This window comes from Burkholderia orbicola, from assembly GCF_900100915.1.
GTDB lineage: Bacteria > Pseudomonadota > Gammaproteobacteria > Burkholderiales > Burkholderiaceae > Burkholderia > Burkholderia orbicola.
The window spans coordinates 1,191,208-1,246,969 of record NZ_FNKW01000001.1 but is presented as its reverse complement, the minus strand read 5'-3'; the positions used below and the strand labels follow the sequence as shown (position 1 = coordinate 1,246,969).

The window sequence follows — 55,762 nt, the reverse complement described above, 5'->3', positions numbered from 1 at the left end:
TCGGGCTGTGGGTCAGCTTCTATCCGTTCAAGCAGGACGACTACCTCGACATCGTCGCGCACTGGCTGCGTCACTTCGGCTGCCCGGATACGGAGATCGAGACGGCGCGCGGCGACGCGCTCGTATGGGCGCTCGAGCGCGGTTCGCGCTCGGGCCGCGTCGCGTGGCAGTTCGCGCGTGACTGGTCGGGTCGCAAGGAGCAGGCATGAGCGCGGATCTGGCAGAGGGCGCCGTGCGGGCGCCGGACGGCCGCAAGGTGACGGAAGTCGCGGTCGGCGTGATGGTGCAGCCGGACGGGCGCTATCTGCTCGCGCAACGCCTGCAGGGCAAGCCGTACGAAGGTTACTGGGAGTTTCCGGGCGGCAAGCTGGAGGCCGGTGAAAGCGTCGAGGACGCGCTGGCGCGCGAGCTGCACGAGGAACTCGGCATCGAAGTCACGGCCAGCCACCGCTGGCACACGCTCGAGCACGATTATCCGCACGCGTACGTGCGGCTCTATTTCTGCAAGGTGACGGGCTGGACGGGCGAGCCGCACAGCAAGGAAGGGCAGGCGTTCGTATGGCAGCAACTGCCGGTCGAGGTCGCGCCGCTGTTGCCGGCGGCGCTGCCGGTGCTCGAACTGCTCGAGAAGGAAGCGGCGTCGCAATGACGCCGTGGCGGCCCGCCTGAAACGCGGGCCATATCAGTGGGCGGCGGCACCGCGCGCCGCTCAGCTGTCGCGGCGGTTGTCCGTGCCGTCCTCTTCCGACGACGGACCCTCGTCGGAGGCGCCGCCGATCCGATACTTTTCCGCGGCCCAGGCGCCAAGGTCGAGCTGCTTGCAGCGGGCCGAACAGAAGGGACGGAACTTGTTTTCAGGCGTCCAGCGCACTTCTGCGCCGCACGACGGACATTTCACAACGGTAGTCATACGAAAGCGTTGAACCGGCACGCGGCCGTTACAGATTACACAGGGTCAGATGGAACGGTACGTCGATGTCCACCGCACGCGGCCGCACGTCGCCGTCCTGCATGGTGAACCGTACCCACAACATGTATTTGTTGGCGCTCGCTTCGGGAATCACGCGCAGCTCCGGCGGCACCCGCACCTGCATCAACTGGTAGCTGCGCCCGGACAGCATCTGCTGGTAGCTGCCCTGCATCGCCATGACCTTCGACGCCTGACCCGATTCGCGCGCGAGCCGCAGCACGATCGCCGCGGCGTCGCGCAACGGCAGCATCGGCAGGATCCACTTCGCGATGTCCTGGCGCCGCTGCTCGGCGGGCCATTGCTGCCACGCGTAGTACGACGGCAGGTCGAACTTGCACGTGCCGCCCGGAATCACCGCGCGGCTGCGGATGCTGGCGAGCCACTCGTTGTCGACGAGATGCTGGCCGGTCTTGCCCTGCATCTGCGCGAGATTCGCGAGCGTCTGCTCGATTTCGCCGAGCACGGCCTCGAGCGCATTCTGCTCGATGCCCGGATTGCCGCGAAAGGGGGCGAGCGTCTGGCGTTGACGTTCGAGCTCCTTCATCAGATCCGATTTCAGGTCCGCGCGGCCCGTTACCTCGGCGATCTCGAACAGCGTCGTCAGCGCGACGTGGTGCTCACGCGGGTCCTCCTGAGCCAAAAAGAACGCGAAGCGCTCGAACAGATCTTCGAGACGCAACAGCGTGCGAATTCGCTCGTTGAACGGATACTCGTAAAGAATCAAGCGCGCTCGCCTCTTGGGTAGGGATTGAAACAATGAAGGACATTCTAATGCCCCCTCTCTACCCTAGCAACGCGCCAATTTCGTACACCATCACGATTGCGTGCGAGGCTCAGTGCGCGGCGGCCGCGAATCCGACATAGCGTTGGTGCAGTGCATCGACCTGGGCGGCAAGAGCGTCGGGCGTGACCGCGTCGTTGACGATCACATCGTCGGCCGCAGCGAGGCGCGCTTCGCGCGTCGCCTGGCGCGCGATGATCGCTTCGACCTGTTCGCGCGTGAAACCGTTGCGTCGCATCACGCGCGCGATCTGCGTTTCGACCGGGCAGTCGACGACGAGCACACGATTGCTGCGCGCCTTCCAGGTGCCCGACTCGACGAGCAACGGCACGACGAACATCACGTACGGGCCCCGTGCTTCGCGCGCCTCGCGATCGGTCTCCGCGCGGATCAGCGGATGCGTGATCGCTTCGAGGCGCCGGCGCGCGTCGTCGTCGCTGAAGATCAGCGTGCGCATCTTCGCGCGATCGAGCGAGCCGTCGGCGGCCACGAAGCCGTGGCCGAAGGCCTGCTCGATCGCCGGCATCGCGAGGCCGCCCGGTGCGGTGATGCGGTGGGCAATCAGGTCGGTATCGACGAGCGATGCGCCACGGGCGCCGAACAGGTCGGCAACGGTCGTCTTGCCGCTGCCGATGCCGCCCGTGAGTCCTACTGAAAACATGTCAGCCTCCGAGCGCCGCATAGAAAGGGGTGCCGAAAAACAGCGTGGCGACGCCGCCGGCCGCGAGGAACGGGCCGAACGGAATCGGCTCCTCGAAGCGCATGCGGCCGCGCCAGGTCGCGACGAGCCCGACGACCGCGCCGGTCACCGCCGCGAACAGCACGACCTGCGGCAGTGCGGCCCAGCCCATCCAGGCGCCGAGCGCGGCAAGCAGCTTCAGGTCGCCGAAACCGATGCCCTCGATGCCGCGCAGCCATTTGAACAGCCAGTAGATCGACCACAGGAACAGGTAGCCGGCCATCGCGCCAATCACGGCCGAGCGCAGCGACGTGAAAGTGCCGCCGAGGTTCAGCACGAGCCCGGCCCACAGCAACGGCAGCGTCATCGAGTCGGGCAGGTAGCCGGTCCGGATATCGATCGCACTCATCGCGAGCAGCGCCGCGCACAGCGCGAACGCGGCGAACGCGGCGACGGTCGGGCCGAACGCCGCGAGCGAGCCGGCCGCGAGCAGTGCGCACGCGAGTTCGACGAGCGGATAGCGGATGCCGATTGCATGGCCGCAGCGCCGGCAGCGGCCGCGCAGCATCAGGTAGCTAAGGAGCGGAATGTTTTCCCAGGCGCGCAACACATGGCCGCAGTGCGGGCAGGCGCTGCGCGGGCGCCACAGATCGTAGCGCGGCGGATAACCGTCGTCGGGCGGGGCGCTCGCGGCGCCCGTCGCTTCGGCGATCTCGGCCTGCCACGCGCGCTGCATCATCACGGGCAACCGGTGCACGACCACGTTCAGGAAACTGCCGATGCAAAGGCCGATGACGACCGCGAACGCATACTGCAGCGCGGGCGGCAGCATCGCCAGCGCGAGCAGCGTGCTCTCGGGCGAATCGGAAATGGCGGACAGGGGCGCTGGCGTCATGAGGCTCGAGGTTGGACTAAAAGGCGACAGAATCGGTTGCGATGCTACACCACGTTGCCGAGCTGAAGGATCGGCAGGTACATCGCGATCACGAGGCCGCCGACGAGCGCGCCCAGGACGATCACGATCAACGGTTCGCCCAGCGCCGCGAGCGTATCGAGACGCGCGTCGAGCTGGCGTTCGCACAATGCGGCGATGTCGGCGAGCATCGTGTCGAGCGCACCGGTTTCCTCGGCGACGGCGATCGGTTGCACGACGTCGTCCGGAAAGCAGCCGGCCGAATGCATCGCATCGGCCAGACGCACGCCGCGCAGCACGCGTGCGGCGATGTGCGCGGTGGCGTGCGCGAACACCGGATGGCCGGCGGTGCGCTCGAGCGTGGCGAACGCATCGGCGAGCGGCACGCCGGCGCCGAGCAGGGTCGCCAGCGACCGGCACCAGCGTGCGGCCGCGAACCGTTCCAGCGCGCTGCCCGCGAGCGGCGCGCGCAGCAGGCGCCGTGCGAGCGCATGGCGTAGCGCGGCCGAGCGCCGAAGCGCGTGCTGTGCGGCCAGCCCCGTGGCGGCCGCACCGGCCAGGAGCACGCCGCCCCATGCCGACAGCGCGGAGGACAGCGCGAGCAGTGCGCGGGTCGGCGCGGGCAGGGCGGCGCCGAAGCCGTCGAAGATCTGCCGGAAGGTCGGCACGACCCACACCATCAATGCTGCGGAGATCGCGAGTGCGAACAGGATGACGGCGGCCGGATACGCGAGTGCGGCACGCAGCTTGCGCCATTGCGCATCGGCGCGCTCGCGGTGTTCCGCAATCCGCGTCAGCACGATGCCGAGCGAACCGGACGCCTCGCCGACCTCGATCAACTGGCGATACAGCGTGCCGAATTGCGATGGATAGCGTGCGAGTGCATCGGCGAAGCGCCGGCCGCCGACGATCTCGCGGGCGAGCCCCGCGGCGATGCGCGGCACGCCGTCGCGCGTACGGGTGCGCGCGAGCATCTCGAGCGACGGCGCGAGCGGCAGGCCGGCCTGCAGCAGGCTCGCGAGCTGGCGCGTGAAGCGTGTGATGTCACGCGCGGCCGCCGCAGGCGGACGGGCCGGCCCGCGAAGGTCGAGCGACAGTACCGCGATGCCGTTGCGCGCGAGCGTGGCGCGTGCGGCCGCGGCGTCGAAGGCGATGATGGTCCCGCGGCGGGGTGAGCCGTTGCGATGGCGGCCGCGCCATGCAAAGCGGGTTTCGCGCGGTGGCGTGCGCATGCTCACACCGCGGGGGTGGCGGCGACGGCTTCCGCGATGCTCGTCGTGCCGTCCAGGACGCGCGCGAATGCCGCGTCGCGCAGCGTGCGCACGCCCTCGGCCGCCACGCATTGCGCGAGCTCGCCGACGCTCGCCCGCGCGACGATGCGCTCGGCCAGCCCGGGCGATACCGGCATCGTCTGATGCAGGCCGATGCGGCCGCGATAGCCGATGCCGTGACAGGCGGAACAGCCGCGCGCGACGAACGGCCGCCATCCGGCTGCCAGCGCCGCCGGGTCGCAGCCGGCTTCCCGCAGCGCGTGCGCCGATGCGTCCGAATGCACGCGGCACGCGACGCACAGGCGCCGGACGAGACGCTGCGCGGTGACCAGGTGCAGCGCGGCCGCCAGGTTGTACGGCGCGACGCCGATGTCGAGCAGCCGCGCGACGGCGGCCGGCGCGTCGTTCGTGTGCAGCGTCGACAGCACGAGATGGCCGGTCTGCGCGGCCTTGATCGCGACATCGGCCGTCTCCGCATCGCGAATCTCGCCGACCATGATGACGTCCGGGTCCTGCCGCAACAGCGCGCGCAGCGCCGTCGCGAACGTGAGCCCCGCCTTGTCGGCGACTCCCACCTGGTTGATCCCGTCGAGCTGGATTTCGGCGGGATCTTCCACCGTGCAGACGTTGTGCGCGTCGCGATCGAGCATCTGCAGCGCGCAGTAGAGCGACAGCGTCTTGCCGCTGCCGGTCGGGCCCGTGACGAGCACGAGGCCATGCGGCGCGCGGATCGCGGCCTCCATCGCGGCGGCCTGCCGCGCGTCGAAGCCGAGGTTGGCAAGCGTGAGATCGGGCGGCAGCGTTTCGAGCCGCCGCAGCACGAGCTTTTCGCCGAACAGCGTGGGCAGCGAACTGACGCGGTAGTCGCCGCGCGTGCCGCCGTCGATCGCGATGCGCAGCCGGCCGTCCTGCGGAAGCCGCCGCTCGGCGATGTCCATGCGCGAGAGCACCTTGATCCGCGTGACGAGCGCATCGCGCAGGTGCAGCGGCGGGCGCGCATGTTCATGCAGCACGCCGTCGATGCGCAGACGGATGCGCCAGCCGGCCTCGAACGGCTCGACGTGGATGTCCGACGCGTCGCGCACACGCGCCGCATGCAGCGTGTCCGTCAGCAGGCGTACGGCGGGGGCATCGTCGAGCTGCGCCGCATCGAGGGCATGGGGTGCGGCGGCTGGCACGTCGGAATGCGCGGGCGGCGACTGCGTGTGCAGTGGCGCCCCGGGGGAAGGGAAATGCATGTGAGCCGGCACGCGGGCCGCCTGTTGACCGTGATGCGCAGATGATCGCGCGTCGCGGCCGGCACCGGCAGTCGGCCGTTCGGTTAGCGCGTGGCGGTGCGTCCGGTACGCGTGCCCCGCGGCTTGAAGAGCTTGACGGTGCGCACCGCCTGATCGTCGCTGCGCATCACTTCGAGCATCACGTCGCCGATTTTCAGGCACACGTCGTCTTCCGGAATTTCCTCGAGGATCTCGAGCACCAGTCCGTTCAGCGTCTTCGGCCCGTCGGTCGGCAGCTTCAGGTGCAGCCAGCGGTTCAGTTCGCGCAGCGGCATGCTGGCCGAGACGATGCATTCGCCGTTCTCGTCCCAGCCGCCCGCGCGTTCGCTGCGCGGCATCGACGTCGTGAATTCGCCGATCAGCTCCTCGATGATGTCTTCGGGCGTGACGAGCCCTTCGAGTTCGCCGTACTCGTTGACGACGAGCGCGGTGCGCTGCCGGGTTTCCTGGAAGAACTGGAGCTGCTGAACCACCGGCGTGCCGGACGGCACGTAGTACGGTTCGGCGAGCAGCGCGCGCAGCGTCTCGCGGTCGAAATCCTGGTTGTGCAGCCCGGTGAGCGTCTTGCGCACGTGCAGCACGCCGAGCACCTTGTCGATGTCGCCTTCGTAGACGACCAGGCGGTTGTGGTAGCAGGTTTCGAGCTGATGCAGGATGTCGTCGAGCGGCGCGTAGAAGTTGAGCGACTCGATCTGGCGGCGCGGCACCATCACGTCGTCGACCGTGATGTTCTCGAGGTCGAACAGATTCAGCAGGATGCTGCGGTGCTTGGTCGGCATGAAACTGCTCGATTCGAGCACGATGGCCCGCAACTCGTCGGCCGACATCCGCTGGTCGCGGCCCTTCTTCGTGTTGATGCGCAGCACCCACAGCACGCCGTTCGCGAGCGCATTGACGAACCAGACGACCGGCTTGAACACGCGCATCAGCGGGGCGATCACGAGACTCGCCGGCAGCGCGATGCGTTCGGGGAACGTCGCGCCGACGATCTTCGGGGCGATTTCCGCGAACACGATGATCAGGAACGCGACGACGCCGGTCGCGATCGACAGCGCGAGGTTGTTGCGGCCGAACGTGTGGAGCGCGAGCGACGTCGTGAGGACCGGGATGATCGTGTTGAACAGGTTGTTGCCGATCAGGATCACGCTCAGCAGCAAGTCAGTGCGCGTGAGCAGCCCCTGCGTGGTTTTCGCGCCGAGTGCGCCCTGACCGGCGAGGTGCTTCAGCCGATGGCGATTGAGCGCCATCATCGCGGTCTCGGAAATGGAAAAGAAGCTGGAACAGAGGAGAAGCAGGAAGACGGCGCCGATTTGCGCCCATAAGGGAATTTGGTCCACGCGTTGGAAAGGGCAGTGAAGGACAGGGATGGGGGAAATATAGCAGAGGCCGGCGACCGCGATGTGTCGCGCGCGATACAAGGGGTTCGCGGCGGCCGGACGAAAAAAAACCGTGCACACGGTGCACGGTTTTTTTAAATCTGGTCGGGGTGAGAGGATTCGAACCTCCGGCCTCTACGTCCCGAACGTAGCGCTCTACCAGGCTAAGCTACACCCCGATTTTTGCTCTTCGGACTTCGCCGTCTTCGTGAAGATTTCTGCGTCGTCTCAAGCAAGAACGTAACTATAACGATGTTTTTTCTAAAAGGGAATACTTTGACGAAGAAAATTTTCGAGACAGAGCATTGCTTCCCGTTCGCGGCGTGTTCATGACTGCCGCGACGTCGAGTACGAGCACAACCCGAGCAGGCTTTCCTTGTAGATCGAATCGGGGAACGCGGCAATCGCTGCTGCTGCCGCCTGCGCTTCCTGACGTGCACATTCGAGCGTGTGATCGAGCGCACCCGAGCGCGTGATCGCTTCGAAAATCGTGTCGAAGCGATCGGTGCCGCCCTGTTCGATCGCCTCGCGTGCGAGCGCCGACTGTTCGGGCGTGCCGCGTTCGATCAGATAGATGAGCGGCAGCGTCGGCTTGCCTTCGCGCAGGTCGTCGCCGGCATTCTTGCCCATCGCCTCGGCGGTGCCGGCGTAGTCGAGCCAGTCGTCCATGATCTGGAATGCGGTGCCGATCCGGCGGCCGTATTCGGCGGCGGCGGCCTCGGTGGGCGCATCGGCGCCCGCGAGCACCGCGCCCAGGCGCGCCGACGCCTCGAACAGCTTCGCCGTCTTGTAGCGGATCACCTGCATGTAGCGCGTTTCGTCGACGTCCGCATCGTGCATGTTGAGGAGCTGCAGCACCTCGCCTTCGGAAATGATCGTCGTCGCTTCGGACAGGATCTCCATCACGCGCATCTTGCCGACGCCGACCATCATCTCGAACGAGCGCGAGTAGAGGTAATCGCCTACCAGCACGCTCGCCGCGTTGCCGAACAGCGCATTGGCGGTCTGGCGGCCGCGGCGCAGTTCGGATTCGTCGACGACGTCGTCATGCAGCAGCGTGGCCGTGTGGATGAACTCGACGACGGCGGCCAGCACGTGCCGCTGGTGCGACGTTTCGCCGAGCGCGCCGGCGACGAGCAGCAGCAACGCCGGACGCAGCCGCTTGCCGCCCGCGCCGATGATGTACTCGGCGATCTGGTTGATCAGCAGCACGTCGGACGCGAGGCTTTGCCGGATAACGCGATTCACCTGCTCCATGTCGCTGGTGATCGGGGCGAGCAGGTGGGCGGCGCTGAGGGTGGGGGAGGCGGTGGACGACGACATGATGATGGAATTGGGTGATGCGGCGGATTATAAGTCGAATCCGCGATATGCCGGTCTGTCAGACGTGCCGGCGGCGCGATTTTGGCCGTCCGGCAGAGGCCCGCGCGCGGTAATCGTCAATCGGTTTTGACTTCGGTGCTAACCCCATGTATAATCACGTGTTTTCCGCGCGTGGTGTGCGGAAAAATTGGATCCAGAGTGAGGTTCTCAATGTACGCGGTCATAAAAACCGGCGGCAAGCAGTACAAGGTTGCCGTTGGCGAAAAACTCAAAGTAGAACAGATACCGGCTGACATTGACGCTGAAATCACGCTCGACCAGGTTCTCGCAGTGGGCGAAGGCGAATCGATTAAGTTCGGTACGCCGCTGGTCAGTGGGGCTTCCGTCAAGGCCACCGTTGTGTCGCACGGTCGTCATGCCAAGGTCACCATCTTCAAGATGCGTCGCCGGAAGCACTACCAAAAGCACGGCGGCCACCGCCAGAACTACACTGAGCTGCGCATCGACGCGATCAACGCGTAAGCGCCTCGGTAAAGGAGCAATCAGATGGCACACAAAAAGGCAGGCGGCTCTTCCCGGAACGGCCGCGACTCCGAGTCGAAACGTCTCGGCGTGAAAGTGTACGGCGGCCAGGCAATCAATGCCGGCGGCATCATCGTGCGTCAGCGCGGTACGCGCATGCACGCTGGCGAGAACGTCGGCATGGGCAAGGATCACACCCTGTTCGCGCTGGTCGACGGTCACGTCAAGTTCGCGACGAAGGGCGCGGACAAGAAGCATCTGGTCATCGTCGTCCCGGCGGCTGCCTAAGTCAGGCACCCACGGGCTTCGTAGCCGAAAGGCCCCGCAGTCTTCGCGGGGCCTTTTTTATTGGGTCGCCGCCCGCAAGTGCGGGCCGGCGACCCTCGCGCAACCGGCGTACGATCGGCCGAACGGCAGATTGTTCAAGCGTGCCGGCGCGCGGCACAATAGCGGAAATACTGGGCGGAGTGACGAATGAAGTTCATTGACGAAGCACGAATCGAAGTCATCGCCGGCGACGGAGGCGATGGCAGCGCGTCGATGCGCCGCGAGAAATTCGTCCCGTTCGGCGGGCCGGACGGTGGCGACGGCGGCCGGGGCGGTAGCGTTTACGCGATCGCCGACCGCAACATCAACACGCTGATCGACTACCGTTACGCGAAGAAGCACCTCGCGCGCAACGGCGAAAACGGCCGCGGCTCGGATTGCTACGGCAAGGGCGGCGACGATGTCACGCTGCGCATGCCGGTCGGCACGATCATCAGCGACATGGATACGGGCGAGCTGATCGCCGACCTGACCGAGCACGACCAGCAGGTAATGCTCGCGCAGGGCGGCGCCGGCGGTCTCGGCAACCTGCATTTCAAGTCGAGCACGAACCGCGCGCCGCGCCAGAAGACGGACGGCAAGCCGGGCGAGCGGCGCATGCTCAAGCTCGAGCTGAAGGTGCTCGCCGACGTCGGTCTGCTCGGCATGCCGAACGCGGGCAAGTCGACCTTCATCTCGTCGGTGTCGAACGCGAAGCCGAAGATCGCCGACTACCCGTTCACGACGCTCGCGCCGAATCTCGGCGTGGTGCGGGTCGGCCCGAGCAAGAGCTTCGTGATCGCCGATATCCCGGGGCTGATCGAAGGGGCGGCCGAAGGCGCGGGCCTCGGGCATCAATTCCTGCGTCACCTGCAGCGCACCGGCGTGCTGCTGCATCTGGTCGATCTCGCGCCGTTCGACGAAAGCGTCGATCCGGTCGCGGAAGCGACGGCGATCGTCGGCGAACTGCGCAAGTACGACGAGGCGCTCTACGAGAAGCCGCGCTGGCTCGTGCTCAACAAGCTGGACATGGTGCCGGAAGACGAGCGCGAGGCGCGCGTCGCGGATTTCCTTGACCGCTTCGGCTGGGACGGCCCCGTGTTCGAGATCTCGGCACTGACGGGCCAGGGCTGCGAAGCGCTGTGCTACGCGATCTACGACTACCTCTCCGAACATTCGGACGCGCATCGCGCGGCGGAGGCGGAGGATCTCGCGGCCGACGTGCGTTTCCGCGATGCGCCGCCGGCGAAGGGCGGTGCGACGCCGGGCGACGACGCCTGAACGTTTGCTAACGCGCCGGGCGTGCCGCCCGGCGTTGGCGTTCAATCGCGCCTAGCCCGGGCAGGCATCAGATACAGGAGACAGTGCAGGATGCGTTCGATCATCGCGGATTCGAAGCGATTGGTGGTGAAAGTGGGCTCGAGCCTCGTGACCAACGACGGCAAGGGGCTCGATCATGCTGCAATCGGCCGCTGGGCAGCCCAGATCGCGGCGCTGCGTGCGCAGGGCAAGGAAGTCGTGCTCGTCAGCTCGGGCGCGATTGCCGAAGGCATGCAGCGGCTCGGCTGGAGCAAGCGGCCGCGGGAAATCGACGAGCTGCAGGCCGCCGCCGCGGTCGGGCAGATGGGGCTCGCGCAAGTCTACGAGAGCCGCTTCACCGAGCACGGCATCCGCACCGCGCAGATTCTGCTCACGCACGCCGATCTGGCGGATCGTGAGCGCTACCTGAACGCGCGTTCGACGCTGCTCACGCTGCTGCGGCTCGGCGTCGTGCCGATCATCAACGAGAACGACACGGTCGTCACCGACGAAATCAAGTTCGGCGACAACGACACGCTCGGCGCACTCGTCGCGAATCTGATCGAAGGCGATGCGCTGATCATCCTCACCGACCAGTCGGGGCTGTTCACGGCCGATCCGCGCAAGGACCCGAACGCGACGCTCGTCGGCGAGGCCAATGCGGGCGCACCGGAGCTCGAGGCGATGGCGGGCGGGGCCGGTTCGAGTCTCGGCCGCGGCGGGATGCTGACGAAGATCCTCGCGGCGAAGCGGGCGGCCCACAGCGGCGCGAATACCGTGATCGCGAGTGGCCGCGAGGCCGACGTGCTCGTCCGTCTGGCGGCCGGCGAGGCGATCGGCACGCAACTGATCGCACGTACCGCGCGGATGGCGGCACGCAAGCAATGGATGGCCGACCATCTGCAGGTGCGCGGCCACGTCGTGATCGATGCGGGCGCGGTCGAGAAGCTCACGGCCGGCGGCAAGAGCCTGCTGCCGATCGGCGTGATCGACGTGCAGGGCGCGTTCGCGCGCGGCGAAGTGATCGCGTGCGTCGGCCCGGACGGGCGCGAGGTGGCGCGCGGGCTCACGAACTACAGCAGCGCGGAAACGAAGCTGATTCACCGCAAGCCGAGCGGCGAGATCGAGACCGTGCTCGGCTACATGCTGGAGCCCGAACTGATTCATCGCGACAACCTCGTGCTGGTGTAATCGCCGGCCGGGTTTCGTCGTTCAAATGAAAAAGCCCGCGCGATGCGGGCTTTTTTGTGCGGCGGACGATGCGGGCGGCCCGCATCGCGTGCCGTCAGCGCAACTGCGTCATCGCGGTGCGGTGGAACCGGATGTTTTCGAGAATCTGCCGGGTCGAGCCCTGCGGCATCTTGTTCGAGCAGAAGTAGTCCTGGTAGAGCGCGGAGTGGTAGGCGTTGAGCTCACCGTTCTCGATGCGCCGCCAGTCGTTTTCCACCGTGCGATCCCAGCCGTTGTGGTCGGAGTTCAGGCCGGCGTACTGGCGCCATTCGTAGGTGTCGCAGCGGATGCCTTCGTAGTTCACGTTGCGTGCACCGGCCGGGCTCGTGACGACGACCGCGTAGCGCACGACGCCGTCGGTGCCGACCTCGAGCGATTTCGCATCGACGAAGAACTTGAGCGGCGTGTTCTGCGACACGTTGAACGGCAGCAGATCGCCCGTTTGCGGCAGCGGCGGCAGCGTGTCGACGGCGTTTTCCTTCCAGGTTCCCTGACGATCGAGCAGGTACACGAACTCGCTGTCGTCCTTGTTGGACGGCGCTTTCGAGTTCGCGCAGCCGGCCAGGGCGGCCATCGCGGCGATCGATGCGAGCGCGAGAGCAATCGCTTTCAATATGCATTCCTCGTAAAAAAAGGGCGCGACACCAAGGTCGCGCCCGGTCATGCAGTCCGACTCGTCATTTGCCGACGATCACGTGGGGCGGCATCTCGTCGAGCGTGCTCGCTTCCACTTCGATCTCCGAACAGACTACCGATGTGTCGACAATCGTCAGCGTCTGGGCCTGTGCGCCAATGACGCGCGGATAGCGCGACACACGCGGCCCGCGCGGCTTCTCGGCTCGCTGCGCCGGGCGGCGCAGGAAGCGCGACAGTTCCGTCAGCGCCAACTGATAGACATCCCGCTTGAACTCGATCACCGCATCGAGCGGCACCCAGTACTCGTTCCAGCGCCACGCATCGAACTCCGGGTGGTCGGTCGCGCGCAAGCAAATGTCGCAATCGCGTCCGACCATCCGCAGCAGGAACCAGATCTGCTTCTGGCCGCGGTAATGACCGCGTACTTCGCGTTTGATGAACTTGTCAGGCACCTCGTAACGCAACCAGTCGCGAGTGCGGCCGATTATCTTGACGTGTTCCGGATGCAGGCCCGTTTCCTCGTGCAGTTCCCGGTACATCGCCTGCATGGGGGTCTCGCCGTACTTGATCCCACCTTGAGGAAACTGCCAGGAATGCTCGCGGAGCCGCTTGCCCCAAAACACCTCGTTGCGCGCGTTCAAGAGGATGATGCCGACGTTCGGGCGAAAGCCTTCACGATCCAGCATACAACCACCTTCGAATCCTTTAAAATTGCTTTGATTATAAACAGATAACGGGCGCTGCGCACCGTGACGGAGCGAATCCGCGCGGGGTACACCGGCTGAATTGTCCCTGATTAGTCTGCTACGTCGTCTGCGCCATCGTCGTCCCTCGTTGTTCGCCGCGCGCAGCTTTTTCACCTTGAAACTTTTTCGGGCGCCCCGCCTGGGGGCGCCGTTTTTGGAACCGTCCGCATGAAAGCTTCCCGTTTCTTTATCGGCACCCTGAAAGAGGCACCCGCCGACGCAGAGATCGTCAGCCACAAGCTGATGGTCCGCGCCGGCATGATCCGTCGCGTCGCCGGCGGCATCTACAACTACCTGCCGGTCGGCCTGCGTTCGATTCGCAAGGTCGAGGCGATCGTGCGCGAGGAAATGAACCGGGCGGGCGCCATCGAGCTGCTGATGCCGGCCGTGCAGCCGGCCGAGCTGTGGCAGGAGTCGGGCCGCTGGGAGCAGTACGGCCCCGAGCTGCTGCGCTTCAAGGACCGCAAGGACAACGATTTCGTGATCGGGCCGACGCACGAGGAAGTCGTCACCGACATCGCGCGCAACCAGATCAAGAGCTACCGGCAGATGCCGGTGAATTTCTACCAGATCCAGACGAAGTTCCGCGACGAGATCCGTCCGCGCTTCGGCGTGATGCGCGGCCGCGAATTCATCATGAAGGACGCGTATTCGTTCGACAAGGATGCGGCCGGCCTGAACGAGTCGTATCGCAAGATGTACGACGCGTACGTGCGCATCTTCACGCGCCTCGGCCTCGAGTTTCGCGCGGTGGCGGCCGACAGCGGCTCGATCGGCGGCAACTTCTCGCACGAGTTCCACGTGATCGCCGACACCGGCGAGGACGCGATCGCCTACTGCCCGACGTCCGAATTCGCGGCGAACGTCGAGGCGGCCGAAGCGCTGCCGCTGATTGCCGAGCGCGCGGCGCCCGCCGAAGCGATGGAAAAGGTCGCGACGCCCGGCAAGGCGAAGTGCGAGGCCGTCGCCGAACTGCTGTCGATCCCGCTCGAGCGCACGATCAAGTCGATCGTGCTCGCGACCGACAACGAAGGCGCCGAGCCGACCATCTGGCTCGTGATGCTGCGCGGCGATCACGACCTGAACGAGATCAAGGTGTCGAAGCTGCCGGGCCTGAAGAACCACCGCTTCGCGACCGAGCAGGAAATCGTCGAGTGGTTCGGCACACCGCCGGGCTACCTCGGCCCGGTCGGCACGAAGAAGCCCGTGAAGGTGATCGCGGACCGCACGGTCGCGAACATGAGCGACTTCGTCGTCGGCGCGAACGAGGTCGACTATCACATCGCCGGCGTGAACTGGGGCCGTGACCTGCCGGAGCCGGAAGTCGCCGACGTGCGCAACGTGAAGAAGGGCGACCCGTCGCCGGACGGCAAGGGCGCGATCGACATCTGCCGCGGCATCGAAGTCGGCCATGTGTTCCAGCTCGGCACCAAGTACTCGGAAGCGATGGGCGCGACGTTCCTCGACGAGTCGGGCAAGCCGCAGCCGATGCTGATGGGCTGCTACGGCGTCGGCATCACGCGCATTCTCGGCGCGGCGATCGAACAGAACTTCGACGACAAGGGGATCATCTGGCCCGAGTCGATCGCACCGTTCGAGGTCGTGCTGTGCCCGATGGGCTATGACCGCAGCGACATGGTGCGCGAGACGGCCGACAAGCTGTACGCGGAACTCGTCGCGGCCGGTATCGACGTGATCCTCGACGATCGCGGCGAGCGCCCGGGCGTGATGTTCGCCGACTGGGAGCTGATCGGCGTGCCGCATCGTCTGGTGATCGGCGAGCGCGGCCTGAAGGAAGGCAAGATCGAGTACCAGGGCCGCCGCGATGCCGAAGCGACGCTGCTGCCGGCCGACACGGCCGCGGCGGCGGTCGCGGAGAAGATCCGCGCCGCGCTCGCGCACTAAGCGCGGCGACCGGGCGACACGATGGAATACACGTTCCTGTCGGCCACCGTGCTCCTCGTGCTGATCACGGATCCGCTCGGCAACATCCCGCTGTTCATTTCGGCGATGCGGGATGTGCCGCGCGAGCGGCGCGTGAAGCTGATCCTGCGCGAAGTGGGGATCGCGTTCGTGATCCTGCTGTTCTTCATGCTGGTCGGCGACCGCTTCCTGAGGATGATGAGCCTCACCGACCTGTCGCTGCGGCTCGGCGGCGGGATCGTGCTGTTCCTGATCGCGCTGCGGATGATCTTCCCGCATCCGGACGGCGCGCTCGGCAGCGATCCGCGCGCGGGCGGCGAGCCGTTCATCGTCCCGCTCGCGATTCCGGCGCTGGCTGGGCCGTCCGCGCTCGCGACGGTGATGCTGATGACGTCGCAGGCGCCCGGCAAGATGCTCGAGTGGGTCGGCGCGCTGACGGTCACGATGATCGTCTGCGCGATCACGCTGGTGCTGGCCGAGCGGATTCAGCAGTGGCTCGGCGAGCGGACGGTCGCCGCGTTCGAGCGGCTAATGGGTCTCGTGCTGGTCGCGATCTCGGTCGAGATGCTGCTGGCCGGCATCCGCGCGTTCGTGCACCAGTTATAACGCAGGCGGCACGCACGAAAAAAAGCGGCGCTCCGGGCAACCGGAGCGCCGCTTTCCATTTATATAGCAGGCCGGGCGGCGATCAGACGTTCGCGGTCAGCGCGCGGATCGTCGGCAGGTTGCGCCAGTAGCCCTTCGCGTCCATCCCGCAGCCGAACACGTAGCGGTCCGGCACCGAGAAGCCGCAGAAGTCGGGGTGCAGCGGTTTCGCCTTCGCGAGCGTCTTCTCGCACAGCACGGCCGACATGAAGCGCTGCGCGCCCATGTCGAGGATGCGGTCGCGGATCGCGGCCATCGTCTCGCCTTCGTCGAGGATGTCGTCGAGTACGAGCACGATGCGGTCCTTCACCGATTCGCGCGGCGCGACGCGCCAGTGCATCTCCGGGCTGCCCTGCGTCGTGTTGCGGTAGCGGGTCAGGTGGATGTAGTCGAATTCGAGCGGGAAATCGAGATGCGGCAGCAGCATCCCGGTAAACACCGCGGCGCCGCCCATCACCGAGAGAACGAGCGGGAACGCGTCGCCGATTTCGGCGCGGATCGCGTCGGCCATCTTCGAGATCGACGCGTTGACGGCGTCGGCCGAGACGATCTCTTCGGAGTGGTCGAAAATGTGGAGGGCTTCTTCGCGGTTCATGTGTTCTGGCGGGCAGTCGGTATACAAATAAGGATGAAGCAGAACGGCAGGCGCGCGCTACGGCAAAAACCCGCGCGCCGGCCGACGGACGAAATCAGCGCATGCCGGGCATCATGCCCTTCAGGCCGCGCATCATCTTCTGCATGTTGCCGCCCTTCAGCTTCTTCATCATCGTACGCATCTGGTCGTACTGGTTCAGCATCCGGTTGACTTCCTGCACCGGCACGCCCGCGCCGGCTGCGATGCGGCGCTTGCGCGTCGCCTTGATGATTTCGGGTTTCGCGCGCTCGGCGGGCGTCATCGAGCTGATGATGCCTTCCATCCGGCGGATCGACTTTTCGGCCTGACCCATGTCGGCGCCGGCCGCCGCCTGCTGGAACTGCGCGGGGAGTTTGTCCATCAGCGACGACAGGCCGCCCATGTTCTTCATCTGCGAGATCTGCGCGCGGAAATCGTTCAGGTCGAAGTCGCCGCCTTTCTTGACCTTGTCGGCGAGCTTCTGCGCGGCCTGGACATCGACGCCGCGCTGCGCTTCCTCGACGAGCGCGAGGATGTCGCCCATGCCGAGGATCCGGTTCGCCATCCGGTCGGGGTGGAACACCTCGAGGCCGTCGAGCTTCTCGGCGACGCCGACGAACTTGATCGGCTTGCCCGTGACGTGGCGCACCGACAGCGCGGCGCCGCCGCGCGAATCGCCGTCGAGCTTGGTCAGCACGACGCCGGTGAGCGGCAGCGTGTCGTTGAACGCCTTCGCGGTGTTGACCGCGTCCTGGCCGAGCATCGCGTCGACGACGAACAGCGTTTCGGCCGGCTTCAGCGTGCCGTGCAGCGCGGCGATTTCCTGCATCATCGCCTCGTCGATGCCGAGGCGGCCGGCCGTGTCGACGAGCAGCACGTCATGGTAGTGGCGCTTCGCCCAGTCGACGGCGGCGAGCGCGATGTCGACGGGCTTCTGGTCCGGCGTGGACGGGAAGAAGTCGGCGCCGACCTGCTCGGTCACCGTTTTCAGCTGCATGATCGCGGCCGGGCGATACACGTCGCACGACACGGTCAGCACCTTCTTCTTGTACTTCTCGCGCAGCAGCTTCGCGAGCTTGCCGACGGTCGTGGTCTTGCCGGCGCCCTGCAGGCCGGCCATCAGGATCACGGCGGGCGGCGTGACCGCGAGGTTCAGCTCGGCGGCCTTGCCTTCGTAGTCGCCGCCGATCACGGCGGTCAGTTCCTTCTGGACCACGCCGACGAGCGCCTGGCCCGGCGACAGGCTGCTGATCACTTCTTCGCCGAGCGCCTTTTCCTTGACCTTGGCGATGAATTCGCGGACGACCGGCAGCGACACGTCGGCTTCCAGCAGCGCGAGACGCACCTCGCGGAGCATCTCCTGCGTGTTCGCCTCGGTGAGCCGGGCTTCGCCGCGCAGCGTCTTGACGACGCGCGCCATCCGTTGAGTGAGATTGTCGAGCATGGGGAGCGTTGGACAGTGGGGCCCGAAGGCGCGGCGGAACCGAACAAAAGGGAGCCGTCGCGGGAAGGGGGCCTAGTGTAAACTTCGAACATGGATATTGTACTGTATGCCCTCACCGCATTCCTGTACGGCGGCCTCGCCGTCGCAGGCTGGCGTACGCACCGTCAGGGCGCGACGCCGCTCGTCGCGAGCGTGCCGGCCGTGCCGGTTCCCGCGTCCGCCGCGTCCGGGATGAGCGGGGCCGGCCGCGCGCTGCTGTTCGCCGCACTGCTCGCGCACGGCGTGCTGCTGCACATGACCATCTTTCCGAACGACGCGATGGTGTTCGGCTTCGCGTTCGCGCTGTCCGCGATGTTCTGGCTCGGCGCCGGCATCTACTGGATCGAGAGCTTTTTCTTCCCGCTCGACAGCCTGCGCCTGCTGGTGCTGCCGCTCGCGTGCGGCGCGTCGCTGCTGCCGCTCGTGTTCGGCGGCGTGCGGGTGCTGCCTTATGCCGCGGCACCGCTGTTCAAGCTGCACTTCCTGATCGCGAACATCGCGTACGGCCTCTTCGCGATCGCCGCGCTGCACGCGGTCCTGATGCTGATGGTCGAGCGGCGCCTGCAGTCGCTGCGTAGCGGCGGGCGCGACGGCTCGACCGGCTGGATCGCGAGCTGGCTCGAAACGCTGCCGCCGCTGCTCACGCTCGAGAAGCTGCTGTTCCGCCTGATCGGCGCCGGCTTCGTGCTGCTGACGCTGACGCTCGCGTCGGGCATCCTGTTCAGCGAGCAGGTCGATGCGCGCGCGCTGCGGCTCGACCACAAGACGGTGTTCGCGATCCTGTCGTGGCTGATGTTCGGCGGCCTGCTGGTGGCCCGCAAGACGTCGGGCTGGCGCGGGCGCGGCGCCGCGCGCTGGGTGCTCGTGTCGTTCGCCGCGCTGTTGCTCGCGTACGTCGGCAGCCGGTTTGTTTTCGAGGTGCTGCTGCACCGCTCCGTGGTTTGACCGCAGGTTTCCGATGCGACAGATTCTTCTCCTGATTCTTCTCTTCTTCGCGGGTTCGTGGCTCGCGCGCAAGCTGCGTCACGCGCAGGAACAGGCGCAGGCGCGCGCCGGCCGCGGCGCCGGTTACGACGGGGCGCCCGGCGCTGGCGCCAGTGCGGGTGCCGCGCGCCCGAACGGCGACGCGCGGTCGCTGCCCGAGCCGATGGTGCGCTGCGCCGAATGCGGCGTGCATGCGCCGAAGGGCGACGCGATTGCCGCGAGCGGCGAATACTTCTGCAGCGCCGAGCATGCGCAGCGCCACGCCGCGCGCGTGAACGGTCGCGACGCACGATGAGCGACGCGGCGGTGTTGTCGGTCGACGCGAACGGCTGGGTGCGCGAAGCGCGTCATGCGCCGTCGCCGAACTTCGAGGCGCGGCCCGCGGGAGCGGTGCCGACGCTCGTGATCGTTCACAACATCAGCCTGCCGCCCGGCGAATTCGGTGGCGACGCGATCGAGGCGCTGTTCCTGAATCGCCTCGACTGCGATGCGCACCCCTATTACCAGAGCCACCTGCGCGGCGTGCGCGTGTCCGCCCATTTCCTGATCCGCCGCGGCGGCGAGCTCGTGCAGTTCGTGTCGTGCGACGAGCGCGCATGGCATGCAGGCTCGTCCGAGTTCTTCGGCCGCGCGCGCTGCAACGACTTCTCGATCGGCATCGAGCTCGAGGGCGCGGACGACGTGCCGTTCGACGATGCCCAATACGCGGTGCTCGCCGCGCTCTCCCGCGCGCTCGCCGCGCGCTACCCGGTCGACGCGTTCGCGGGGCACTCGGACGTCGCGCCGGGCCGCAAGACCGACCCGGGCCCGCATTTCGATTGGCAACGCTTCGCGAGCGATGCCGGTTTTTCCGCCGAATACTTTCCTTTCCGTCAGCACTGATCGCGGGGTTTTTTGATCGGAGAAAGTTTTTTCTCCGATCAATGCCTTGCCGTGTCTGCGCGTGAGCGATGTCAAGACCTCTATCGCAAATTATCCGTTTGGACGTCCTCCGAATGTCCACTATACTTGGTGCCAGTTGAGTAGTTCTGTACTAGATATAGTGTGTGTCGCAGGGGAAAACCCGAGCGGCACCGGCCGGCGGGCAACGCCGGCGGACAGGGTTCTCAGGGCGGCGCGTCAGGCCGGGCGGTCCGGGCGTCGCGATCAGCGCAGCGAACATCGACGGGGCAGGGTATACATGACGAAGCACACGACCGGCTGGGTTGTCGCGCATCGACCGAACCGGCTTCCCCGGCGCATCGCTCGCCTCTTACCGCTCGCGCACCGCATTGCGCAGCGTTCGTTTTAATCCGCGGTTCTCTCCGCACCATCCAACACCAGGAGCTTTGCACATGCAAACCACCGACAACGCGACGTCCCAGTACGAGAGCGCCTCGAGCCGTCCGCTCGGCGGGACCGAACAGGGCGCGAAGGCGCTCGCGCCGCAGGCCACGTTCGCCGACTACAAGGTGATCCGCCGCAACGGCAGCGTGGTGTCGTTCGAACCTTCGAAGATCGCGATCGCGGTGACCAAGGCTTTCCTGGCCGTCAATGGCGGGCAGGGCGCGGCATCGGCGCGCGTACGCGAGCAGGTCGAACAACTGACGCACAACGTCGTTCGCGCGCTCGTGCGCAGCCGCCCGAACGGCGGTACGTTCCATATCGAAGACATTCAGGACCAGGTCGAACTCGCGCTGATGCGCGGCGGCGAGCACAACGTCGCGCGTGCGTACGTGCTGTATCGCGAGAAGCGTCACCTCGAGCGCCAGCATGCGGGCGAGGAAGCGGCGGCAGCGGGCGGCGAGTCGGCCACCGGCATCAACGTGGTCGACAACGGCGTCACGCGCCCGCTCGACCAGAACGCGCTGCGCGCGCTGATCGTGTCGGCATGCGACGGCCTCGGTGCTGCGGTTAACCCTGACCCGATCGTCGCGGAGACGGTGAAGAACCTGTACGACGGCGTGCCGATGAGCCAGGTCTACGACTCGGCGATCCTCGCTGCGCGCACGATGATCGAAAAGGACCCGGCGTACAGCCAGGTCACGGCCCGCATCCTGCTGCACACGATCCGTCGCGAGATCCTCGGCGAGGAAGTCGTGCAGGCCGAGATGTCGACCCGCTACGCCGAATACTTCCCGCAGTTCCTGAAGCGCGGCGTCGACGCCGGCCTGCTCGACGACAAGCTGCTGCAGTTCGACCTGAAGCGCCTCGGCGAAGCGCTCGACGCGAACCGCGACCTGCAGTTCGGCTACCTCGGCCTGCAGACGCTGTACGACCGCTACTTCCTGCACGTCGAAGGCACCCGCATCGAAATGCCGCAGGCATTCTTCATGCGCGTCGCGATGGGCCTGTCGCTGAACGAGATCGACCGCGAAACGCGCGCGATCGAGTTCTACAACGTGCTGTCGAGCTTCGACTTCATGAGCTCGACGCCGACGCTGTTCAACTCGGGCACGCACCGCTCGCAGCTGTCGTCGTGCTACCTGACGACGGTCGCGGACGATCTCGACGGCATCTATGAAGCGCTGAAGGAAAACGCGCTGCTGTCGAAGTTCGCCGGCGGCCTCGGCAACGACTGGACGCGCGTGCGCGCCCTCGGCTCGCATATCAAGGGCACGAACGGCAAGTCGCAAGGCGTGGTCCCGTTCCTGAAGGTCGTGAACGACACGGCCGTCGCGGTGAACCAGGGCGGCAAGCGCAAGGGCGCGGTCTGCGCGTACCTCGAATCGTGGCACCTCGACATCGAGGAGTTCCTGGAACTGCGCAAGAACACCGGTGACGACCGTCGCCGTACGCACGACATGAACACGGCGAACTGGATTCCCGACCTGTTCATGAAGCGCGTGATGGAAGGCGGCGACTGGACGCTGTTCTCGCCGTCGACCTGCCCGGACCTGCACGACAAGTTCGGCGCCGATTTCGAGAAGGCTTACACGGCTTACGAAGACAAGGTCGCGCGCGGCGAGATCAAGCTGTTCAAGAAGATCCCGGCGGCGCAACTGTGGCGCAAGATGCTCGGCATGCTGTTCGAGACGGGCCACCCGTGGATCACGTTCAAGGATCCGTGCAACGTGCGCTCGCCGCAGCAGCACGTCGGCGTCGTCCACTCGTCGAACCTGTGCACGGAAATCACGCTGAACACGAGCGACACCGAAATCGCGGTGTGCAACCTCGGCTCGGTGAACCTCGTCGCCCACCTGGTGAAGCAGGCCGACGGCAGCTACGCGCTCGACCACGACAAGCTGAAGCGCACGATCAGCGTCGCGATGCGCATGCTCGACAACGTGATCGACATCAACTACTACGCGGTGCCGAAGGCGCGTAACTCGAACCTGAAGCACCGCCCGGTCGGGATGGGCATCATGGGCTTCCAGGACTGCCTGCACCTGCTGCGTACGCCGTACGCGTCGCAAGAGGCAGTCGAGTTCGCCGATCGTTCGATGGAAGCCGTCTGCTACTACGCGTACCACGCGTCGACCGAACTGGCCGAAGAACGCGGCCGCTACTCGAGCTACCGCGGCTCGCTGTGGGATCGCGGCATCCTCCCGCAGGACACGCTGAAGCTGCTGGCCGAAGCGCGCGGCGGCTACGTCGAGGTCGACACGTCGGAATCGCTCGACTGGACGGCGCTGCGTGCGCGGATCGCCACGCACGGCATGCGCAACTCGAACTGCGTCGCGATCGCGCCGACGGCGACGATCTCGAACATCATCGGCGTGTCGGCCTGTATCGAGCCGACCTTCCAGAACCTGTACGTGAAGTCGAACCTGTCGGGCGAATTCACGGTGGTGAACGAGTATCTCGTCCGCGACCTGAAGGAACGCGGCCTGTGGGACGAAGTGATGGTCGCCGACCTGAAGTACTTCGACGGCATGCTGTCGCGCATCGACCGCATCCCGGCCGACCTGCGCGCGATCTACGCGACCGCGTTCGAGGTCGACCCGACGTGGCTGGTCGAAGCGGCATCGCGTCGCCAGAAGTGGATCGACCAGGCGCAGTCGCTGAACATCTACATGGGCGGCGCATCGGGCAAGAAGCTCGACGAGGTCTACAAGCTCGCATGGCTGCGCGGCCTGAAGACGACCTACTACCTCCGCACGATGGCGGCGACGCACGTCGAGAAGTCGACGGTCGCACACGGCGCGCTGAACGCAGTGCCGACGGGCGGTGCAGGCAGCGGCGGCTCGAGCAGCGGCGGCTCGAGCAGCGGCGGCTCGAGCAGCGGCGGCGCGCAAGGCGCGGCGGGCGGCTTCGGTGCGGCAGGCGGCGCTGCGTCGTCGGGCGCGGGCAACGCTGCAGCGGCGCTCGCGCCGGTCGAAGCAGACGGCCCGGTGTGCACGATGCGTCCGGGCGACCCCGGCTTCGACGAGTGCGAAGCGTGCCAGTAACGCAGTGCGCCTGACCTGAGAAGCAGGCTCGGGCGGCGCACACGACGACCGATCGAGGTTGAAGTGTGCGCCGCTCTCAACTAAAAAAATGATAAGGAATCTGTAACGCGACACCTGCGTTGCAGGCAATGACAAGCGATCGAAACATCCCCGACGACGTCGCGTTTCGATCAGCGTTCGATGCGTCGAGCGCACCTCGCGATACAAGCGCGACTCACATCGCGCGCTGCATGAACGACGATGCGTTGCTCAAAGTGTTGTATCGAGGTCGCAACGCGAATCGAAAAAAGGATTTTTCGTGAGCGAACCCTTTTATCGCTCAGGAAAAGATGGTACAAACCGTTCTAAATTGATGGTGAGAATTTATGCTCAACTGGGATGACGAGAAGACTGCCGTAACCCCCGCGAGCGGAGCGCAGCAAAACGCGATGCGCACCTCCGCCGGGATGGCTGTCGGAATGCAGGCTGCAACGCCTGCCGCCCATCAGGTCCGTGACATTTTCGAAGGCGATCTCGCGGTGCCGCCGCAAGCATCGGCTGTTCCCGCCGGCGGTACGGAAGCGCGGGTCAATGTCGCCGACAAGCGCATCATCAACGGCCAGACTGACGTCAATCAGCTGGTGCCGTTCAAGTACAAGTGGGCGTGGGAAAAGTATCTGGCCGGTTGCGCGAACCACTGGATGCCGCAGGAAATCAACATGTCCCGCGACATCGCACTGTGGAAGGACCCGAACGGTCTGACCGAGGACGAGCGCCGCATCGTGAAGCGCAACCTCGGTTTCTTCGTGACGGCCGATTCGCTCGCGGCGAACAACATCGTGCTCGGCACGTACCGCCACATCACGGCGCCCGAGTGCCGGCAGTTCCTGCTGCGCCAGGCGTTCGAGGAAGCGATCCACACGCACGCGTACCAATACATCGTCGAATCGCTCGGTCTCGACGAAGGCGAGATCTTCAACGCGTACCACGAGGTCACGTCGATCCGCGCGAAGGACGAATTCCTGATCCCGTTCATTCATACCCTGACGGACCCGGCCTTCAAGACCGGCACGCTCGAAGCGGATCAGAAGCTGCTGAAGTCGCTGATCGTGTTCGCCTGCATCATGGAAGGCCTGTTCTTCTATGTCGGGTTTACGCAGATCCTCGCACTCGGCCGCCAGAACAAGATGACGGGTGCTGCAGAGCAATATCAGTACATCCTGCGCGACGAGTCGATGCACTGCAACTTCGGCATCGACCTGATCAACCAGATCAAGCTCGAGAACCCGCATCTCTGGACCGCCGAATTCCGCGCCGAGATCCGCGAGCTGTTCAAGCAGGCTGTCGAACTCGAATACCGCTACGCCGAGGACACGATGCCGCGCGGCGTGCTGGGTTTGAACGCGTCGATGTTCAAGAGCTATCTGCGCTTCATTAGCAACCGCCGTTGCCAGCAGATCGGCCTCGACCCGCTGTATCCGAACGAGGAAAACCCGTTCCCGTGGATGAGCGAGATGATCGACCTGAAGAAGGAGCGCAACTTCTTCGAGACGCGTGTGATCGAGTATCAGACGGGGGGCGCGCTGTCCTGGGAATAACCCGCAGCAGCGAACCCGTTACATGATGGAGCAGCCGGTGGCCTCTCGGCCCCGGCCCAAGGTTTAGGAGCAAGAACGCCTGATGCAAAGCATGCCCGGTGCCTTAACGGCCCAACGATACGACAGGCACTTTGCGAACCCTTCAGTGGGATGGGCAAACTTCCCTCCGGAAAAAGCGGACGGTCGTGTGGCGGTCCGCTTGATCAAGCGATTAGGGGTAGCGGCGCGAGGTGCGCCGGCTACCGACTTGATTTGGCGCGCGAGGCCGAGTGGTCACGCGCGCCATACCGTATTCATTAGCGTAAGCGCGCGGTATCTGCGTACGCCGATGAATAGCCCGCTTCGAAGCGCACGTCCTGAACAGCGTCCGCGGGAAGCGGGTTTTGACGAAGGGTGTAGTTTGAACTGACTCTCATCTGAACCTGAAGGAGAACAACATGGCTACTGCCAAGAAGAAACCGGCTGCTAAGAAGGTTGCTGCCAAGAAGACCGTTGCGAAGAAGGCTGCCGCTCCGGCGAAGAAGGCCGCAGTGAAGAAGGTTGCTGCGAAGAAGGTCGCGGTGAAGAAGGTTGCCGCGAAGAAGGCAGCACCGGCGAAGAAGGCCGCTGCAAAGAAGGTCGCAGCCAAGAAGGTCGCAACGAAGAAGGTTGCAGCCAAGAAGGTCGCAGCGAAGAAAGTCGCGGTGAAGAAGGTTGCTGCAAAGAAGGCAGCACCGGCTAAGAAGGCCGCTGCGAAGAAGGTTGCAGCCAAGAAAGTCGCAGTGAAGAAGGTTGCTGCGAAGAAGGCCGCACCGGCGAAGAAGGCTGCTGCCAAGAAGGCTGCGCCGGCGAAGAAGGCTGCTGCCAAGAAGGCCGCGCCTGCGAAGAAGGCTGCTGCGAAGAAGGCCGCGCCCGCCAAGAAGGCTGCCCCTGCGAAGAAGGCTGCCGCACCGGCGAAGAAGGCTGCTGCTCCGAAGAAGGCCGTCGTGAAGAAGGCTGCGCCGGCAACGACCGCGTCGACCGCATCGGTTGCGCCGGCATCGGGCGTGAAGACCGCGCTCAACCCGGCAGCAGCATGGCCGTTCCCGACCGGCAGCCGTCCGTAATCGCGGCTGAGCAGCATCACCCGGACACTCACGTGGTGTCCGTGGGTTGAGTAGCGCTACTCAATCAGTCCCGCCATCTGGCTCAGGTGGCGGGATTTTTTTCGTCCGCACGCGTCGTCGATGGGGCGCCGATCAGCTCGCCGACGCGAGCGTGGACGAAAAAAAACGCATGTGCGGCTTCGCACATGCGTTCGACCGCGGCTTGCGCCGCGTGCTGAGGATATCGGTTAGTGCGTGACGCGCGTGACGCCGCCGCTCGACAGCAGGCGTACCCGCTCGCCGGCGCGGAACGCTTCGCCGCTGGCTGCCTGCGTGATCGAGCGCAGATCGCCGTTGTCGAGGCGCACGGTGATTTCGACACCGTTCGCCGTGCTGAGGTTTTCGCCGACCGCGTTACCCGCGACCGCACCGACGAGGCCGCCGGCAATCGCCGTCAGGATCGAGCCTTTGCCGCCGCCGATCGCGCTGCCCGCGACCGCGCCGAGTGCGCCGCCGCCGAGCGTGCCGATCGCGCTGCCGCCGCCGTCGGACTGGATGCGCACCGCGCGGACGCTTTCGACCGTGCCCATGCGGACCGTCTGTTCGCGCTGCGCCTGGCCGACGCTATAGACATCCGCCGAACCGGGTGCCGTGAAGCAGCCGGCGAGGGTCAGCGTGGCCGTCAGCATGGCCGCGAGCGTGAGGGTTTTTTTCGTCAACATCTTTGCTCTCCCACAATATTCATTTGAGACTGTAACCGAATGCAGTCTCGAAGCGTGCGTCGATTTCGGCGCGCGTCAGTACGTAAGTCTGGGGCCCTTGATGGGCGATCTTGAGCGAGCCCATCAGGCTCGCGAGGCGGCCGGTGGTTGCCCAGTCGAGCCCATGCTCGATGCCGTACAGCAGACCGCCCCGGAAGGCGTCGCCGCAGCCGGTCGGATCGGCGATACGCTCGGCCGGCACGACCGGAATCTGCTCCGCGCCCTGCTTGTGGCGGATGATCGCGCCGTGCTCGCCACGCGTGATGACGAGGGCGTCGACCCGGCTGGCGATTTCATCTTCGGACCATCCCGTCTTGTCGCTCACCAGCTTGGCCTCGTAGTCGTTGACCGCTACGTAGGTCGCAAGTTCAATGCTGCGGCGCAGCGTCGCACCGTCGAACAGCGGCAGACCCTGGCCCGGATCGAACACGAACGGCACACCGGCCTTGGCGAGCTCTTCCACGTGCTGCACCATCCCGTCGAAGCCGTCCGGGCCGACGATCGCGAGCTTGATGTCCGGCGCGTCGCCCGCGTGGTTCAGGTGCGATTGCATCATCGCGCCCGGGTGGAACGCCGCGATCTGGTTGTTGTCGAGATCGGTCGTGATCATCGCCTGCGCGGTGTACGTATCGGGCAGCACGCGAACGTGGTCGCGGCGCAGGCCGAGCTGGTCGAGCCGGTCGAGATACGGCTGCGCATCCAGCGCGCCCATCGTGCCCATGATGCGCGCGTCGCCGCCGAGCAGATGCAGCGCGTACCCGATGTTGCCCGCGCAGCCGCCGAACTCGCGGCGCATCGTCGGCACGAGGAAGCTCAGGTTGATGAGGTGCACCTGGTCGGGCAGGATGTGCTCGCGGAACCGCCCTTCGAAGGTCATGATGGAGTCGTAGGCGATCGAGCCGCAAATCAGCGTAGCCAAGGTGTGCGTTCCTGTAGAAATGAGGGGCCCTGCGCGACAACGCCGCGCGAAGGGCGCGGCGCGGCAGGGGAAAGCGGAAGAAAGCTTACTTCAGCGCGGCGAGCGCTGCATCGTAGTTCGGCTCGTCCTTGATTTCGCCGACGAGTTCCGCGTGGATCACCTTGTCCTGCGCGTCGAGCACGACCACCGCGCGTGCGGTCAGGCCGTTCAGCGGGCCGCTCGTCACGTCGACGCCGTACGCGTTCGCGAACGCGCGGCCGGTGCGGAACGTCGATGCCGTCACGACGTTCGCGAGGCCTTCGGTCGTGCAGAAGCGCGTGGCGGCGAACGGCAGGTCGGCGGACACGACGATCACCACGGTGTTGTCGAGCGACGACGCGGCTTCGTTGAACTTGCGGGTCGACGTCGCGCAGGTCGGCGTGTCGAGGCTCGGCACGATGTTCAGCACCTTGCGCTTGCCGGCGAAGCTGGCGAGCGACAGGTCGGCGAGGTCCTTGCCGACCAGCCTGAAATCGGCGGCTTGCGCGCCGACGGTCGGGAACGTGCCGGCGAGATCGATCGGGTTGCCACCCAGCGTAACTTTGCTCATGTTCGTGCTCCGAAATAGCGCGCCGCTCGGGCGCGCGGGTTGAGACGGGCGCGCATGCGCGCCGCGGCGCGTCACGGATAGAAGATCTGGACGCGGAAATTCGAGGCGGGCGTGCCGTTCGTTTCGAGGCGGACGACCATCGTCTGCGTCGTGCCGGGCGGCAGCCCGGCGTCGATCGGCGTGCCCGGGCGTACGTAATCGCGCGGCGCGAGCACGCGGCGCACGGTGACGTGATTGGTGTCGTCGAGCAGCGTGAGTTCGAGCGACGGATACGCGAGCGCGACGCGGTAGCGGTTCGTCAGCGGCACCTTCAGTTCGAGCTCGCGCGGGCCGTCGAGCTGGCGCAGGTCGGTCGCGTCGAGCCGCAGCCCGTCGATCGCGCGCGGCGGCGTGACCGTGCAGCCGAGCGGCGCGCAGGCCTGCCGGAACCACCCTTGCGTGATGGGCCAGTAGATCATCAGCGTTTCGCGCTGCCACCACGCCAGTTGCGCGGCGAGCAATCCGACCAGCGCGGCCGCGACGAGGCCGCCGAAAAAGCCGCCGAGCATCCCGCGTCGCTGCGGCGCGCGCGTCTCGCGGGTGACGGCGAAGTGCGGACGATCGTCGTCGGACAGTGCGGCGGGGAACGGGACGGCCGGTTGGACGACCGGCTGGGCGACCGGTTCATCGGCTGCCGCTGCGGGCGGGGCCGTGTCGTGTCGGGCGAAGGTGCCGGGTTCCGATGCGGTTTCGGCTTCGGTGACGGCCGGCGCGGGCGTGAACGCAAAACGCGGTTCGCGCGGCGCGCGTTCGTCGTCCGGCGCGGCGAAGTGCGCTGGGACGACGGGTTCGGCCGGTTCGGCGGCGGTTTCGGTTTCCGACGGAAGGTGGGCGACGAAGCGAGGCTCGCGCGGGTCGCGCTCGAGCGGCGCGGGCGCGGCTTCTTCGGCTTCGTGCGGTGCATGTTGCGCCTGCGGCACATGCGGTTCCGCCGGTTGCTCGACGGCAGTCGACGAATCGAGTTCGGCCGGAGAGGTCGCGAACGGCGCGGGCGTACCCGACAGATGAACGACGCCGGCTTCCGTGGACGGGAGCGCGAGCGGTATCAGCGGCTCGGTGCGCACGGTCTCGACGCTGTGCTGCAGCGACGGATCGACGCCGGCGTCGAGCCACGGCGCCCACATGTCCCAGCCTTCCGGCTTGTAATCGGTGCCGGTCGGCAATTCGGGCGGCGTGTCGGTGGCGAACAACCGGGCCGGTGCGGCCTGCTGGTGCGTGTCGCCGACGTGCGGCGCGGCAGCCGGTTCGGTCAATGCCGGTTCGGGCTGCTGCGCGTACTCGGGAACGAGCGATTCGGCGGCGTTGAAGACTTCGTGGCAGTGCCCGCAGCGCACGAGCCCCTGATGCAGCGAGAGCTGTTCCTGCTGCAGCCGGAAGACGGTTTCGCAATGAGGGCAGCGCGTCGCAAGAAGCATGTCGAGCCGGGCGGCCTGCTGGCCAGAGTGAAGGACAGCGCTATTCTAATGGCTTTCGCGGCGGGTTCCGGCAAGGCATACCCAACCTTCGTGTTCGCGCCAGACCGAGATGTCGACGTAGCGTGCATAAACGGCCGCCACTTCGTCCGCCTGGCGAGCGAGCACGCCCGACAACGCGATACGCCCGCCCGGCTTGACCTTCGACGCGAGCATCGATGCCATCAGCTTCAGCGGATTCGACAGGATGTTCGCGACGACGATGTCGAATTCGCCGTCCGGGCATGCATCGGGCAGCCCGTACGTGACTTCCGCCCGGTTGCGTTCGCTGTTCTGGCGCGCCGATTCGACCGCCTGAGGATCGATGTCGATGCCGATCACGGGGTTCGCCCCGCATTTCTGCGCGAGGATTGCGAGAATGCCCGAGCCGCAGCCGTAGTCGAGCACCGACTGGCCGGGCTTCACCGACTGCTCGAGCCACTCCATGCACAGACGGGTGGTGGGGTGGCTGCCGGTGCCGAACGCGAGGCCGGGGTCGAGCTCGAGGACGAGCGCGTCGGGATCGGGCGCATCGTGCCACGACGGCACGACCCAGATCCGCTCGCCGATCGGGATCGGCTCGAACTGCGACTGCGTGAGCCGCACCCAGTCCTGCTCCTCGACTTCACGCACGACGAATTTCGGCGTCTCCGCGAGGCCGATCTCGTTCGCGGCCGCCGCGAGCAGCACGGCCGGCTCATGGTCGGCCGACAGCAGCGCGACCACGCGCGAGTGCTGCCACGCGGTGCGATCGGGCACGAGGCCCGGCTCGCCGAAGAGCGGCTGTTCGTCGGGCGTGTCGGCGTCGGCATCCTCGACGGACACCGACAGCGCGCCGAGATCGAGCAGTGCGTCGGACAGGGCCTCCGCATGCTCGCGGGCCAGTTCGACGACGAGTTCGCGATAACTCATGCTTACGCTTCTTCCGGTGCGACCTGCTGCTTCTGCGCGAGCCGGTTTTCGAGGTAGTGGATGCTGGTGCCGCCTTCGACGAATTTCGCGTCGATCATCAGCTCGCGGTGCAGCGGGATGTTGGTCTGGATGCCTTCGACGACCATTTCCGACAGCGCGATGCGCATCCGGCTGATCGCCTGCTCGCGCGTCGCGCCGTAGGTGATCAGCTTGCCGATCATCGAATCATAGTTCGGCGGCACGAAATAACCATTGTAGGCGTGCGAATCGACGCGCACGCCGGGGCCGCCCGGCGTATGCCACGACGTGATCCGGCCCGGCGACGGCGTGAACTTGAACGGATCTTCGGCGTTGATCCGGCATTCGATCGCATGTCCGCGGAACTGGATGTCGCGCTGGCGCAGCGTGAGCTTTTCGCCGGCCGCGATGCGGATCTGTTCCTGCACGATGTCGACGCCCGTGATCAGTTCCGATACCGGGTGCTCGACCTGCACGCGCGTGTTCATCTCGATGAAGTAGAACTCGCCGTTTTCGTACAGGAATTCGAACGTGCCCGCGCCGAGGTAGCCCATCTTCTTGCAGGCGTCCGCGCAGCGGTCGCCGATGCGGTCGATCAGGCGACGCGGAATGCCGGGCGCCGGCGCTTCCTCGATCACCTTCTGGTGACGGCGCTGCATCGAGCAGTCGCGCTCGCCGAGCCAGATCGCGTTCTTGTACGCGTCCGACAGCACCTGGATTTCGATGTGGCGCGGGTTCTCGAGGAACTTCTCCATGTACACCTGCGGGTTGCCGAACGCACGGCCGGCTTCCTCGCGGGTCATGTTGACCGCGTTGACGAGCGCGGCCTCGGTGTGCACGACGCGCATCCCGCGCCCGCCGCCGCCGCCTGCCGCCTTGATGATGACCGGATAGCCGATCGTGCGCGCAATCTTGACGATCTCCTTCGGATCGTCCGGCAACGCGCCTTCCGAGCCCGGCACGCACGGCACGCCGGTCTTGATCATCGTCTGCTTCGCGGTGACCTTGTCACCCATCATGCGGATCGTTTCCGGGCGCGGGCCGATGAACGTGAAGCCCGATTGCTCGACGCGCTCCGCGAAATCGGCGTTCTCCGACAGGAAGCCGTAGCCGGGGTGGATCGCCTCGGCATCGGTGACTTCCGCGGCACTGATCAGCGCCGGCATGTTCAGGTAGCTCAGGTTCGACGGGGCCGGGCCGATACAGACGGCTTCGTCCGCGAGGCGCACGTACTTGGCTTCCTTGTCGGCTTCCGAGTAGACGACCACCGTCTTGACGCCGAGTTCGCGGCACGCGCGCTGGATGCGCAGCGCGATTTCACCGCGGTTGGCAATGAGGATTTTTTCAAACATAGCGAGTATTCGTCTCTTCGAGGGGCGCGCGAACGGCGCCTGGCGAGCATCTCGGCGGCGCGCGGCCGGCAGGGCCGCGCGGCGGGCTTAGCCGATCACGAAAAGCGGCTGGCCGTATTCGACGGCCTGGCCGTTCTCGACGAGGATTTCCTTGATCACGCCGGCCTTGTCCGACTCGATCTCGTTGAGCAGCTTCATCGCTTCGATGATGCAGATCGTCTGACCTTCCTTGACCGTGTCGCCGGCCTGCACGAACGGATCGGCGCCCGGCGACGGCGCGCGATAGAACGTGCCGACCATCGGCGACGTCACGACGTGGCCCTGCGGAGCGGCCGGCGCGGCTGCGGCGCCGGCGGCCGGTGCCGCGGCACCGTCGGTCGGCAGCGCGGCCGACGGCGCCGGCGCGCTGACTTGCGGGGCATACCCAGCCGTCGGCTGCACGTAGACCGGCGGCGCGTTCTTGACGATGCGCACCTTGCCTTCGCCTTCCGTCACTTCCAGCTCGGAGATGCCGGATTCGGAAACGAGGTCGATCAGAGTTTTCAGCTTACGAAGATCCATCGGGAATTCCCCTTTCAATACGTGAAAGCGCCGGTTAGGGGCCGGCGCTGAATCTAGATCGCGAAATCAGCCGCGCGACGCGCCTTGCAGCTTGTCCAGCGCGTACTCGAGCGCGTACAGATAACCTTTCCAGCCGAGCCCGCAGATCACGCCTTCGGCCTGGTCGGAAAAGTAGGAGTGGTGCCTGAACGCTTCGCGGCGATGCACGTTCGACAGGTGAACCTCGACGAACGGGATGCCAACGCCGGCGATCGCGTCCCGGATCGCAACGCTCGTATGCGTATACGCGGCCGGATTGATCAGGATGAAATCGGTCTGTTCCTCCCGCGCGGCCTGGATGCGGTCGACCAGCGCGCCTTCATGGTTGCTCTGGAACGACGACAGGTCGGCGCCGGCTTCCCGGGCGCGCGCGGCAAGCGCCTGATCGATCTGCGCGAGCGTGACGCGGCCGTACACCTCCGGTTCCCGGGTGCCGAGAAGGTTCAGGTTGGGGCCGTGCAGCACCAGCAATCGTGTCATGGTCGCTTCTATTTCTGCGGAATTGCGCGAACTTTAGCGCTATTTAGAGAAATTTGTCTAGTTTTGCCGAACGGCCAGGTGCGCCGGACCCGCAAGAATTACCGGTGCGGACGCAAAGTATCGGCGAATTCACGCGAAATTGCGGCGATCGACCCGCAAATCGCCGCCAACGCGCGGACTGCCGTTCGGACAGATTACAGCGCGTCGAGCGTCTTTTTCAGCTCGGCCGGTTGGACTTGTCCTAATTTTGTCTCGCGGATCTTGCCGGTTTCGTCGATGACGACGGTAAACGGCAGCGCGCCGGCGGTATTTCCGAAATTGCGGGCCAGATCGGCGCCTGCATAGCCGCTGATGAAGACCGGATAGTCGACCTTCACCTTCTGCAGGAAGTTCTTCACGTTCTGCTCGGAATCGACGCCGATCCCGACGAAACGGATGCCTTTCTGCTTGTACTGGTGCGACAGCGCGACGAGCTCGGGCATCTCCTCGACGCACGGGCCGCACCACGACGCCCAGAAGTTGACGACGACTTTCTGGCCCTTGAAGGCGGCCAGCGTGGCCGGCTTGCCGTCGATGCCGGTGAGCGACGACGCCCACAGCTGGTCGACCGGGTTGCCGTGGGCGGCCGGCGCGGCGACGGCGACGCCGTCGTCGGCCGTGCCGCGGAACCAGTGGCCGGCGGCAATCCCGCCGGCGACGGCCGCCGCCGCGACCACCGCGAGCGTCAACATGCGTTTCATCATCAGAATTTGCTCCGAGAAACCCCGCCATTGATGGCGGGAAGGAAAGGAGTGGGGTTGACAGGCAGCTTCTTCCACGGGTTAGGATCACCTTCGCCACACTTTCGACCCGCGAGAAGCTGCCCAATGACCCGTTCGGTCGACGAGCGGCGGAAAAGCTGGCGAAGGCGCAGCGTGCGCACAAGCACAAGCACAAGCACAAGCACAAGCACAAGCACAAGCACAAGCACAAGCACAAGCGGCATAGCGCGAAGTTGCACGCCAAGATGGCAAATGCCCGTGTCGATTTCCAGCATAAGCTCGCGCTCGATCTGGTGCGGTGTTTCGATTACATCGCGGTTGGCAACGTATCTGCCGTCAAACTCGCCAGAACCAGGATGGCGAAGAGCGTCTACGACGCATCCTGGTCGTCCTTCCGAAACAAGCTTCGCTACAAAGCGATCGCGCACGGGGCCCTGTTCGAGGAAGTCGACGAAAGCGGTTCGACCCAGTTCTGCTCGGCGTGCGGGTCGAAAGACAGCACGACGCGGCCGAAAGGTATCGCGGGACTGAGAATAAGGGAGTGGGTCTGCAGTGACTGTGGTGTCGAGCATGATCGAGATACCAACGCTGCGCTGAACATTCTCCGATGCGGACGTGCATCGCCAGGTGTGGGAATCCTCTGCCTTTTGGGTGGAGGAGGACGTCAACGTTGAATCATTCCGGTTCGGAAGGGGCCTGGCTCGCCTCGACGAGCGCGCGCAGCGCGGCGGCGTCCGCGCGGGCGACGCGGCCGCGCGCGTCGGCCTTCACCGCGCCGCGCAGGTCGTCGCTCGCATACAGCGCGAGATGGATGCCGATCGCGTCCACGTCGCGCCGCGGGCGCCACAGGAAACTGAGCGTCTCGACGTCGCCGCGGCCCGCGAAATGCCGCGTCTCGGATACGTCGTACTGGACGTTCTGGTTCAGCAGGTAGATCGCGACGTCCTTCGGGTTGTCGGTGAATGCCTGCAAGTGGATATCCGAATGCGCGTTCGCGGTGCCGTTCAGCACGGCGCCCGTCACATAGGGATGGAACTCGGCGAGCCGGCGCATCCAGTCGAGCGCGATCTCGCGCAGGCGGCGCAGTTCGTCCGGCTGCGTGTCGCTCTGGAACAGCGACAGATACTCGCGCAGTTCTTCCTCGATCTGGTCGTTATCCGGCAGCCATTCGCCGGCAACGCGCGAATCGCCCAGCAACTGGCGCGCGGCCTTGCGTTTCGCGCCGGCGTAGTCCAGGCCGTCCTCCGCGATCAGGCGGGCGGCGGACTGGGCGATTTCCTCGCGGACGCGCCGCGGGTCGACAAGAGGTTTGCGAGACATGATCCGGCAATCATACTCGATCGTCGCGGCGCCCGAGCACGGGTGCGGCGGCCCGCCGCCCGAGGGTGCCGACGCCGTTCGCGCGCATCGTTCGGGCCGCCGGGCATCGCAGGCCGTCAGTTACAATAGTGTTCTTTGTGTCGCGGCAAAGTCGTGGGCCGGGCGCCGGCCGCACGGCCCGTCCGGCGCGACACACACGCATCCTTTCCGAATCGACGGCGCCCGGCGGCGCGAAAGCATTCCTCTATGCACATCCACATTCTTGGCATCTGCGGCACCTTCATGGGCGGTCTCGCCGTACTCGCACGCGAGGCGGGCCACACGGTGACGGGTTGCGACGCGGGCGTCTATCCGCCGATGAGCACGCAGCTCGAGGCGCAGGGCATCACGCTGATCGAGGGCTACGGCGCCGAGCAGGTCGACCTGAAGCCGGACCTGTTCGTGATCGGCAACGTCGTGACGCGCGGCAATCCGCTGATGGAGGCGATTCTCGATCGCGGCCTGCCTTACGTGTCGGGCCCGCAGTGGCTCGGCGAGCACGTCCTGGCCGGCAAATGGGTGCTCGCGGTCGCGGGCACGCACGGCAAGACGACCACGTCGTCGATGCTCGCGTGGCTGCTCGAAGACGCGGGCCTGAACCCGGGCTTCCTGATCGGCGGCGTGCCGCTGAACTTCGGCGTGTCCGCGCGGCTCACCGATTCGAGCTTCTTCGTGATCGAGGCCGACGAGTACGACACGGCATTCTTCGACAAGCGCTCGAAGTTCGTGCACTACCGGCCGCGCACCGCGGTGCTGAACAACCTCGAATTCGATCACGCCGACATCTTCCCCGATCTTGCCGCGATCGAAACGCAATTCCATCATCTGGTGCGCACCGTGCCCGGCGTCGGGCGGATCGTCACGAACGGCCGCTCGGACGCGCTCGAGCGCGTGCTGGCGCGCGGCTGCTGGAGCGAGGTCGAACGCTTCGGCGTCGACGGCGGCTGGCAGGCGCTGCCGGCCGAGGACGGCGTGCCGGTCGACGAACGCTTCGCGGTGTATTCGCATGCCGGGCGCGTCGGCGAAGTCGCATGGCAGGTGCAGGGCGACCACAACCGGATGAACGCGCTCGCGGCGATCGCCGCCGCGCGCCACGTCGGCGTGCCGCCGGCGCAGGCGGCCGAATCGCTCGCCTCGTTCCGCAACGTGAAGCGCCGCATGGAAGTACGCGGCAGCGTGGACGGCGTGACCATCTATGACGACTTCGCGCACCATCCGACCGCGATCGACACCACGATCGCCGGCCTTCGTGCGCGCATCGGCCGCCAGAACGCCCGCATCCTCGCCGTGCTCGAGCCGCGCTCGAACACGATGAAGCTCGGCGTGATGAAGTCGCAGTTGCCGGCGAGCCTCGCCGATGCCGATCTCGTGTTCGGCTACGGCGCGCCGACCGGGCGCGATGCGCTCGGCTGGAATCTCGCCGAAGCGCTCGCGCCGCTCGGCGAGCGCGCACGCGCCTTCGACGATCTGCATCTGCTGGTGAAGGCGGTGGTCGAGGCCGCGCGTCCGGGCGACCACGTGCTCGTGATGAGCAACGGCGGCTTCGGCGGCGTGCACCAGAAGCTGCTCGATGCGCTCGGGAGCCGCTCGTGATCCTGTATCTGCACGGCTTCCGGTCGTCGCCGGAATCGCAGAAGTCGCGGCTGCTCGCCGCGCGCATGGCCGAACTCGGCCGCACCGGCGAGTGGCGGTGCCCGTCGCTGTCGGTGTCGCCGCTCGAGGCGATCGCCGTCGCGGAAGCCGAGGTCGCGGGCGCACGCGACGTCACCGTGATCGGCAGCTCGCTCGGCGGTTATTACGCGACATGGCTCGCCGAAAAGCATGGCTGGAAGGCCGTGCTGCTGAATCCGGCCATCGTGCCGCAGCGCGATCTCGAACAGTATCTGGGCGAACAGTCGCTGTGGCACGGCGGCGGCACGATTGTCGTCGAGCGCCGTCACCTGCACGAACTCGACGCGCTGCGCGTGCCGGCGATCACGCGCGCCGACCGCTACTATCTGTTCGCGGCGACCGACGACGAAGTGCTCGATTACCGCGAGATGCTCGCCCACTACCCGGGCGCGAAAACCCGCGTAATCGATGGCAGCGATCACGGGATCAGCGAATTTGCCGACTATGTCGACGACGTTCTCGCGTTTTGCGACGGAAAGACGTCTTAAACCGGCCGCGTGCCGATCGAATTCCCATCATCATGCGGCGCCGCTGACGCGGCGCCCGGCAGTCTGAACGAGAGTACTGAGTGAACGTTTTCTTCGAGGAATCGGGCAGTTTCAAGGCGGGCAGCGTGCTGTCGCGCCAGGGCGACGCATTTCAGGTCGAGTTGCCCGGCGGGCGGCGGGCGAAGGTGCGCGCGAAAGACGTGCTGATCGAATTCGACAAGCCGGCCGCGGGCGAACTGATGCAGGAGGCCGACACGGCCGCGCAGCAGATCGATCTGGACTTCCTGTGGGAATGCGCGCCGGCCGACGAGTTCGCCTATACGGCGCTGGCCGCCGAGTACTTCGGCGCGACGTACGGTCCGGTCGAGCGCGCGGCGCTGGTGCTGCGGCTGCACGGCTCGCCCGTCTACTTCCGTCGCAAGGGGCGCGGCCAGTACCAGCGCGCACCGGAAGAGCAGCTCAAGATGGCGCTCGCGTCGCTCGAGCGCAAGCGCCAGCAGGCGCTGGTGCAGGCGCAGTATGAAGAGGAACTGAAGGCCGGCAAGCTGCCGGAAGCGTTCGCTGGCAAGGTGCTCGGGCTGCTGACGCGGCCGGACAAGAATTCGATCGAATACAAGGCGATGGAAGCGGCGGCCGGCGCGCGCGGCGTGTCGCCGGCGCGGCTGATGCTCGACTGCGGCGGCATCGAGTCGCCACGTGCGCTGCACGAAGCGCGCTTCCTCGCGGAATTCTTTCCGCACGGCACGGGCTTTCCGCCCGTCACGGTCGGCCCGCTGCCGGACGACCTGCCCCGCGCGAACGTCGAGGCGTTCTCGATCGACGACGTCACGACCACCGAAATCGACGACGCGTTCTCGGTCGAGCACCTGTCCGACGGCCGGGTGCGGATCGGCGTGCACATCGCGGCGCCGGCGCTCGGCATCGTGCGCGGCGATCCGGTCGACGCGATCGCGCGCGCGCGCCTGTCGACGGTCTACATGCCGGGCGACAAGATCACGATGCTGCCGGACGACGTCGTCGACGTGTTCACGCTGAAAGAGGGCGATTACCGCCCGGCGCTGTCGCTGTACATCATCGTCAACCGCGAGACGCAGGACATCGTCGCGAACGAGACGCGTGCCGAACTCGTGTTCGTGAAGAACAACCTGCGCCACAACACGCTCGACGAGCTGGTCACCGAAGAGACGCTCGCGGCCGGCACCGGCGACTACCCGCACAAGGACGACATCGCCGTGCTGTGGCCGCTCGCGCAGGCGCTGTTCGAGAAGCGCCAGGTCGCGCGCGCGGGCTACGGGCTGAAGCGCGAGGTGCAGCGCAACACCGATTACAACTTCTACGTCGAAGGCGAGCACGTGACGATCACGCCGCGCCGCCGCGGCTCGCCGCTCGACCTGATCGTGTCGGAGCTCGCGATTCTCGCGAACTCGACCTGGGGCGCGTTCCTGCACGACCACACGGTGCCGGGTATCTACCGCTCGCAGCGCGGCTTCGGCGCGCCGGGCCCGAAGCGCACGCGGATGCAGACGACGGCCGCGCCGCACGAAGGCCTCGGCGTCGCGCAGTACGCGTGGAGCACGTCGCCGCTGCGCCGCTACGTGGACCTCGTGAACCAGTGGCAACTGCTCGCGTGCGTGCAGCACGGCGTCACCGCGAAGCTCGCCGCGCCGTTCAAGCCGAAGGACGCCGATCTCTACGCGGTCGTGCAGGGCTTCGACGATACGTACACGGCCTACGCCGACTACCAGCGCCGGATGGAATATTTCTGGTGCCTGCGCTGGCTCAAGCAGGAGCAGAAGAAACAGGTCGTCGCGAGCGTCGTGAAGGGTGATCTCGTGCGCCTGGAGGAAATCCCGCTGCTGCTGCACGTGCCGGGCCTCGGCGTGCATGCGCGCGGCACGCGCGTGCTGCTCGACGTGATGTCGCTCGACGAGCTGACGATCGAGGCGTCGGTGCGCCTGTTGAACGTGCTCGATGCGCCGACCGTGACGAGCGGCGATACGGCCGAGGCCGACGAAGAGGATGACGCCGAAGGCGGCGACGACACGCTGGTCGACGCGGAAGACGCGTCGGCGCAAGCCGAGGCCGAAGCGCTGGCCGAATCGGGCGACGCGACGGCGGAGGGCGGCGAAGCCGCGAGCGGCAACGACGGCGAAACGGGGCGCGCATCATGAACGCAGTTGCGTCGACGAGCGGCGCCGACCGCTATGTCGTGTTCGGTAACCCGGTGGCGCACAGCAAGTCGCCGTTCATCCACGCGCAGTTCGCCGCGCAGACCGGCGAGCCGATCGAATACACGCACCGGCTCGCGCCGGTCGATGGTTTCGAGGCGGCCGTGCGCGCGTTCGTCGCCGAAGGCGGTCGCGGCGCGAACGTGACGGTGCCGTTCAAGCTCGACGCGCATGCGCTCGCCGATACGCTGTCGCCGCGCGCGGCGGCCGCAGGCGCGGTGAACACGCTGCGCATCGATGCCGACGGCCGCATCCACGGCGACAACACCGACGGCGTCGGCCTCGTGCGCGACATCGAAGCGAATCTCGGCGTGTCGCTCGCCGGCGCGCGCATCCTGCTGCTCGGCGCGGGCGGCGCCGCACGCGGCGTCGTGCTGCCGCTGCTCGACCGCGCACCGCTGTCGATCGCAATCGTCAACCGCACCGCGAGCAAGGCCGAAGCGCTCGTCGGCCAGTTCATGCAGGCCGCGCACGATGCGGGCTGCACGCTCGCGGGCGGCGGCCCCGGCGTCGTGCGGGCGGAGCCCTACGACGTGGTGATCAATGCGACGGCCGGCAGCCTCGATGCCGCGCTGCCGGAATGCGATGCGGCCGCGTTCGGCGCCGGCACGCTCGCGTACGACATGATGTACGGCGCGCAGCCGACCGTGTTCATGCAGCACGCGGCGTCGCTCGGCGCGCGTACGGCCGACGGTCTCGGGATGCTCGTCGAGCAGGCGGCCGAGTCGTTCTTCATCTGGCGCGGCGTGCGGCCGGACGGCGCACCGGTGCTGGCCGCGCTGCGCCAGGCGCTCGCGGCGAGCTGAGCGGAGCGCGGCACGTGGTGGCGGTGAGCGGCACGCAGCGCACGCGGACGGTGAGCCTCGCTCGCTGGGCCGTCTATGCGGGGTCGGTGTTCGCGGGCGCATGGCTCGCGACGCAACTGTTCTATCTCGCGCAGATCGCGCTGTGGTCGTTCGTGAACCCGGGCTCGACCGCCTTCATGCGCACCGACGCGTGGTGGCTGTCGCGCGACACGCCGCCCGCGCAGATCCGGCACCAGTGGGTGCCGTACGACCAGATCTCGCGCAACCTGAAGCGCGCGCTGATCGCGTCCGAGGATTCGACCTTCGCGACCAACAACGGCTACGACGTCGACGCAATCCTGCAGGCGTGGGAGAAGAACAAGGCGCGCGGCAGGATCGTCGCGGGCGGCTCGACGATCACGCAGCAGCTCGCCCGCAACCTGTTCCTGTCGCGCGAGAAGAGCTACATCCGCAAGGGGCAGGAGCTGATCATCACGTGGATGCTCGAAACGGTGCTCGACAAGGAGCGCATCTTCGAGATCTACCTGAATTCGGTCGAATGGGGGCGCGGCGTGTACGGCGCCGAAGCGGCCGCGCGCTATTACTACAAGATTCCCGCGAGCCGGCTCGGCGCGTGGCAGTCGGCGCGTCTCGCGGTGATGCTGCCGAAGCCGCGCTGGTTCGATGCGCATCGCGGCTCGGCCTACCAGGCCCAGCGCGCGGCGGTCATCGCGCGCCGGATGGGCGCGGCCGAGTTGCCGCAATCGGAGTAAGCGGCAGCGCTGCTGCATTGTCCATTCCGCCGTCGAGGCGCGATTGGTGCGCTGCAGCGCATGCGTGTCGCGACCATTTCGGGTCACATCCGTTAGACGAATTCGTCTATTTCGCTTTGCTGAGCAATACCGGCGACCGCGCGATTTTGTTGACCGGCATCGCACGAAATCCGTGCATTTTTAGCCGCCGCGGATAAACGCGAAAGTCGCTGAAAGCGACGTGAAATGCAAACGTTTCACGAATCGAAGCATTCCTGAAAGGTGTGCGCTGCACCGCATGCGTGCGAAATATTTCCAAATTTTTCAAAGCTGACCGGCTCGCGTATATTGGCCAGCGCCTCGGCTCATCGGCCGCAATCGAGGCGGGGGGTGGCTTATCCGGCTGCTCGACACAAAAAACATCCGAGAAGAAGGAACGCAACGATGCCAGCGAGCAAAGCGAAGCTGTTGTTGGGAGTGGTGTGTTCTTCGCTGATTCTGACGGCCTGCAACGACGACGTGACGTCGTCGTCTGCAGCGAGCGCCGCGAATTCAGCCGATCCTGCCGGTCAGGTCGACCGCGCGTACAACGATCCGAACAGTTATTCGTCGAGTGCGAACGCGTCGCTCGACGCATCCGCCGCGGTCGAGAAGGCCGCCGTCACGCACCATCAGATCACGCTGAACGGCAAGACGATCCGGTACACGGCCACCGCCGGCCACCTCGTCGCCCGCAATCCGCAGACGGGCGCGCCCGAAGCCTCGTTCTTCTACGTCGCCTACACGGCCGACAACCAGCCCGCGGCGAAGCGGCCCGTCACGTTCCTGTACAACGGCGGCCCCGGCTCGGCCTCGGTGTGGCTGCACCTCGGCTCGTTCGGCCCGCGCCGGATTCAGACCAGCGACCCGAACGCGAACACGTCGACGTTCCCGTTCGTCGACAACCAGGAAACCCTGCTCGACACGACCGACCTCGTGTTCGTCGATGCGATCGGCACCGGCTTCTCCGAAGCGGTCGCGCCGAACACGAACCAGACGTTCTGGGGCGTCGACCAGGACGCCGGCGCGTTCCGCGATTTCGTGACGCGCTACCTGAGCGTGAACCAGCGCAGCGCTTCGCCGAAATACCTGTTCGGCGAGTCGTACGGCACGCCGCGCACCGACGTGCTCGCGAACCTGCTCGAGACGGCCGGCGTGAAGCTCGACGGCATCGTGCTGCAGTCGTCGATCCTGAACTACAACACGAACTGCGACATGGCGAGCGACTATGTCGGCAACTCGAACAGGGGCGCGAGCCCGGTGAGCTGCGCGGGCTTCGTGCCGTCGTACGGCACGGTCGGCGCGTATTACCAGCTCGACAACCCGAATCCGTCGGACCTGCCGCAGTATGCGGACCAGATGCGCCTGCTGACGGCCGGCAGCTACGCGCCGGCCGTGAACGCGTACCTCGCGAGCCACACGCCGCCGCCGCCGAATCTCGTCACGACGATGGCGAATTCGACCGGTGTGAAGCAGGCGTTGTGGAATGCCGACTTCAACGTGGTCCCGACCTTCTTCGACAACAGCTTCCAGCTGTCGCTGGTGCCAGGCACGCTGATCGGCCGCTACGACGCACGCGTGAACGTGCCGGTGTCGAGCCCGCTCGCGGCCGACGGCGATCCGTCCAGCTCGTTCATCACGAAGCCGTTCACCGACACGATCGGCAGCTACCTGCCGAACGAGCTGAAGTACACCGCGCAGTCGGCCTACTCGGTGAGCAGCAATGCGATCAACACGTGGGACTGGACGCACGACGGCCTCGCGATGCCCGACACGATCCCCGACCTGGCCGCGGCGCTGACGCTGAATCCGCAGCTGAAGGTGCTGTCGCTGAACGGGTATCACGACATCGCGACGCCGTTCTACCAGACCGAGCTCGACCTGGCGCGGCTCGGCACGCAACCGAACCTGACGATCAAGGACTATCAGGGCGGGCACATGGTCTATCTCGACGATACGTCGCGTCCGCAGGAGAAAGCCGACCTCGTGACCTTCTACAGCGCGGCCGCGCACTGATGCGCCCGGCCGTCGACGGGCGCCCTCGGCGGCGCCGCTCGCCGGCCGTCGACGACCTCATTCCAGACTGGAGCCTGACATGAAGAATCGTTTCATCGTCGTTGCCGCGGCGCTCGCATGCGCCGGCGCCGCAGCATCCCTCTCCGCGTTCGCGCAGGCGAGCGACGCCGCCGCGCCGGCGCGTGCGCGCCAGGCGCAGCTCGGCGATCCGTACGTGCCGCCGGCCGCGCGCCACGCGACCGCCGGCACGCAGACGACCGGCGCCGCGCTGCACGCGCAGGTGGTGCGCAAGCTCGCGCGGCAGTTCAGCGCGGCCGACACGCAGAACACGGGGTCGATCACCGAGTCGCAGGCGCGCGCGGCCGGCCTCGGCTATGTCGCGAACCACTTCCGGCAGATCGACGCGAGCGGCAACGGCCGTGTGTCGTTCGCCGACGTACAGCGCTACATGCAGGCGCGCAGCAGCACGAGCCAGCAGTAAGCGTCGCACGCGGTGAGCAAACGGGGGCGGAACCTGCGGCAGGCGGGTTCCGCCCCCGTGCGCATGGCGCGGCCGACGTGTCGAACCCGCGGCCAATCGCGTCGGCATTCTCATTATCTGGACAACGCATTCAAATATTGGAGACGAGTGCGTGCGCTCCTACAATCCGAAGCACATCGACAGCTTCGGACCCACGCATCGCGCGGCGCCCGTCGCACACGGAGACACCTTCCATGAAGTTCGCCGGGCGCTTTACTCGGTGCATCGACCGCCGCCACGCCGCCGCATCGGACGCAGTTCCGGCGCCGCGCGAGCGGCTTCACCGATTCCGTTGAAGAAGCCCCGTCCCATGACCAAGATGCCAGACTCCCTTGCCCTCGACGCCCGGCGCGCGATGCCGGCCGATACGTCGCTGACCGACAGCATCGGCGCGACCAGCACGCCGCTCGACCTCGCCGCGCAGCAGGCCGGCACGCAGACGCTGCTGCGCGGCCTCGCGATCCTCGAGGCGATCGCCAATGGCGCGCGCGACATGCGCGCGATCGGCGCCGCGCTCGGCACGACGCGCAGCACGACGCACCGGCTCGTCAGCAGCCTCGTGCAGGCGCGCTATCTGCGCCAGGTGCAGGGCGGCTACCTGCTCGGCCCGAAGCTGATCGAGCTCGGCACGATCGCGCTCGAGCAGATGCCGCTCACCGCGGTGGCGCGTCCGCATCTCGAGGCGCTCGCGGAAGCGACGCTCGACACGATCCATCTCGGCGTGCGCGACGGCGACGACGTGCTGTACATCGACAAGATTCCCGGTACGCGCGGCCTCGAGATGCGCTCGCGCGTCGGCCACCGGATGCCGCTCGCATCGACCGGCATCGGCAAGGCGATGATGCTCGACCTCGATCCGGACCTGTGGCGCTCGCTGTTCGAAGCCGCGCGGCGCGCGCTGGCCGGCGTCAACTTCAAGCCCGACAACCGCCCCGAGACGAGCGCGTTCCTGCAGCGCATGGCCCATTACGCGGCCGGCGGCTATACGTTCGATCTCGAGGAAAACGAGGCGTCGATCCGCTGCGTGGCCGCGCCGATCCGCGATGCGTCGGGCGCGATCGTCGCGGCGGTGTCGGTCGCGAGCACGATTCCGTACATGCCGCACGACCGCATGGACGAACTGATTCCGCTCGTGCAGCGCGAAGCGCGAGCCATTTCCGCGGAACTGGGCTGGAGCCCGCCGCAGGGTACCCGCAGGATCAAACGATGACGACTTCGACCCGGCCCGCTCCGGATGCCAGTTCCGCTTCCCCGTCGCTGATCGCGCTCGACTGGGGCACCACGTCGCTGCGCGCGTATCTGTACGACGCGCACGGCGTGCCGATCGACACCCGCAGCCGGCCGGCCGGCGTGATGCACGTGCCGGGCGGCGGCGCGCGCGCGTTCGACGCGGTGTTCGAGGAAGCGTGCGGCGACTGGCTCGACCGTACGCCCGGCCTGCCGGTGCTTGCCGCCGGGATGGTCGGCAGCGCGCAGGGCTGGCGCGAGGCGCCGTACGTCGCGGTGCCGGCCGGCGCCGACGCGCTCGTCGCGGGCCTCATCACCGTGACGACGGCGCGCGGCACGACGGTCTCGATCGTGCCGGGCGTGATCGCGACGGGCGAATTGCCCGACGTGATGCGCGGCGAAGAAACGCAGATCGTCGGTGCACTCGCGAGCGATCCCACGCTTGGCGCCGATCGTTCAGGGGTACTGATCGGCCTGCCGGGCACGCATGCGAAATGGGCGTGGGTGAAAGACGGACTGATCGAGCGCTTCCAGACCTTCATGACGGGCGAGCTGTTCGCGGTGCTGCGCGATCACACGATCCTCGGCCGCACGATGCGCACGGGTGCGTCGCCCGATCGTGACGCGTTCGTGCGCGGCGTATCGGTCGCACGCGGCGCGCGGCACACGGGGCTGCTCGCGACGATTTTCAGCACGCGCACGCTGGGGCTGACCGACCGGCTCGCGCCCGATGCGCAGGGCGACTACTTGTCCGGCCTGCTGATCGGTCACGAGCTCAATGCGCTCGACGCGATGCTCGCTGAGCGCGGCATCGCGCTCGCGGACCAGCCGCTGCTGCTGATCGGCGACGACGGCTTGTGTTCGCGCTACGTCGATGCGCTCCGGGTATTCGGCCATGCGCATGCGCGGGTCGCCGCGCATGCGACCGAGCTCGGCCTGTGGCGGATCGCGTTGCGCGCCGGGCTCGTGCGCGCGGACGGCGAGCCCGTCTGCGCCGATCAATGAACTGCTTGCAGAGGAATTCTCGATGCCGTCCGACCTGACATTGCCCGCGCCGTACACGCCCCACGCCGCCCTGATGCGTGCGTTCGACGCGTGTCCGCTGATCGCGATCATGCGCGGCATCACGCCCGCCGAAGCGGCCGACCATGGCCGCGCGCTGTACGAAGCCGGCTTCCGGATCGTCGAGGTGCCGCTCAACTCGCCCGATCCGTTCGACAGCATCGCGGCGCTACGCCGTGCGTTGCCCGACGATGCGATCGTCGGCGCGGGCACGGTGCTGCGCGCCGAGTACGTCGATCGCGTGCGGGACGCGGGCGGCGCGCTGATCGTGATGCCGCACAGCGACGCGGCCGTGATCCGCCGAGCCCGCGAGCGCGGGCTGGCGAGCGCGCCGGGCGTCGCGACGCCGACCGAAGCGTTCGCGGCGCTGACCAACGGCGCCGACGTGCTGAAGATGTTCCCGACCGAGCAGCTCGGCGTGACGGTCGTGAAGGCGTGGCGCGCGGTGATCGACCGTGCGGTGCCGCTGATTCCGGTCGGCGGCATTTCGCCGGACAACATGCAGCCGTTCCTCGACGCCGGCGCGAACGGTTTCGGGCTCGGCTCGGCGCTGTACCGCCCGGGCCAGTCGGCCGACACGACCGCGGCGCATGCGCGCGCGTTCCAGGCCGGCTTGCGCGTCGCGCGCGGCGGAGCCGCATGATGGGCCGCCTCGCGGGCAAGGTCGCGATGGTGACGGGCGCGGGCCGCGGCATCGGTGCCGCGATCGCGCGTGCGTTCGTGCGCGAAGGCGCGGCCGTCGCGCTCGTCGATCTCGACTTCCCGCAGGCGCAGCAGACGGCTGCCGCGATCGCACACGAATGCGACGGCGCGCGCGTGTTGCCGCTGCAGGGCGATGTCGCGCGGCAGCAGGCGGTGCGCGAGGCGCTCGCGCGGACGGAAGCGGCGTTCGGCCCGCTCGACGTGCTCGTGAACAACGCGGGCATCAACGTGTTCGCCGATCCGCTGACGATGACCGACGACGACTGGCGGCGCTGCTTCGCGGTCGATCTCGACGGCGTGTGGCATGGCTGTCGCGCGGCGCTGGAAGGGATGGTCGAGCGCGGTCGCGGCAGCATCGTGAACATCGCGTCGACGCATGCATTCAGGATCATCCCGGGCTGCTTTCCGTACCCGGTCGCGAAGCACGGCGTGCTCGGCCTCACACGCGCGCTCGGCATCGAATACGCGGCGCGCAACGTGCGCGTGAACGCGATCGCGCCGGGCTACATCGAGACGCAACTGACGCGCGACTGGTGGGACGCGCAGCCCGATCCGGCCGCCGCGCGCGCCGAGACGCTCGCGCTGCAGCCGATGAAGCGGATCGGGAAACCGGAGGAGGTCGCGATGACGGCCGTGTTCCTGGCGTCCGACGAGGCGCCGTTCATCAATGCCGCGTGCATCACCGTCGATGGCGGGCGCGCGGCGCTGTATCACGACTGACACGATTGACGTAACGATTCGAAAGACCGCACGTGCGACGGCCGCGCGCACGCTGCGTCGAAACCAACAAGCGGCTGCATCCTGTTCGATGAAAACAAGGAGACACTGGAGATGAAACGCAGAACGTTCGTAACGCTGGCCGCCGCGGCGGCGGTGGTGATGGGCAGCCCGGTCGCGCACGCGGCCGACCCGGTCAAGATCGGCTTCCTGGTGAAGCAGCCTGAAGAACCGTGGTTCCAGGACGAATGGAAATTCGCCGAGATCGCCGCGAAGCAGAAGGGCTTCACGCTCGTGAAGATCGGCGCGCCGTCCGGCGAGAAGGTGATGAGCGCGATCGACAACCTGTCCGCGCAGAAGGCGCAGGGCTTCGTCATCTGCACGCCCGACGTGAAACTCGGGCCGGGCATCGTCGCGAAGGCGAAGTCGCACAACCTGAAGATGATGACGGTCGACGACCGCCTCGTCGACGGCGCGGGCAAGCCGATCGAGTCGGTGCCGCACATGGGGATTTCCGCGTACAACATCGGCAAGCAGGTCGGCGACGGCATCGCGGCCGAGATCAAGAAGCGCGGCTGGGACATGAAGGACGTCGGCGCGATCGACATCACCTACGAGCAGTTGCCGACCGCGCACGACCGCACGAGCGGCGCGACCGACGCGCTGGTCGCCGCCGGCTTCCCGAAGGCGAACGTGATCGCCGCGCCGCAGGCGAAGACCGATACGGAGAACGCGTTCAACGCGGCGAACATCGCGCTCACGAAGAACCCGCAGTTCAAGCACTGGGTCGCGTACGGCCTGAACGACGAGGCCGTGCTCGGCGCGGTGCGCGCGGCCGAAGGGCGCGGCTTCAAGGCCGACAACATGATCGGCATCGGCATCGGCGGTTCCGATTCGGCGTTGAACGAGTTCAAGAAGCCGCAGCCGACGGGCTTCTACGGCACCGTGATCATCAGCCCGAAGCGCCACGGCGAGGAAACCTCGGACCTGATGTACACGTGGATCACGCAGGGCAAGGCGCCGCCGCCGCTGACGCTGACGACGGGCATGCTCGCGACGCGCGACAACGTGGCGAAGGTGCGCGAGGAGATGGGGCTCGCGTCGAAGTAAGCGGCCCGCCGGCTGCCGCGGCGATGCGGCGGCCGGCGGTCGATCGATCTGGAAGTGGGGAGACGACGTGTCAGCGGCACTGCGTTTTGACAATATCGGCAAGGTATTTCCCGGCGTGCGCGCACTCGACGGCATTTCGTTCGACGTGCATGCGGGCGAGGTGCATGGCCTGATGGGCGAGAACGGCGCGGGCAAGTCGACGCTGCTGAAGATTCTCGGCGGCGAATACCAGCCCGATGCGGGCAGCGTGCTGGTCGACGGCCGGCCCGTGCAGTTCGCGAATGCGGCCGCGTCGATCGCGGCCGGCATCGCGGTGATTCACCAGGAATTGCAGTACGTGCCCGACCTGACGGTCGCGGAGAACCTGCTGCTCGGCCGCCTGCCGAACGCGTTCGGCTGGGTGAAAAAGCGCGAGGCGAAGCGTTATGTGCGCGAGCGGCTCGCCGAGATGGGCGTCGATCTCGATCCCGACGCGCGGCTCGGGCGGCTGTCGATCGCGCAGCGGCAGATGGTCGAGATCTGCAAGGCGCTGATGCGCAACGCCCGCGTGATCGCGCTCGACGAACCGACGAGCTCGCTGTCGCATCGCGAGACGGAAGTGCTGTTCAAGCTGGTCGACGATCTGCGCGCGCAGGGCCGCGCGCTGATCTACATCTCGCACCGGATGGACGAGATCTACCGGCTGTGCGACGCGTGCACGATCTTCCGCGACGGGCGCAAGATCGCGTCGCACGACGCGCTGGCCGACGTGCCGCGCGAACGGCTCGTCGCCGAGATGGTCGGGCGCGAGATCGCGGACATCTACCATTACGCGCCGCGCACGCTCGGCGACGTGCGGTTTTCCGCCGAAGGCGTCGACGGCCCGGCATTGCGCGAACCCGCGAGCTTCTCGGTGCGCGCGGGCGAGATCGTCGGCTTCTTCGGGCTCGTCGGCGCGGGCCGCAGCGAGCTGATGCGGCTCGTGTACGGCGCGGACCGCCGGCGCGCGGGCGCGCTGACGCTCGACGGCAAGCGCATCGACGTGAAGCGCACCGGCGATGCGATCCGCCACGGCATCGTGCTGTGTCCCGAGGACCGCAAGGAAGAAGGGATCATCGCGATCGCGTCGGTCGCCGAGAACATCAACATCAGCTGCCGCCGCCATTCGCTGCGCGCGGGGTTGTTCATCAACGGCAAGACCGAAAGCGAAACGGCCGACCGCTTCATTCAGCGGCTGAAGATCAAGACGCCGAACCGGCGCCAGAAGATCCGCTTCCTGTCGGGCGGCAACCAGCAGAAGGCGATCCTGTCGCGCTGGCTCGCGGAGCCCGACCTGAAGGTCGTGATCCTCGACGAGCCGACGCGCGGGATCGACGTCGGCGCGAAGCACGAGATCTACGACGTGATCTACCGGCTCGCGGAGCGCGGCTGCGCGATCGTGATGGTGTCGTCGGAACTGCCGGAAGTGCTCGGCGTGTCCGACCGCATCGTCGTGATGCGCGAAGGCCGGATCGCCGGCGAGCTGCCGCGCGCCGACGCGAACGAACATGCGGTGCTGAACCTCGCGCTGCCGCAGACGAGCGCGGTCGAGGCGGCCTGACGCGCCCGGATACACCGGAACATTCGAATCGAACACGCGTGGCGCGGGCCGCGCGATGCAGGAGCAGGAGACACACCATGCAAGTCAACGAAAACCTTGCCAGCGCCGCCGGGAAGCCGTCGGCCGACGCGCTGGTTCCGCAGCAGAGCGACCGCCAGAAGTGGTGGCAGCATCTGACCGAATACAGCCTGATCGCGATCTTCGCGGTGATGTTCATCACGATGTCGCTGACCGTCGATCACTTCTTCTCGATCGACAACATGCTCGGCCTCGCGCTGTCGATCTCGCAGATCGGCATGGTCGCGTGCACGATGATGTTCTGCCTGGCGTCGCGCGACTTCGACCTGTCGATCGGCTCGACCGTCGCGTTCTCGGGCGTGCTGTGCGCGATGGTGCTGAACGCGACCGACAACACGTTCGTCGCGATCGTCGCGGCGGTCGCGGCCGGCGCGGCGATCGGCTTCGTGAACGGCGCGGTGATCGCGTACCTGCGCATCAACGCGCTGATCACGACGCTCGCGACGATGGAGATCGTGCGCGGGCTCGGCTTCATCGTGTCGAAGGGGCAGGCGGTCGGCGTGTCGTCGGATACCTTCATCGCGCTCGGCGGGCTGTCGATGTTCGGCGTGTCGCTGCCGATCTGGGTCACGCTGCTGTGCTTCATCGGCTTCGGCGTGCTGCTGAACCAGACCGTGTACGGCCGCAACACGCTCGCGATCGGCGGCAACCCGGAAGCGTCGCGGCTCGCGGGGATCAACGTCGAACGCACGCGCGTGTACATCTTCCTGATCCAGGGTGCGGTCACAGCCCTCGCCGGCGTGATCCTCGCGTCGCGCATCACGTCGGGCCAGCCGAACGCCGCGCAGGGCTTCGAGCTGAACGTGATCTCCGCATGCGTGCTCGGCGGCGTGTCGCTGATGGGCGGCCGCGCGACGATTTCGGGCGTCGTGATCGGCGTGCTGATCATGGGCACCGTCGAGAACGTGATGAACCTGCTGAACATCGATGCGTTCTACCAGTACCTCGTGCGTGGCGCGATCCTGCTCGCGGCCGTGCTGCTCGACCAGCTGAAGAACCGCGGCGTACGCGACTGACCGACTGTTTCCACGGAGACGACCCGCATGACCATCGATACTTCCGCGCCTGACTCGCAGGCTACGCACGCCGCGAGCGATGCGCGTTTCGCGCGCTACCCGAGCCTCGAGGATCGCGCGGTGCTGATCACGGGCGGCGCGACCGGCATCGGCGCGTCGTTCGTCGAGCACTTCGCCGAACAGGGCGCGCGCGTCGCGTTCGTCGACCTCGATGCGGCGGCCGGCGCCGCGCTCGCGGAACGCCTCGCGCACGTACGCCATGCGCCGCTGTTTCTCTCGTGCGACCTGACCGACATCGATGCGCTGCGCCATGCGATCGATGCGATCCGCGCGCGCATCGGCGCGATCGCGGTGCTCGTGAACAACGCGGCGAACGACGCGCGCCACGCGATCGGCGACGTGACGCCCGCGTCGTTCGACGCGGGCATCGCGGTGAACCTGCGTCACCAGTTCTTCGCCGCGCAGGCGGTGATCGACGACATGAAGCGGCAGGGCGGCGGCGCGATCATCAATCTCGGCTCGATCAGCTGGATGCTGAAGAACGGCGGCTATCCGGTCTACGTGATGGCGAAGGCGGCCGTGCAGGGCCTGACGCGCGGCCTCGCGCGCGATCTCGGCCCGTTCGGCATCCGCGTGAATTCGCTGGTGCCCGGCTGGGTGATGACCGACAAGCAGCGCCGGCTGTGGCTCGACGACGCGGGCCGCGCGGCGATCAAGGCCGGCCAGTGCCTCGACGCCGAACTCCTGCCGGCCGACCTCGCCCGGATGGCGCTGTTTCTCGCGGCCGACGACAGCCGGATGATCACCGCGCAGGACGTGATCGTCGACGGCGGCTGGGCCTGACCGTTCGCACCGACCTGCATCGTTTCTTCGACGAAGGAAAGGAGCTCACCATGACCGCCACGTCCTCGCGCGCATCGTCGTCCACCAGCCAGTCGCGCCGCGCGCGCCTGGCCGCCGCCGCCCAGCCGGTCAGCCCCGGCCCGCAGACGGCCGTGTTCGCGCAGGGCGTCGGCGCCGCGCATGCGGCGGCCGTCACGTTGTCGAACGCGTCGCTGCGGCTCGACGTGCTGCCGCACCTCGGCGGCGGCATCGCGCGCTTCGACTGGCGCGGCGAGAACGGCGCGCTGGTGCCGGTGTTCCGCCGTTGCGAGCACCCGGAGACGGCGACGGACCCGAACGAGCTCGCGTGCTATCCGCTGCTGCCGTACTCGAACCGGATCGGCGACGGGCGCTTCGAATGCGACGGGCGCAAGGTCGCGGTGCCGCGCAACCGCCGCGACGAGCCGCTGCCGATCCACGGCGACGGCTGGCTCGCGCGGTGGCAGGTGGACGATGCGACCGACACGTCGCTGCAACTGTCGCTCGACCGTGCCGCCGGCGCGCCGTATGCGTTCCGCGCGATCCAGTCGTTCGAACTCGACGACGCGACGCTGTCGATCGCGCTGACGATCGAGAACGCGGGGCGCACGCGGCTGCCGTTCGGGCTCGGCGTGCATCCGTTCCTCGTGCGCGATGCGGTGACCGAACTGGCCGCGGCGGCGGGCGGCCTGTGGCTGTCGGGCGCCGATTTCCTGCCGGTGCGGCACGTGAGCGTGCCGCCGGCCTGGCAGTTCGGCGTCGCGTATCCGCTGCCGGCCACGCTCGTCAATCACGCGTTCACCGGCTGGGGCGGCCACGCGACGGTGAGCTGGCCGCGCCGCCGGCTATCGCTGACCGTCGCGGCCGACGCTGACGCGTACGTGCTCTATACACCGCCGGGCGAGGATTTCTTCTGCTTCGAGCCGGTCGATCATCCGATCAATGCGGTGAACCTGCCGGGCGGCGCGGCCGCGCACGGGATGACGCTGCTCGCGCCCGGCGAGCGGCTCACGCGGCGTTTCGCGTTCACCGTCGAGCGCGCCGATGCGCGCAGCAATGCCACGACCCGCGAGGGAGCCCGGCGACGCGGGTAAAATACGCGGTCTACCAACGGTTTGCCGCGAGTACCCGCCATGTCTTCCCCGCTTACTTTCATTGAATCGCTGCGCGCCGCGTGGCAGCGCACGAATTCGCTGCTGTGCGTCGGCCTCGATCCCGAGCCGTCGCGCTTTCCCGTGCAGTTCGACGGTCAGCCCGACGCGATCTTCGAATTCTGCCGGCAGATCGTCGACGCGACCGCGCCGTACGCGAGCGCGTTCAAGCCGCAGATCGCGTACTTCGCCGCGCATCGCGCGGAAGACCAGCTCGAGCGGCTGATCGCGCACATCCATTTGCAGCATCCGGGCCTGCCGGTGATCCTCGACGCGAAGCGCGGCGACATCGGCAGCACGGCCGAGCAGTACGCGCGCGAAGCGTTCGAGCGCTATCGCGCGGACGCCGTCACGGTGAACCCGTACATGGGCTACGACTCGGTCGAGCCGTACTTCGAGCACGAAGGCAAGGGCGTGATCGTGCTGTGCCGCACGTCGAACCCGGGCGGCTCGGACCTGCAGTTCCTCGACACCAATGGCCGGCCGCTGTACCAGGTCGTCGCCGACCTCGCGGCGAACAAGTGGAACGCGCGGAACGGCCAGCTCGGCCTCGTGGTCGGCGCGACGTTCCCGAAGGAAATCGAGATCGTGCGCGGGATCGTCGGCGACATGCCGCTCTTGATCCCCGGCATCGGCGCGCAGGGTGGCGATGTGCAGGCGACCGTCAACGCAGGCCGCACGGCCGACGGCACCGGGATGATGATCAACTCGTCGCGCGCGATCCTGTACGCGAGCAAGGGCGAGGATTTCGCCGAAGCCGCGGGGCTCGCCGCGCAGAAGACGCGCGACACGATCAACGCGCATCGCTGATCGAATCGCACGACACCGCCCGGCGGGTCCGCCGGGCGGTTGGCGCCGGCCCCGCGCCCGTGGGCCGGCGTCGCATCTTCTCATTCATCCCCTTCGCTTTCCTCGATTCTCCCTGACGCACGCGAACAACTTTCCGTCGCTTCCGTATCGAATGGGCGCAATTTATTCGCGCGATGCTGCCGCTTGTCACCGATCCGTCACAAAAATGTCAAGAAAAGGAGCGACGCCATGCCCAAGCTGTCCCGCCGTCTTTTGAGCGCGTTCGCCGCGTCGCTGTGCATGACGTTCGCCCATGCGGCGGATCTGTCGCACTGGCCCGCCGACAGCGCGAAGGCGCTGAACGCGATGATCGCCGCGCACGCGAACCGCGGCGACTACGCGGTGTTCGATGCCGACAACACGACCTACCGCTACGATCTCGAGGAATCGCTGCTGCCGTACCTCGAGAACCACGGCGTGCTGACGCGCGACTCGCTCGACCCGTCGCTGAAGCTGATCCCGTTCAAGGATTCCGCCGACTACAAGGAATCGCTGACGAGCTATTACTACCGGCTGTGCGAGATCGACGATCTGGTCTGCTATCCGTGGATCGCGCAGGCGTTCGCCGGCCAGTCGCTCGCCGACCTGAAGCGCCACATCGATGCGATGCTCGCCGACGGCAAGCCGATCCCGATCCGCTACTGGCAGGGCGACAAGGTCGTCGACGGCACGGTGAACCCGCCGCGCTTCTTTCGCGGGATGCAGGAGCTGTACAACGCGCTGCGCGAGAACGGCATCGAGGTCTACGTGATGACGGCCGCGCACGAGGAGCTCGCGCGGCTCGTGCTGGCCGACCCGAAGTACGGCTACAACGTGAAGCCGCAGAACGTGATCGGCGTGACGACGCTGCTGCGCAACCCGGCGACCGGCGCGCTGACCACGTCGCGGCTGCAGATCAAGGCCGGCAAGTACGACGAGGCCGCGAACCGCAACCTGGTGATCACGCCGTTCCTGATGAACCCGATGACGTGGTACGAAGGCAAGCTCGGTTCGATCGTCGGCTGGATCGACCAGTGGAAGAAGCCGGTGCTCGTCGCGGGCGACACGCCGACGTCCGACGGCTACATGCTGCTGAACGCGACCGACGTCGCGCGCGGCGGCGTGCGCGTGTGGGTCAACAAGAAGGACAAGCAGATGGCGCAGATCCGCGCGTGGTCGGACGAATCGGCCGCGAAGCAGAAATCGCTCGGCCTGCCGGTGACGGCGGACAAGAACTGGATCGTCGTGAAGCCCGACGCGATTCAATAAGGGAGCGGGGCGCGCGACACGTGCGCCCGGCCCGCTCAGCCTTCGCGCTCGTCGAGCAGCTTCAGCAGCCCGCGCAGCGCATGCGCGGCTGCCTGCGTGCGGATCTGTTCGCGGTCGCCCTTGAACACCCGCGTCTCGACATCGGTATGCAGCCGGTTGCTCCAGGCGAACGACACGGTGCCCACCGGCTTCTTCTCGCTGCCGCCGCCCGGGCCCGCGATGCCGGTGACGGACAGCGCGACCTGCGCGCGGCTGTTGCGCAGCGCGCCCTCGGCCATCGCGCGCGCGACGGGCTCGCTGACGGCGCCGTGCTTGTCGATCAGGTCGGCCGGCACGCCGATCATCTCGATCTTGGCCTGGTTCGAGTACGTGACGAAGCCGCGTTCGAACCACTGGCTGCTGCCGGAAATGTCGGTGATCGCGGTGGCGATCAT

56 protein-coding genes, 1 tRNA gene and 1 pseudogene (2 of these 58 running past the window's edge) are annotated in these 55,762 nt (G+C 66.9%); 34 read left to right on the top strand and 24 right to left on the bottom strand.

The features are described from left to right. Positions 1-209, top strand: partial view of an ATP-binding protein gene (locus BLS50_RS05915; RefSeq protein ID WP_012327857.1) — the 3' portion only. Its footprint begins 661 nt before the window's first position; 209 of the gene's 870 nt are visible here — the last part of the coding sequence; the start codon falls outside the window, past its left edge; it ends in the stop codon at positions 207-209. Next, complete coding sequence (locus tag BLS50_RS05910) at positions 206-649, top strand: NUDIX domain-containing protein (RefSeq protein ID WP_053523940.1); 444 nt, start codon at positions 206-208, stop codon at positions 647-649. Before BLS50_RS05915 ends, BLS50_RS05910 begins: the two co-directional genes overlap by 4 nt. A gap of 60 nt (positions 650-709) precedes the next feature. Here the strand turns inward: BLS50_RS05910 and BLS50_RS05905 are convergent, their stop codons facing one another. The 9 genes from BLS50_RS05905 to BLS50_RS05865 all read right to left on the bottom strand — a co-directional run bounded on the left by BLS50_RS05905 (position 710) and on the right by BLS50_RS05865 (position 8,590). Further along, complete coding sequence (locus BLS50_RS05905; RefSeq protein WP_011544509.1) at positions 710-910, bottom strand: DNA gyrase inhibitor YacG; 201 nt, start codon at positions 908-910, stop codon at positions 710-712. Between the two features lie 28 nt (positions 911-938). Next, a complete protein-coding gene (gene zapD / locus BLS50_RS05900) occupies positions 939-1,694 on the bottom strand; it encodes a cell division protein ZapD (protein ID WP_012327858.1) in 756 nt (251 codons plus the stop codon). Between the two features lie 109 nt (positions 1,695-1,803). Further along, positions 1,804-2,412: a dephospho-CoA kinase gene (coaE, locus tag BLS50_RS05895; protein WP_011544511.1), complete on the bottom strand. Its 609-nt coding sequence runs from the start codon at positions 2,410-2,412 to the stop codon at positions 1,804-1,806. Position 2,413: 1 nt separating this feature from the next. Continuing rightward, positions 2,414-3,325, bottom strand: coding sequence for a prepilin peptidase (locus BLS50_RS05890; RefSeq protein ID WP_074801363.1), 912 nt, complete (start codon positions 3,323-3,325; stop codon positions 2,414-2,416). Between the two features lie 44 nt (positions 3,326-3,369). Beyond that, entirely contained in the window at positions 3,370-4,575 is a 1,206-nt protein-coding gene (locus BLS50_RS05885) for a type II secretion system F family protein (RefSeq protein ID WP_074801360.1), read from the bottom strand. A gap of 2 nt (positions 4,576-4,577) precedes the next feature. Next, the gene (locus BLS50_RS05880; protein WP_074801358.1) at positions 4,578-5,852 is read right to left on the bottom strand and encodes a GspE/PulE family protein; all 1,275 of its coding nucleotides are present in this window, start codon (positions 5,850-5,852) and stop codon (positions 4,578-4,580) included. A gap of 83 nt (positions 5,853-5,935) precedes the next feature. Then, a complete protein-coding gene (locus BLS50_RS05875; protein ID WP_027812945.1) occupies positions 5,936-7,228 on the bottom strand; it encodes an HlyC/CorC family transporter in 1,293 nt (430 codons plus the stop codon). A 141-nt stretch (positions 7,229-7,369) separates the two neighbouring features. Beyond that, positions 7,370-7,446: transfer RNA gene (locus BLS50_RS05870), tRNA-Pro, on the bottom strand. A 148-nt stretch (positions 7,447-7,594) separates the two neighbouring features. Next, on the bottom strand, positions 7,595-8,590 hold the full coding sequence (locus BLS50_RS05865; RefSeq protein WP_011544516.1) for a polyprenyl synthetase family protein: 996 nt from the start codon (positions 8,588-8,590) through the stop codon (positions 7,595-7,597). Between the two features lie 210 nt (positions 8,591-8,800). Between BLS50_RS05865 and rplU the strand changes: the two genes are divergently transcribed. From rplU to proB, 4 genes are all read left to right on the top strand, one after another. Continuing rightward, entirely contained in the window at positions 8,801-9,112 is a 312-nt protein-coding gene (gene rplU / locus BLS50_RS05855) for a 50S ribosomal protein L21 (protein ID WP_006025184.1), read from the top strand. A 24-nt stretch (positions 9,113-9,136) separates the two neighbouring features. Beyond that, positions 9,137-9,400 carry a 50S ribosomal protein L27 gene (rpmA, locus tag BLS50_RS05850; protein WP_006476999.1) on the top strand — a complete coding sequence of 88 codons (264 nt, stop codon included), beginning with the start codon at positions 9,137-9,139 and terminating at the stop codon, positions 9,398-9,400. Between the two features lie 186 nt (positions 9,401-9,586). Next, positions 9,587-10,699 carry an Obg family GTPase CgtA gene (gene obgE, locus BLS50_RS05845; protein ID WP_006476998.1) on the top strand — a complete coding sequence of 371 codons (1,113 nt, stop codon included), beginning with the start codon at positions 9,587-9,589 and terminating at the stop codon, positions 10,697-10,699. 90 nt (positions 10,700-10,789) lie between these two features. Next, the gene (gene proB, locus BLS50_RS05840; RefSeq protein ID WP_006476997.1) at positions 10,790-11,908 is read left to right on the top strand and encodes a glutamate 5-kinase; all 1,119 of its coding nucleotides are present in this window, start codon (positions 10,790-10,792) and stop codon (positions 11,906-11,908) included. A 94-nt stretch (positions 11,909-12,002) separates the two neighbouring features. Here proB and BLS50_RS05835 read toward each other — a convergent pair whose 3' ends face one another. Both BLS50_RS05835 and BLS50_RS05830 read right to left on the bottom strand, forming a co-directional pair. Then, on the bottom strand, positions 12,003-12,611 hold the full coding sequence (locus tag BLS50_RS05835) for a CNP1-like family protein (protein WP_006476996.1): 609 nt from the start codon (positions 12,609-12,611) through the stop codon (positions 12,003-12,005). 13 nt (positions 12,612-12,624) lie between these two features. Further along, complete coding sequence (locus BLS50_RS05830) at positions 12,625-13,269, bottom strand: RNA pyrophosphohydrolase (protein WP_006476994.1); 645 nt, start codon at positions 13,267-13,269, stop codon at positions 12,625-12,627. Positions 13,270-13,497: 228 nt separating this feature from the next. On the opposite strand from BLS50_RS05830, the gene BLS50_RS05820 reads away from it, so the two are divergent. Then, positions 13,498-15,234, top strand: a complete 1,737-nt coding sequence (locus BLS50_RS05820) for a proline--tRNA ligase (RefSeq protein WP_074801353.1) — start codon at positions 13,498-13,500, stop codon at positions 15,232-15,234. A gap of 21 nt (positions 15,235-15,255) precedes the next feature. Then, positions 15,256-15,858, top strand: coding sequence for a MarC family protein (locus BLS50_RS05815; RefSeq protein ID WP_011694138.1), 603 nt, complete (start codon positions 15,256-15,258; stop codon positions 15,856-15,858). Positions 15,859-15,940: 82 nt separating this feature from the next. Here BLS50_RS05815 and BLS50_RS05810 read toward each other — a convergent pair whose 3' ends face one another. Both BLS50_RS05810 and ffh read right to left on the bottom strand, forming a co-directional pair. Further along, positions 15,941-16,492 (bottom strand): hypoxanthine-guanine phosphoribosyltransferase, encoded by a 552-nt coding sequence (locus BLS50_RS05810; RefSeq protein ID WP_006489240.1) that lies wholly within the window; start codon positions 16,490-16,492, stop codon positions 15,941-15,943. Positions 16,493-16,586: 94 nt separating this feature from the next. Further along, positions 16,587-17,954: a signal recognition particle protein gene (gene ffh / locus BLS50_RS05805; RefSeq protein WP_006476982.1), complete on the bottom strand. Its 1,368-nt coding sequence runs from the start codon at positions 17,952-17,954 to the stop codon at positions 16,587-16,589. Positions 17,955-18,044: 90 nt separating this feature from the next. Between ffh and BLS50_RS05800 the strand changes: the two genes are divergently transcribed. From BLS50_RS05800 to BLS50_RS05760, 7 genes are all read left to right on the top strand, one after another. Further along, positions 18,045-18,938 (top strand): cytochrome C assembly family protein, encoded by an 894-nt coding sequence (locus BLS50_RS05800; RefSeq protein ID WP_012327868.1) that lies wholly within the window; start codon positions 18,045-18,047, stop codon positions 18,936-18,938. 13 nt (positions 18,939-18,951) lie between these two features. Further along, positions 18,952-19,272 carry a PP0621 family protein gene (locus tag BLS50_RS05795; RefSeq protein ID WP_053523934.1) on the top strand — a complete coding sequence of 107 codons (321 nt, stop codon included), beginning with the start codon at positions 18,952-18,954 and terminating at the stop codon, positions 19,270-19,272. After that, a complete protein-coding gene (gene ampD / locus BLS50_RS05790) occupies positions 19,269-19,859 on the top strand; it encodes a 1,6-anhydro-N-acetylmuramyl-L-alanine amidase AmpD (protein ID WP_011694139.1) in 591 nt (196 codons plus the stop codon). The genes BLS50_RS05795 and ampD overlap by 4 nt, the downstream gene beginning before the upstream one ends. Before the next feature lie 452 nt (positions 19,860-20,311). After that, positions 20,312-23,347 (top strand): ribonucleoside-diphosphate reductase subunit alpha, encoded by a 3,036-nt coding sequence (locus BLS50_RS05780; RefSeq protein ID WP_074801350.1) that lies wholly within the window; start codon positions 20,312-20,314, stop codon positions 23,345-23,347. A gap of 365 nt (positions 23,348-23,712) precedes the next feature. Next, positions 23,713-24,924 (top strand): ribonucleotide-diphosphate reductase subunit beta, encoded by a 1,212-nt coding sequence (locus BLS50_RS05770; protein ID WP_012327871.1) that lies wholly within the window; start codon positions 23,713-23,715, stop codon positions 24,922-24,924. 82 nt (positions 24,925-25,006) lie between these two features. Next, on the top strand, positions 25,007-25,333 hold the full coding sequence (locus tag BLS50_RS05765; RefSeq protein ID WP_011544525.1) for a hypothetical protein: 327 nt from the start codon (positions 25,007-25,009) through the stop codon (positions 25,331-25,333). A gap of 28 nt (positions 25,334-25,361) precedes the next feature. Next, positions 25,362-26,009, top strand: coding sequence for a histone H1-like DNA-binding protein (locus BLS50_RS05760; RefSeq protein ID WP_011544526.1), 648 nt, complete (start codon positions 25,362-25,364; stop codon positions 26,007-26,009). Between the two features lie 227 nt (positions 26,010-26,236). Here the strand turns inward: BLS50_RS05760 and BLS50_RS05755 are convergent, their stop codons facing one another. The 9 genes from BLS50_RS05755 to BLS50_RS05715 form a co-directional block, all read right to left on the bottom strand. Next, positions 26,237-26,710: an outer membrane lipoprotein gene (locus BLS50_RS05755; RefSeq protein ID WP_006476977.1), complete on the bottom strand. Its 474-nt coding sequence runs from the start codon at positions 26,708-26,710 to the stop codon at positions 26,237-26,239. 19 nt (positions 26,711-26,729) lie between these two features. Further along, positions 26,730-27,668: a carbohydrate kinase family protein gene (locus BLS50_RS05750; protein ID WP_006476976.1), complete on the bottom strand. Its 939-nt coding sequence runs from the start codon at positions 27,666-27,668 to the stop codon at positions 26,730-26,732. 85 nt (positions 27,669-27,753) lie between these two features. Beyond that, positions 27,754-28,257, bottom strand: coding sequence for a thiol peroxidase (tpx, locus tag BLS50_RS05745; protein WP_074802764.1), 504 nt, complete (start codon positions 28,255-28,257; stop codon positions 27,754-27,756). 71 nt (positions 28,258-28,328) lie between these two features. Further along, the gene (locus BLS50_RS05740; protein WP_074801347.1) at positions 28,329-29,711 is read right to left on the bottom strand and encodes a zinc-ribbon and DUF3426 domain-containing protein; all 1,383 of its coding nucleotides are present in this window, start codon (positions 29,709-29,711) and stop codon (positions 28,329-28,331) included. A gap of 45 nt (positions 29,712-29,756) precedes the next feature. Further along, a complete protein-coding gene (prmA, locus tag BLS50_RS05735) occupies positions 29,757-30,659 on the bottom strand; it encodes a 50S ribosomal protein L11 methyltransferase (protein WP_074801344.1) in 903 nt (300 codons plus the stop codon). A 2-nt stretch (positions 30,660-30,661) separates the two neighbouring features. Then, positions 30,662-32,029, bottom strand: a complete 1,368-nt coding sequence (gene accC / locus BLS50_RS05730) for an acetyl-CoA carboxylase biotin carboxylase subunit (protein WP_011544530.1) — start codon at positions 32,027-32,029, stop codon at positions 30,662-30,664. An 87-nt stretch (positions 32,030-32,116) separates the two neighbouring features. After that, positions 32,117-32,590 (bottom strand): acetyl-CoA carboxylase biotin carboxyl carrier protein, encoded by a 474-nt coding sequence (gene accB / locus BLS50_RS05725; RefSeq protein ID WP_006476971.1) that lies wholly within the window; start codon positions 32,588-32,590, stop codon positions 32,117-32,119. A gap of 66 nt (positions 32,591-32,656) precedes the next feature. Beyond that, positions 32,657-33,109 carry a type II 3-dehydroquinate dehydratase gene (gene aroQ / locus BLS50_RS05720; RefSeq protein WP_006476970.1) on the bottom strand — a complete coding sequence of 151 codons (453 nt, stop codon included), beginning with the start codon at positions 33,107-33,109 and terminating at the stop codon, positions 32,657-32,659. Positions 33,110-33,303: 194 nt separating this feature from the next. Next, on the bottom strand, positions 33,304-33,855 hold the full coding sequence (locus tag BLS50_RS05715; protein WP_176934215.1) for a TlpA family protein disulfide reductase: 552 nt from the start codon (positions 33,853-33,855) through the stop codon (positions 33,304-33,306). Positions 33,856-33,893: 38 nt separating this feature from the next. Here BLS50_RS05715 and BLS50_RS05710 point away from each other — a divergent pair. Continuing rightward, positions 33,894-34,544, top strand: a pseudogene (locus tag BLS50_RS05710) (RNA-guided endonuclease InsQ/TnpB family protein); the annotation flags it as partial. Between the two features lies 1 nt (position 34,545). On the opposite strand, the gene BLS50_RS05705 reads toward BLS50_RS05710, so the two are convergent. Next, positions 34,546-35,190 (bottom strand): hypothetical protein, encoded by a 645-nt coding sequence (locus BLS50_RS05705; protein ID WP_006476968.1) that lies wholly within the window; start codon positions 35,188-35,190, stop codon positions 34,546-34,548. 153 nt (positions 35,191-35,343) lie between these two features. Between BLS50_RS05705 and mpl the strand changes: the two genes are divergently transcribed. From mpl to BLS50_RS05615, 18 genes are all read left to right on the top strand, one after another. Beyond that, complete coding sequence (gene mpl / locus BLS50_RS05700; RefSeq protein WP_256333948.1) at positions 35,344-36,822, top strand: UDP-N-acetylmuramate:L-alanyl-gamma-D-glutamyl-meso-diaminopimelate ligase; 1,479 nt, start codon at positions 35,344-35,346, stop codon at positions 36,820-36,822. Further along, on the top strand, positions 36,819-37,388 hold the full coding sequence (locus BLS50_RS05695) for a YqiA/YcfP family alpha/beta fold hydrolase (protein ID WP_074801335.1): 570 nt from the start codon (positions 36,819-36,821) through the stop codon (positions 37,386-37,388). Before mpl ends, BLS50_RS05695 begins: the two co-directional genes overlap by 4 nt. Before the next feature lie 80 nt (positions 37,389-37,468). Continuing rightward, positions 37,469-39,559 (top strand): ribonuclease catalytic domain-containing protein, encoded by a 2,091-nt coding sequence (locus BLS50_RS05690; protein WP_074801332.1) that lies wholly within the window; start codon positions 37,469-37,471, stop codon positions 39,557-39,559. Beyond that, complete coding sequence (gene aroE, locus BLS50_RS05685) at positions 39,556-40,422, top strand: shikimate dehydrogenase (protein ID WP_011544538.1); 867 nt, start codon at positions 39,556-39,558, stop codon at positions 40,420-40,422. Before BLS50_RS05690 ends, aroE begins: the two co-directional genes overlap by 4 nt. Positions 40,423-40,436: 14 nt before the next feature. After that, positions 40,437-41,174: a monofunctional biosynthetic peptidoglycan transglycosylase gene (gene mtgA, locus BLS50_RS05680; RefSeq protein WP_006484660.1), complete on the top strand. Its 738-nt coding sequence runs from the start codon at positions 40,437-40,439 to the stop codon at positions 41,172-41,174. Between the two features lie 423 nt (positions 41,175-41,597). Further along, positions 41,598-43,208, top strand: a complete 1,611-nt coding sequence (locus BLS50_RS05675; RefSeq protein WP_074801330.1) for a S10 family peptidase — start codon at positions 41,598-41,600, stop codon at positions 43,206-43,208. A gap of 79 nt (positions 43,209-43,287) precedes the next feature. Then, a complete protein-coding gene (locus BLS50_RS05670; RefSeq protein ID WP_074801327.1) occupies positions 43,288-43,689 on the top strand; it encodes an EF-hand domain-containing protein in 402 nt (133 codons plus the stop codon). Positions 43,690-44,038: 349 nt separating this feature from the next. After that, entirely contained in the window at positions 44,039-44,938 is a 900-nt protein-coding gene (locus BLS50_RS05665; RefSeq protein ID WP_011694140.1) for an IclR family transcriptional regulator, read from the top strand. Next, on the top strand, positions 44,935-45,960 hold the full coding sequence (locus tag BLS50_RS05660; RefSeq protein WP_074801324.1) for a 2-dehydro-3-deoxygalactonokinase: 1,026 nt from the start codon (positions 44,935-44,937) through the stop codon (positions 45,958-45,960). The genes BLS50_RS05665 and BLS50_RS05660 overlap by 4 nt, the downstream gene beginning before the upstream one ends. Before the next feature lie 22 nt (positions 45,961-45,982). Beyond that, positions 45,983-46,660, top strand: a complete 678-nt coding sequence (locus tag BLS50_RS05655) for a 2-dehydro-3-deoxy-6-phosphogalactonate aldolase (RefSeq protein ID WP_074801321.1) — start codon at positions 45,983-45,985, stop codon at positions 46,658-46,660. Next, the gene (locus BLS50_RS05650) at positions 46,660-47,439 is read left to right on the top strand and encodes an SDR family oxidoreductase (protein WP_074802763.1); all 780 of its coding nucleotides are present in this window, start codon (positions 46,660-46,662) and stop codon (positions 47,437-47,439) included. The genes BLS50_RS05655 and BLS50_RS05650 overlap by 1 nt, the downstream gene beginning before the upstream one ends. Positions 47,440-47,550: 111 nt before the next feature. Beyond that, positions 47,551-48,546, top strand: coding sequence for an arabinose ABC transporter substrate-binding protein (locus BLS50_RS05645; protein WP_006476957.1), 996 nt, complete (start codon positions 47,551-47,553; stop codon positions 48,544-48,546). A 67-nt stretch (positions 48,547-48,613) separates the two neighbouring features. After that, positions 48,614-50,125, top strand: a complete 1,512-nt coding sequence (gene araG, locus BLS50_RS05640) for an L-arabinose ABC transporter ATP-binding protein AraG (RefSeq protein WP_011544546.1) — start codon at positions 48,614-48,616, stop codon at positions 50,123-50,125. A gap of 77 nt (positions 50,126-50,202) precedes the next feature. Next, on the top strand, positions 50,203-51,219 hold the full coding sequence (araH, locus tag BLS50_RS05635; RefSeq protein WP_011544547.1) for an L-arabinose ABC transporter permease AraH: 1,017 nt from the start codon (positions 50,203-50,205) through the stop codon (positions 51,217-51,219). A gap of 27 nt (positions 51,220-51,246) precedes the next feature. Further along, the gene (locus BLS50_RS05630) at positions 51,247-52,062 is read left to right on the top strand and encodes an SDR family NAD(P)-dependent oxidoreductase (RefSeq protein WP_006476954.1); all 816 of its coding nucleotides are present in this window, start codon (positions 51,247-51,249) and stop codon (positions 52,060-52,062) included. 50 nt (positions 52,063-52,112) lie between these two features. Next, a complete protein-coding gene (locus tag BLS50_RS05625) occupies positions 52,113-53,174 on the top strand; it encodes an aldose 1-epimerase (protein ID WP_074801319.1) in 1,062 nt (353 codons plus the stop codon). Positions 53,175-53,213: 39 nt separating this feature from the next. Further along, positions 53,214-54,041 (top strand): orotidine-5'-phosphate decarboxylase, encoded by an 828-nt coding sequence (gene pyrF, locus BLS50_RS05620; protein WP_074801316.1) that lies wholly within the window; start codon positions 53,214-53,216, stop codon positions 54,039-54,041. A gap of 228 nt (positions 54,042-54,269) precedes the next feature. Further along, positions 54,270-55,328, top strand: coding sequence for a haloacid dehalogenase-like hydrolase (locus BLS50_RS05615; RefSeq protein ID WP_006476951.1), 1,059 nt, complete (start codon positions 54,270-54,272; stop codon positions 55,326-55,328). 35 nt (positions 55,329-55,363) lie between these two features. Here the strand turns inward: BLS50_RS05615 and BLS50_RS05610 are convergent, their stop codons facing one another. Then, positions 55,364-55,762, bottom strand: the 3' portion of a protein-coding gene (locus tag BLS50_RS05610) for a CinA family protein (protein WP_011544551.1). Its footprint extends 102 nt past the window's final position; only the last 399 of its 501 coding nucleotides appear in the window; the start codon falls outside the window, past its right edge; it ends in the stop codon at positions 55,364-55,366.

Excerpts from the sequence above, each read along its gene's own strand:
- BLS50_RS05910 (WP_053523940.1), top strand. The coding sequence starts at position 206 with ATGAGCGCGGATCTGGCAGAGGGCGCCGTGCGGGCGCCGGACGGCCGC.
- BLS50_RS05905 (WP_011544509.1), bottom strand. The coding sequence starts at position 910 with ATGACTACCGTTGTGAAATGTCCGTCGTGCGGCGCAGAAGTGCGCTGG.
- coaE (WP_011544511.1), bottom strand. The coding sequence starts at position 2,412 with ATGTTTTCAGTAGGACTCACGGGCGGCATCGGCAGCGGCAAGACGACC.
- BLS50_RS05890 (WP_074801363.1), bottom strand. The coding sequence starts at position 3,325 with ATGACGCCAGCGCCCCTGTCCGCCATTTCCGATTCGCCCGAGAGCACG.
- BLS50_RS05885 (WP_074801360.1), bottom strand. The coding sequence starts at position 4,575 with ATGCGCACGCCACCGCGCGAAACCCGCTTTGCATGGCGCGGCCGCCAT.
- BLS50_RS05880 (WP_074801358.1), bottom strand. The coding sequence starts at position 5,852 with ATGCATTTCCCTTCCCCCGGGGCGCCACTGCACACGCAGTCGCCGCCC.
- BLS50_RS05865 (WP_011544516.1), bottom strand. The coding sequence starts at position 8,590 with ATGTCGTCGTCCACCGCCTCCCCCACCCTCAGCGCCGCCCACCTGCTC.
- rplU (WP_006025184.1), top strand. The coding sequence starts at position 8,801 with ATGTACGCGGTCATAAAAACCGGCGGCAAGCAGTACAAGGTTGCCGTT.
- rpmA (WP_006476999.1), top strand. The coding sequence starts at position 9,137 with ATGGCACACAAAAAGGCAGGCGGCTCTTCCCGGAACGGCCGCGACTCC.
- obgE (WP_006476998.1), top strand. The coding sequence starts at position 9,587 with ATGAAGTTCATTGACGAAGCACGAATCGAAGTCATCGCCGGCGACGGA.
- proB (WP_006476997.1), top strand. The coding sequence starts at position 10,790 with ATGCGTTCGATCATCGCGGATTCGAAGCGATTGGTGGTGAAAGTGGGC.
- BLS50_RS05835 (WP_006476996.1), bottom strand. The coding sequence starts at position 12,611 with ATGACCGGGCGCGACCTTGGTGTCGCGCCCTTTTTTTACGAGGAATGC.
- BLS50_RS05830 (WP_006476994.1), bottom strand. The coding sequence starts at position 13,269 with ATGCTGGATCGTGAAGGCTTTCGCCCGAACGTCGGCATCATCCTCTTG.
- BLS50_RS05820 (WP_074801353.1), top strand. The coding sequence starts at position 13,498 with ATGAAAGCTTCCCGTTTCTTTATCGGCACCCTGAAAGAGGCACCCGCC.
- BLS50_RS05815 (WP_011694138.1), top strand. The coding sequence starts at position 15,256 with ATGGAATACACGTTCCTGTCGGCCACCGTGCTCCTCGTGCTGATCACG.
- BLS50_RS05810 (WP_006489240.1), bottom strand. The coding sequence starts at position 16,492 with ATGAACCGCGAAGAAGCCCTCCACATTTTCGACCACTCCGAAGAGATC.
- ffh (WP_006476982.1), bottom strand. The coding sequence starts at position 17,954 with ATGCTCGACAATCTCACTCAACGGATGGCGCGCGTCGTCAAGACGCTG.
- BLS50_RS05800 (WP_012327868.1), top strand. The coding sequence starts at position 18,045 with ATGGATATTGTACTGTATGCCCTCACCGCATTCCTGTACGGCGGCCTC.
- BLS50_RS05795 (WP_053523934.1), top strand. The coding sequence starts at position 18,952 with ATGCGACAGATTCTTCTCCTGATTCTTCTCTTCTTCGCGGGTTCGTGG.
- ampD (WP_011694139.1), top strand. The coding sequence starts at position 19,269 with ATGAGCGACGCGGCGGTGTTGTCGGTCGACGCGAACGGCTGGGTGCGC.
- BLS50_RS05780 (WP_074801350.1), top strand. The coding sequence starts at position 20,312 with ATGCAAACCACCGACAACGCGACGTCCCAGTACGAGAGCGCCTCGAGC.
- BLS50_RS05770 (WP_012327871.1), top strand. The coding sequence starts at position 23,713 with ATGCTCAACTGGGATGACGAGAAGACTGCCGTAACCCCCGCGAGCGGA.
- BLS50_RS05765 (WP_011544525.1), top strand. The coding sequence starts at position 25,007 with ATGCAAAGCATGCCCGGTGCCTTAACGGCCCAACGATACGACAGGCAC.
- BLS50_RS05760 (WP_011544526.1), top strand. The coding sequence starts at position 25,362 with ATGGCTACTGCCAAGAAGAAACCGGCTGCTAAGAAGGTTGCTGCCAAG.
- BLS50_RS05755 (WP_006476977.1), bottom strand. The coding sequence starts at position 26,710 with ATGTTGACGAAAAAAACCCTCACGCTCGCGGCCATGCTGACGGCCACG.
- tpx (WP_074802764.1), bottom strand. The coding sequence starts at position 28,257 with ATGAGCAAAGTTACGCTGGGTGGCAACCCGATCGATCTCGCCGGCACG.
- BLS50_RS05740 (WP_074801347.1), bottom strand. The coding sequence starts at position 29,711 with ATGCTTCTTGCGACGCGCTGCCCTCATTGCGAAACCGTCTTCCGGCTG.
- prmA (WP_074801344.1), bottom strand. The coding sequence starts at position 30,659 with ATGAGTTATCGCGAACTCGTCGTCGAACTGGCCCGCGAGCATGCGGAG.
- accC (WP_011544530.1), bottom strand. The coding sequence starts at position 32,029 with ATGTTTGAAAAAATCCTCATTGCCAACCGCGGTGAAATCGCGCTGCGC.
- accB (WP_006476971.1), bottom strand. The coding sequence starts at position 32,590 with ATGGATCTTCGTAAGCTGAAAACTCTGATCGACCTCGTTTCCGAATCC.
- aroQ (WP_006476970.1), bottom strand. The coding sequence starts at position 33,109 with ATGACACGATTGCTGGTGCTGCACGGCCCCAACCTGAACCTTCTCGGC.
- BLS50_RS05705 (WP_006476968.1), bottom strand. The coding sequence starts at position 35,190 with ATGTCTCGCAAACCTCTTGTCGACCCGCGGCGCGTCCGCGAGGAAATC.
- aroE (WP_011544538.1), top strand. The coding sequence starts at position 39,556 with ATGAACGCAGTTGCGTCGACGAGCGGCGCCGACCGCTATGTCGTGTTC.
- BLS50_RS05675 (WP_074801330.1), top strand. The coding sequence starts at position 41,598 with ATGCCAGCGAGCAAAGCGAAGCTGTTGTTGGGAGTGGTGTGTTCTTCG.
- BLS50_RS05670 (WP_074801327.1), top strand. The coding sequence starts at position 43,288 with ATGAAGAATCGTTTCATCGTCGTTGCCGCGGCGCTCGCATGCGCCGGC.
- BLS50_RS05665 (WP_011694140.1), top strand. The coding sequence starts at position 44,039 with ATGACCAAGATGCCAGACTCCCTTGCCCTCGACGCCCGGCGCGCGATG.
- BLS50_RS05660 (WP_074801324.1), top strand. The coding sequence starts at position 44,935 with ATGACGACTTCGACCCGGCCCGCTCCGGATGCCAGTTCCGCTTCCCCG.
- BLS50_RS05655 (WP_074801321.1), top strand. The coding sequence starts at position 45,983 with ATGCCGTCCGACCTGACATTGCCCGCGCCGTACACGCCCCACGCCGCC.
- BLS50_RS05650 (WP_074802763.1), top strand. The coding sequence starts at position 46,660 with ATGGGCCGCCTCGCGGGCAAGGTCGCGATGGTGACGGGCGCGGGCCGC.
- BLS50_RS05645 (WP_006476957.1), top strand. The coding sequence starts at position 47,551 with ATGAAACGCAGAACGTTCGTAACGCTGGCCGCCGCGGCGGCGGTGGTG.
- araH (WP_011544547.1), top strand. The coding sequence starts at position 50,203 with ATGCAAGTCAACGAAAACCTTGCCAGCGCCGCCGGGAAGCCGTCGGCC.
- BLS50_RS05630 (WP_006476954.1), top strand. The coding sequence starts at position 51,247 with ATGACCATCGATACTTCCGCGCCTGACTCGCAGGCTACGCACGCCGCG.
- BLS50_RS05625 (WP_074801319.1), top strand. The coding sequence starts at position 52,113 with ATGACCGCCACGTCCTCGCGCGCATCGTCGTCCACCAGCCAGTCGCGC.
- pyrF (WP_074801316.1), top strand. The coding sequence starts at position 53,214 with ATGTCTTCCCCGCTTACTTTCATTGAATCGCTGCGCGCCGCGTGGCAG.
- BLS50_RS05615 (WP_006476951.1), top strand. The coding sequence starts at position 54,270 with ATGCCCAAGCTGTCCCGCCGTCTTTTGAGCGCGTTCGCCGCGTCGCTG.